Consider the following 57,671-nt stretch of genomic DNA (forward strand, 5'->3'; position numbering starts at 1 on the left):
CTCTTATTATTAATAGAGTAATCCTTCTCAAAGGTTTATTCATTATTTTAATATTTACGTAGCGTATTAGGTGTGGTTCCGAAATGGCGCTTAAATGCTTTGCAGAAGTAACTTACATCAGAGATCCCTATTTCTTCAGAGATATGCTGTAAGCTCTTTGTAGAGTTGATTAAACGCCATTTAGCATGATTCATTTTCATTGCTAACCAATAATCTTTCGCTGTTTGACGATACCCTTGAAAAAAAAGTCGATCTAATTGACGCCGACTAATACCAAGTTTTGCAGCGATACTCTCAACAGTCTCATTATGTGCTAAATGTTGTCGCATTAAGCCTATAGCACGTCTAACATGACGGCTGACATACGCCTCAGTTTGCTTATCTTCTTTTAATGACTTCAAGTGATGATGCTGCTCCCGAGCTTCGTCCACCAGCATATCAGCCAACCCTTTTAGCGCTTTAGTCTTTCCGCAATGACGAGATAGCAATTCAACGGCAAGTTCAATAGCTGCTGTCCCACCAGCACAACTCACTCTTTTTCCATCAATACAATACAGCTGCTCAGGCTGGATCGTAATATCAGGAAATTCGCTACTGAACTCCTGAGCGTGACGCCAATGTACAGCGACATTTTTTCCTTTTAGTAGCCCTGCGGCAGCAAATAAGAAACATGCATTATCCACGCTAACTAAGGTTACCCCTTTCAATGCGGCCTTACGTAATAATGGCTGGTAACTTTCAGCAAGCTGCATACTCGATTGAGCACTACGACCACCGAATACAACCAAGTAGTCATACTCATCAAACTCCACCTCAGACAGAGCGTACTCAGCCTCAACCGTAATGGCACTGCTTGACACAATCGCTCCCGCTTCTAGCCCCGCGACAATCCATTGGCAGTAGCGTTGCTGGCTATAATCTTCGTCATCGGCGGAAAAGCGTAACTTGTCGAGAAAACCACCAAACGGCAGCATATTGAATTCAGGTAATGGCAATAATAGAAACCGTACATCAGCTTTACTCTGTAATTGCGCCATGAACATCACCTAAAGTATTAACTTTTAATCATGTCCGAATTGTACCTTATGTAGTCCAATTAACACCCTAATATATTACCGTCTTCCCCCTATACTGCTGTCATTAACCTATAAAATAACCCTAAGGTGCTCTATGTCATTCGAGACTTGGCTTCTCTATCTATTCGCTGTAACTGGTCTTGCTTTTGCCCCTGGCCCTAACGGACTTCTCGCACTAAGCCATGGTGCAATGTATGGCAAGAAAAAAGCCCTCGCGACCATTTCAGGTGGGATATCTGGCTTTGTCATATTAATAGCACTGTCTATGTTTGGCATTGGTGCGGTCATGCTGGCATCTTCACAAGCATTAACGGTATTTAAGTGGGTTGGCGGAGGGTACTTAATTTACCTCGGCGTCCAACTATGGCGCAGCCCTAGTATTCAAATCGGTGAATTGAAAGCCGAGGATCACAGAAGTAACCTCAGTTTATTTCGACAGGGAGCACTTGCCGCAGTTTCTAATCCCAAAGTATTGCTGTTCTTCGGTGCGTTTTTACCGCAGTTCATGTCACCCGATCATTCTTTGCTTCAACAGTTCTTTGTTATGGCTGCAACATTTGCTGTGGTTGAATTTTGCGTCGAATACTTACTGGCTTGCACGGCTTATACATTGCGTCCTTGGCTAGAACGTAAAGGTAAGATATTTAACAAAAGCTGTGGCGGTATATTTGCACTTTTAGGTGCTAGCTTGCCACTTAGCCAGTAACTTATTGCGATATGTGCGAGCAGTGAAAACGGAACTTACGGAATAGGATCCTCACTGTTTCGCACTCCCCCAAAATGATCCTCATCACTGCTCAATGTATATATGCCTATCATCGATGTTGATCCCAACTTTATTATATTCACTCCCCTCAACCTTCCAAGATCTTAGGAAACAGGACAACCTAAACGTTAATCGTGACGATGTAAGCGATTTCAACATGTAATGATGTGCCGTGTATCACCAGTGCGGGAAATCATAAAGATAAGAAGTCACCCTCACTGTATTTCAAGCAACAATATTTCACATCCAATACATGAGGCTAAGCATGAAGAAGCATTACCTTGCAGCAGTACTTTCAACCATCCTGATATCGACAAGTAGTTTCGCCAATTCCCCGCAAAATAACAATATTATCTCTAATCCTGGGTTTGAAGATAAAGGATTAGGGTGGCACTATCATTTCGCCAATATTCGCAGCGATAACGCTTATGAAGGTACTTATCGCGGCCGTATCGCTATCGGCTCTGATCATCATATTAGCCAAACGATTAATGTACCAGAAACCGCTTATTACGACTTATCAGCCTATGTATTAAGCCCTGAAAAAGGGGGGCAGCTAGGTTTGAAAAACTTACACAATGACTTGCTAGTATCTAAATCGATCCCTAAGCAAAAAAAATATAAACAAGTCACGCTGAAACATATCCCACTTGAAAAAGGTGAGACGTTGAATGTTTTCTTTGCTGGTTCTGATGGCAGCGCTGTCAGCATTGATAACGTTGAACTCATCAAATCAAAAAAGAACAAACAACCGCCTTTTAACCAAGTGATTAATTTTTCCGTATCTGAGCAAACGGGAATGGCCGGTATTCATCGTGACAACCGAACAGTCGAGTTTGCTGTACCTTATGGTACTGACATCACTAACTTAGAAGTCGCCAATATCTCAATCTCGCCTGATAGCTATGCATCAGTTGGTAATGGCGATCAACTAAACTTCACCAACCCTGTTACGATTGCTGTTACCGACAAAAAAGGGAACACCGAAAACTGGACCGCAACTGCAACCGTCAAAGATAAAGAGGTGACGATTAGCTCTTCCAATAAAAATTTAGAAGATTCATTCAACTGGGCAATCGAGAAAACCAACCAGTTTGTCATGACTGGCAAAAATGGCCTCGTAAACCGAGATGAAAACAATAATGATGGCAGTGGTCGAGCTGATTATATCCCATCGTACTGGGCCGGGTATTTTGATCGAACGGCCTTCTATTCACGTGACTTCCTTCACCAAGCATCAGGGGCATGGCTAGCAGGACTCGCACCTGAAAATTTCTCGATGTTCAAAACATTTGCTCGTCACTCTACCGAACAACGCAAATGGTATACCTTGTGGGCGATTAATTTCGATGGCACACCACACACAATTGATTATCACCATGATGAGTACTTTGTCCGTGAAGTTCCCGCCCAGTTCGAGTTTGTTGAAAAAGCCTACGAACAATTTTTATGGACAGGTGACCGACGATATATCGAAGATGAAGAGTTATGGACTTTCTATACCAAGGTGCTCACTGACTACATCGAATTACATGACGATCAAGAACCCAATGGCATCGCAGAAGGCTATGGTGGCATATTTGAAGGTTCTGCCACATACAATGAGCGTGGCGAATTCCCAATTGAAGCGGGAGATGGTATAGGTTCCCAGTACCAAGCAACGGTCTCGTATGCCGCCATGCTTACAGCACGTGGCGAAACAGATGCCGCTCTTGAGTGGGCTGAAAAAGCGGATGATTTGAAACAGTTCTTTAATGAAGAGTGGAGCATTAAAGACCCTAATAAGCCATTAGATAACTACGTCAATATTATCCAAAAAGATGGCCTTCGGTTAAATGATTTTGGTAAAGAAAACAGCTGGTTCATGCCGATGAAACTCATTACTGAACCGGGTGTACGAAATGATAATTATCTCGACTTTATATCATTAAACCTCGGTGATGGCATTGGCTCAACGCCAGAGGCGCCAAACAATATTGAGGCTTACACCTATATCCCTGAAACTTACTTCCCGTATAACCGTAACGAGGAAGCGTGGAAGTGGATGAACTACATCATCAATAAAAAAGACTTGCCACATGAACGCCCGACGCAAGGTACCAATGGTGACTACCCTGAAATTTCATTCACCTTTATTTCAAATACTATCGAAGGTTTAATGGGTATTGAGCCCAATGCCGCAGACAATCGCATCGTTACCGCCTCTCACTTACCACAAGATGTTGAATGGTTAGAGGTGGAGTACTTACCAATGGGAGAGCATGAGCTTAAAGTTCGTCATGAAGGTTTAAACCATACTGAAATCACCAATACTTCAGATCAAGCGTTAACTTGGGAAGCACGCTTTTACGGGGAATACGATACAATTTTCGTCAACAATACCGCGATGCAAGCAAAGAAGAAAAAAATAAACGGTATTATGCTTAGCTACATTGTTATAAATACCCCAGCCAATGAAAGTGCCTCTGCCCACGTACTATAAAAAGGGGGTTTCAAACACTCTTCAATAGTGATTCGAAGAGTTTTACCATAACACTGAAAGAGATCTACACATATTGTGTCGATCTCTTTATTCATTTTATTCTAAAGAAGCCAGCTATAAAGAATGCGTATAAAAACCCAACCTCAGAAGCTTTCACCGTAAAAATACCTCTCCCCTCACAGATTAATAAGGTATATGAGCACATTTTGGTTACCATTTAACCAATCAATAGAAAACAGTGTTCACTTTTTATCTTCAACCTGTATAGTGAGAGTCAATTAATTGACACTGGTAAGTAAGTACATGAAAAACAAAGGCTTCACACTCATAGAGATGGTCGTTGTGATTGTCATCCTCGGTATCCTTGCTGTTACTGCAGCGCCGCGTTTTATGAACCTGCAATCTGATGCCCGAATAGCTACGCTTGATGGTTTTCTTGGCGCATTTAAAGCAGCAGACGAAATAATCATTGGTAAGGCCATGATATATGGCATTGAAGCAGCCCCCTATAAAACACTCGTACCATCAACAGACGTGTACATTGAAGCAGGCCACATCAATTTGCATCCTGATAATATTAAAAATGCCATGGATGCTAATGACTTCAAGCTCTTTACTTTAAATAAGGCGGACAGCAACTCGGATTTAAAGAGTGTGTTTATTTACCAAGCAGATAGAGATCTTACATTTGAAGAGTTAAGAACTAAAAACTGTTTTGTTCATATTTCAACCTCGGCCTCAAGTCAAGATGGTGACGATGTTGTGTATATAGGTGGGCTGCACTTTCGTAAGTTTTACGATGGGTGCTAAGTATTGGTGTACAAATATTTAAAAAAGCTCCAAATGGAGCTTTTCTCACAATTATATTTAACAGGAAAACTAACGGTGCCTTGATTATTAATAATAAAGCGCTATACCGTCACCACAGCAGAAAATAAACACTGTTTTTATGTTGTAAAAATCAAGCACATTTTTCAACCAGCCACACCAGCACGCTATATACTTATTACTATTCGAATTTGAATCTAAGGTAGCGTGTTGTATGCGTATTCGTTCAGCCACCACCACAGTACTTTCCACTTGCCTTAGCATGATATTAATTGGTTGTAGTTCTACCCCTGACTCTACTGTACGTAAAACGGGGGAATACAGCTTTTACGACTCAACCCAAAGTTTTATCTCATTAAATGAAATACGCAGCAGTGGTGCTGTTGTTGATAAAGGGTTATTTTATCCCAAAAACGCCTACTCATTTACCTATCGATACTGCTCAACAAGCGAACAAAACGCAGCGGAAGACATTGCAGAATATCTAGCACTTGCTAAACGCGTGTGCGAGGCTAATACAGGGCAATTAATTGACCAACCGTCAGGCGCATGGTGCGTTACCGCAGCCAATACCTTTGATGAACGACCACTCTTTTCTGCTCGAATATCTAGTACGGCATTATGGGCGGATTTATGTCTTGATGGGCCTTTCGTCACATTAAAAACGGTTGAAAATACGACGGCATCAATCAATGAATGGTACCAAGCCTCGCAAGTTCTCGGCTATCAACCATACACACCACACCGGGTACTAACTGCGCCTGCGGCGGCAATGTCTCCCCTTTATGCACCCCCCGTTTCAACGAATACTGTCAATACCTGGAGCGATGAAAGTAATTTTATCTATTCCAACATCGGCGCTACTGTGTGTATTTATGACCACCCCAATAATTCACCACATGGTTTTACCTATCGAGGGCAGGTTTACAGTGTAAACAACGGCATGGTAAAGGTTATGGCAACAGAAAAATTAAAAGGCGATATTCGTATTGCGCCTGCCTGGGAAAGAATTGAGTGGCATCGCGAAGCCTATATCACGGCCAATGCAAGATCGTGGTTTGTGTGCTCATAGATATACCGTTCCCCCAAGTCTCTCTGAATATAACCCATAAAAAAAGCCACCATCGGTGGCTTTTAAAACTCGTAGAAGACTAGAATTTTGGCTTAAAAACCTAATTCCTTACGCTCTTGACGGTTCATGTACGGATACGGCGGTGTAAACACATCAGCAGGTACTTCGTAATCAGCACGCGCTTTATCTAGCTCTTTATGCATCATTTCGCGAACTTCTTTGTAATCAGCGCTTTCATAAACGTTGTTTACTTCATTTGGATCGGTAACCAAATCATAAAGCTCTAAGTAACCTTCACCTTTGTTCTGCGAGTAGAAGTCAATCAGCTTATAGCGATCACTACGTACACCATCGTGGCGCGGTACATTGTGTGCACCTTCCATGTAGTAGTGGTAGTAAACAACAGGGCGTTTCTCTTCCCACTCTTTATCGCTCACTTTACCTGTAAGTACATCTAGGAAAGAAAGACCTTGCATCTCTTCTGGTGCTTTCAAACCGACGGCATCAAGGAAAGTAGGGCCGAAGTCCATATTCTGGATCATCGCTTGTGGACGTTGCTCAGGTGCAATGTGTCCAGGCCAACGGATCATGAATGGCATTTTAAAGCCTTCTTCATACATGTAGCGCTTTTCTGCCCAACCATGTTCACCGATGAAGAAACTCTGATCTGAGCTATAAACAACGATGGTGTTTTCAGCAAGACCTGATTCATCTAGGTAATCTAGAATTCGACCAACGTTCTCGTCGATAGTTAATACTGTTGCCATGTAATCACGCATGAAACGCTGATACATGTACTCTGTACGTGCTACTTTCTGATCTCGAGGTACATCGCCCCAACGACGCTTGTACATAGGATCTTTCATCTTTTCCCAGTACTCTACGTTGGCGTCATCGTATGCTTCATGGAATGCCGCTTTTTGCTCGTCATTGAGACGATTCATCCACTGATCAAAGTGCCAGCGCTGATCACCATCCATGCTCTTAATCCACTCTTCACGAACACGCGCTTTTTCAGGTGTTGTCGGTGCAGGTGGGAAAGCATTAATGCCAACCGGTGTCATACCGTAAAGTTGCATCCATGCATTTTCAGCATGTTCACCACGGGTTTTGTAATCATCAAACAGAGTGTCAGGGATCGGGAAGTTATGATCCATGAAGGTGTCCATGTGACGAGCAGGTGGACGACGTGGAGTATGAGGCGCTTTATATTGAACCTTCAATAAGAAAGGCTTATCTTCTTCCCAAGATTCTTCAAGCCAATCTAGTGACATATCAGTAATAAGGTCTGTCGAATAACCTTCAATCACTTGGGTTTTACCTTCCTGATCAATAAATTCAGGATTGTAATAAGTACCTTGACCACCTGCGCCATTCAATACTAGCGAGTATCCAAACTCATTAACTGGTGTTGGGTGCATGTGCCACTTACCAATTAGAGCAGTATCATAACCATCTTCTTCCATAATTTTAGGGAAGATAACTTGGTTTGGATTCCAACGAGAACTGTTATCAAGCACGCCATTTTTATGAGAGTGCTTACCCGTCATTACTGATGCACGACTTGGCTGACAAATAGAGTTAGTTACAAAGGCACGCTCAAAAATCGCACCTTCATTGGCAATTCGGTCAATGTTTGGTGTTTGGCCAAGTGTCGGGTTATAAGCACTGATAGCCTGATTAGCATGGTCATCAGAGAAAATAAATAAGATGTTTGGTCTTTCTTGTTCAGCTGCAACACTTGTCATTGCAGAAGAAGCTAACAGTAAGCCGATCCCTTTAGAAAGGGTTGAGCGTTTAATATTCATATTGTCCTTGCCTAATATAAAAATAAACAGCTTGATTATTTCAAACCATTTGTAACTTTAACGCCTTGCGATAAAACCATGCTCATATGCTATATCCAWGCACAAGCTATTCAGATTAATAACAGGACCTCCTGACAAATTAATCGCTGTGAAGTTAATATCCATCCTTTTCACAACTGAAATATAAACGTTTCGACAAGTTTCGTCAATTGCATCCATCTAAAATGTGATGGAGGTTAAGTTATCTCATTAATAAAAATTTAAGATAATTAAATATGCCATATGAAACATATCACATCATAATAAATTGCTTTTATTAAAATTATATAAAAAGCAATTTCGCAAATAAAAAAACCTCTCATCAATAGTGATGAGAGGTAACAATAAAACATCTAAACGCGGGAATAACCTAAAACGTATAACTACTCAAAGTAGTTATTATATTTATTAAAGAAGTCCATTCCTAAATGCTCTGGCATAGCAGCCAAGCCAAACAAAAATGTAGAGAAATCAACACCTTCAATAAATTCTGCTTTCCATTCTGGTTGGTCATGGCTATAACGCCATAAAATTTCATAACCGCCCTCTAATTCATGCTTCGCATTTAGAGAGTTATCACGATATGTTGCAATTAAATCATCTTTAGCCCGTTCAACAAATGGAATGTAGCCAGCTAAAATATGCGGTGAAACCATTAAGTTATGGTTAAACTGACGATCACCTTTAAAATGGAATCGGTCTACACAATAACCATTAGGGCATGAACCAGCACCACTGCCCCACTCATATTCTTGTAATTCAACACCTTCAACATCGACATCGCGCCAGAATGCATAATCCGCATTGGCTGAATTTTCTAATGCTGTAACAAATTCTGGATTATTAGAAAAGTCATGCATTAAGTAATTATTGAATAAGAAATTAAATTGCGACGTAAACCACGTCTTACCTTCTGAAAGAACCGGAATACCATTATATTCAGCTACAGGTAAGAACTTAGTTGTTGAATACCAAATATCCCAAAATTTCTTTGCGTTTGCTGCATTAGAAGCATTTTTCAGATCATCAGCTTGCTGGTTAGCAAGCCCGGCAACTAGCATATATTCATTAAATGCTTTGGTTCGATGTGGCTTAAATGTGCCATCGGTATGTTGAGCTAGATAAATACGACCGGTTCTTACATCGGCAATATAATCTGTTAAATCGGTGTTTCGATATAAAAAGTCAGCAAGCTTGGCGATTTCTTCGTTTTCACTGAAGTAGTTTTTAACAAATAGTGCGCCATACATCATAATCGCACTATCAACTGGACTCCAGTCATCACCAACGGCTTCACCCGTTTGAGTGTTGTAGAAATGGATAAAAGTATTTGTCGCGTTCTGTGGAACTGTAAACTCAGGATCTTGACCAGCTAACTTACGCAACGTTTGCAAAGCAAGTTGTTCAGCTTCTGGTTCCCAACCATTTGCATGGCCAATGGTTAGAGCAACTAAACCCATACCAGAGTTAGCAATAGAGCCAACATAACTACGGTCACCATTTAGAAACAGTTTATCTTCATAAGTGCCGTTTTCATTACGTAGTTGCTGCCAGTAGGCATAGCCACCACGGTATAGGCTATCAATGATCTCTTGATCACTTTTCACCGCTTCGCTGATTACGGTTTCATTTTTTACCGTTTCAGCAAATGCCATACCTGGTAGTAACATTGCTCCAACTAGCAGCGCAGCTAACTTCTTTTTCATTTCTATTCCTTCAACTTCAAAAGGGATGCTGATGTATTGCAAGCTCAGGTAATAAAACCGATGCGTTAACAAGATCCAAAGCATCAAAATGGGTAACACTTGGCACTCAATATAAACGTTTCGACTCTAGGTGCAATCTTCAGTTTTTTATTGTGTGCTTCAGGTCACGGCAAAAGTGCTTTTCTTATTTATTACTAATAGATATTTACGTTTAGATACATCGCACTTATAAACACTGCGTTTATAGTGGGAGATATTGTGTGTAGAAACCTTGCAATAGAAACAAAGAACGAGGGCATAAAGCCCTCGCTAATTTAGGTGCAGGTAGATGTATTACTATTTAATTAAACCCAGAGCTTTCCGTTCACGTCTGTGCATGTACGGATAAGGTACTTCAAATACATCAGCAGGCACTTCGTATTTGGCACGAGCTTCTTCTAGGCGCTTGTGCATAGCGGCTCGAACGTCGGTGTAATCAGCATTTTCATACACGTTGTTTATTTCGTTCGGATCTTCATCTAAATCGTACAACTCTAACCAGCCTTCACCTTTATTCTGAGAATAGAAGTCAATTAGCTTGTAACGCTCAGTTCTCACACCATCGTGCCGAGGTACATTGTGGCCGCCTTCCATGTAGTAGTGGTAATAAACCGCTTCACGCTTTTTGTGCCACTCACTCGTGCTTATTTTACCATCCAGTACGCCTTTAAATGACATACCTTGCATCTCTTCTGGTACAGGTAAGCCAACTGACTCGAGGAATGTTGGCCCAAAGTCAATATTTTGGATCATTGCCGCTGGACGTTGACCCGCTTCGATTTGAGCTGGCCAGCGGATCATGAACGGCATTTTCATGCCTTCTTCATACATGTAACGCTTTTCTGCCCAACCATGCTCACCAATGAAGAAGCTTTGATCTGAACTGTAAACGACAATCGTATTTTCAGCTAAGCCCTGCTCTTCTAGGTAATCTAAAATTCGACCTACGTTTTCATCAATGCCTAACACAGTTGCGGCATAGTCACGCATAAAACGCTGATACATATGACTTAAACGCGTTGCTCTTTGCTCTGTTGTTAGGTTAGCACGACTACGTTGGTACTCAGGTTTCTTAAGCAGCTCCCAATGTTCAACGTTAATGTCATCATAAGCTTCGTGCCATGCGTCACGTTGCTCTTTAGACATGCGATTCATCCATTGATTAAAGACACGACGCTCACGCGGCGTCATTTTTGCTAACCATTCTTCACGGATCTTAGCAAGTTCTGGCGTGGTTGCCGCAGGTGGGAAAGCATTAATGCCAACGTCTCCCATACCATACATTTGCATCCACGCTTTTTGAGCATGTTCACCACGAGTAGTGTAATCATCATGCAGGGTTGCAGGCTCAGGGAACACATGATCTTTAAACGTTGTTAGGTGGCGAAGTGCTGGACGACGTGGTGTATGTGGCGCCTTAAACTGAACCTTAATAAGGAAAGGATTATCCGCGTCTTTATGTTCATCGATCCAGTCAATAGATAGATCGGTGATCAAGTCAGCTGAGTAACCATTTAAAACGGTTTTCTTGCCTTTCTGATCGATAAATTCTGGTTGGTAATAAGTACCTTGACCACCAGCACCATTTAAGACAAACGAGTAACCAAACTCATTAACCGGTGTTGGTTTCATGTGCCACTTACCAATCAATGCCGTGTCGTAACCCGCTTCTTCTAACAGGTGCGGGTAAATCAGCTGATTGGGGTTCCAACGAGATGTATTGTCAATAACACCATTTTGATGAGAATGCTTACCCGTCAAGATCGATGCACGACTCGGCTGGCAGATAGAATTCACAACAAAAGTGTTCTCGAAGATTGCGCCTTCATTAGCAATTCGATCAATATTTGGCGTTTGGACAAGATCTGAACCATATGCACTAATCGCTCGATTTGAATGATCATCAGAAAAGATAAAAACGATGTTTGGTTGCTCTGACTGACCTGTTCGTTCTGTTGCAGCTTCTGCTGATTGAGCCATGGCCGTGTTTGTTGCTAACAACACGCCAAGTCCTTTGACTAAGGTAGAGTATTGAAAATTCATAATTAGAGGTAAACCTATTTATTGTGTTATATCAATTAATTATGTGAATAAAAATGGTCAAACCAAAAAATCAGCTAAGAGAAAAACGAAAGAAAACGGCTAAAATGTGTGGCGTATTGACTACGAGAAAATCAATATAAACGTTTCAACTAGCACATTCAAATTACGCGTCATTTTTTGTGAAGTTAGTACGAAAGAAGGATGCGCAAGCGTAATACAAAAAAAATATTGGTTATTTGAGACCGAAAGCAGACAGTGTAACTGTGCCCATTATTTTGAAAGCAACAGTATAAATGTAAAACTTCTTTATACATAAAATGAAATACTTTTGACAACTAAATTGCGTTTGTAATATTCCACGCTATAAATACAGCTTATTCCTTAACCTTATACGATCAAAAAAGTAACGTTATATTTCAGGCTATATGTAAGATGTTTATTAAAAAGAACATTTAGTTGGGTGAAAACATCAAGCTCAATATAAAGTTGTATTTATAAAGATGAAATTATATTAACCATAAATAAAAAGGGGCTTTAACCCCTTTTTATTTTTACACTTACTTACAAGGTAATATTAAATCCAACACGAACCTGCATTTCTTGCTTATCACCGCCACTGTAGTCAGTGACACCCGCTGGTGAGTGGCGTTTATTATCACCATACTGGAAGTTAGCAACCATACGTAAGTTAGAATTTATACGTTTGTTGTTATTAATGTTAAATTTAACATAATCATATCCGTTCCAATGTTGACCACTTTCTTCATGACCGATTACAGTACTCATTTCAGTCGTGATATCGTAAAAATGCTTAAAGCGAACGAATGGTTTTACATTATAACTTTTACGGCGAGTCTCATAATCACTATGATCCGTTGTACCGTTATACGAAGCACTCGCACCGAAGTTGACTTGTGGGCTGTAGCGGTAAACATAGTTCACATCAGCTGAGTAACCTTGCCAGTTTTTGCTATCTCTATGAACACTACGGTCGTAACGTTCACGCCACTTAAATTGATAGTCACCCGTGGTCGAAATAAAATGCTGGCCAAATGTAAACTGTACACCGGGTTTCAATTTTAGTTCTTGCGTCGCTGTACCTTGAGCTTCAGCCTGGCGAATATAGACAGGTTCAGCAAACCAGCTAACATTTGGGTTTACCCACTGCTCATAACGTGGTGCAAGCGTAAAGCTTACACGACCGTCTTTTGTTTTATCTCTTTTGTCTTCTTTTACCCAAGACTCCGACAATACATGACGGAATCGAAAGTTTTCATTTATTCGAGTTGAGCCATCTAAATAAACAAAACGATACGATGAGCGTTTTGGCGCACGGTCAAATACCGCTTCGTTATATACCAAACCAGTAAAGAAGTTTGTACGACGTTGGCTAGCACTTGAACTTTCACCAGATCGAACTTGAATTGTATCTATATCCCCATCCATATCTATCTGATATGAACTTGAATCGACTTGTGACGCTATAGCTCCACTAGAAAGCAACAATGTCCCTATGCTTAAAACCAATGTCTTCTTCATTTTAACCCTGCTCACGTATCGGTAAATTAAAGTTATTTATGATTTTGAATTTGGTGTCATACGTTATTTGTATTTTAAACATAAAAGTAAATCTCTTATGCGCTTGACTCCAAATGAATGAGTGTAAGATAAACGTTTCGACATGAATGTCAATCTATGTCAATAAATCACATTTGATAAATAAAGTACTGATTTTACAGAAAAAAACATACAAAGTTTATATAACAGCAATCAATATAATTTCTGACAATATGAGTCACGTCACATTAAAACTTTACCGATAATATATCCAGGTCATTTAAAATCAATGACTTATACGCATAACGTTTTTATTCCCTATATTTATAATGCAGATGGGCACATATATGCTTTAGCGATAAAAGTTCTATTTATAATTAACTCAATATTTATTTAAAGCGGTGTGCGAATAAGAGTTACATCACATATTCAAGGAAAATACGGCCATATTCCTTATTCTTGTGCTTCATATTATTGAACCGTTTAACCAACTTCGGTATGTTTCACCCATCGCTGTATTGAAACGTTTATATGACAAGATAGTCTCGGAGACTTACGCCATGAAGAAAACAATCGTTACTTGTTCTACTGCTTTATTACTAATGATGTCTAGCCAAGCAATCGCATTTGATGACTTATCTTATAGAGATCAAAAACGCATCTCTTCTGAAGTTCACGAACTGCAAGTTTTCTTAACGTTGTCTCAAGATGATGCAGACAAAATCAAGCAGTACAAAGCAGACATGGCAAAAGTAAACGCACAGCTTATTCAAGAGCACGGTCGTGGCACTGACGGTTTTAAAGAAGCAAGAAAACCACACTTTCGCGCATACCAACAGAACCTACGAACGATTGTGAGTCGTGAAGATCTACGCCGTTTCAATGCATCTAAAAGCTAATTTCAAATTCTAACAAAAATTTTATAAGGCTCCCTACAATGACTTTTAAAAAATCCACTTTAGCTTTAATGATGGCTTCAACCGTAGCCCTTACCGGTTGTTTAAGTGATGACTACGATTACAGCGGTGACGGTCATGGCGGTGCGACAGGTTCAAAGTTAACGGCTCAGGTACCGCTCTACCATAATGACCCAAAAGTACACACCAGCCCTTATATTATGGCGGCTGTTGATAAGCACGATATGGAAGGTGATGTTGATGGCCAAGAAAATGCTTCTCTTGAAAATATCCAAGTAACAGGTAATTTCCAGAGTATAGAACCACTAACAGTAAAAGTCAGTGAAGATAAAGCTTCGCTTGTATTCAAAGCTAATAAAGAATATGACATTACTGCGGCCAACAACAGTGTCGACGGCCAAGGCGGTACAGTTCAATTCTACGTTCAGACAAAACATTACGATATCGGTGAAGGCGAAGAACGCAACAAAGTTATGCTAACCATGGGTAATGGTAATAATACCCATAGTATTGATATCACAAGTGCAATGGCAGCTGCCGCTGTAACTGAAACGGGGACTGCACAATGGATCCGCGTACCACTGAGCTGTTTTGTTGACCAAGGGCTAGATCTAGGTGGTGTTGATTTTGCTATGGGCATCGAAAGCGAAGGGGCGATTGAGTATGAATTCAGTCAAGCTCGCCTAGCGTCTAATTCAGTACCTGAAGTGGTCGGCACAAACAATGTTCAAGGTTGTTTGAATAATAACAACAGCGAAATATTGACTGACGATGTTACAGTTCTCAACATAGAAACTCGTGTTAATGGAGAATGGGAAGCTCAAGGAAAGACCGAGGAATTCCGCGTAATGCGAGGCTCGTCAATGCAATCAAACCCAGGAAGCTGGGAGCATGGTGGTACTCACGAGGGAGCAATACGATTCCGCGGTATTTCATACGATGATAAATTTGATCCTAATCGACGCAGTACGCTGACGTTTATCATTGATGGCGAACTCGGTAATATGGATCAACCACGCCTTGATATGAGCCATTATTTAGATAAAGGCGAACTACAGATGGCATTCTTTATTCCAGGCACAGCTACAGTCCCAACTGGTGATCTAAAGCTTGTACTATCACTGGAATCTCCTGCCGTTAATACAGATGGTGAGCCAACACCAGGCCTTCCAGCTGGCGGGTACGGAAACTCTGAAACTGTGTCTTACAACCTGACACAGGCAGGAGCCGAACAGACAGAAGTTCACCATATTAGTATTCCTTTACGCGATCTGTTCACCAAAACAAACGTTAATAGTGGTGCTGAAACAGTTTCACTTAATGCATTGCAATATGTAGAAAAATTGGTTACCCATATTGAGCAAACCAATACAGACGGAGAGGCAGACTTTTCAAATCTATCAGGGCTTATATATAGCCTTGCGGATATAAAGATTGTGATGAATCCAGACGCTAAATAAACACTGATTCTCCCTTTCCAACGGCCATTCTAAATGGCCGTTTTCTCATTCTATTTTAGGACTGAATATAATGAAATCTGCGTTTAAAAAGCATGGGCTCACGCTGGCACTGGCTACCGCTATTAGCGGCCCAGCACTTGCCGATACATCAGTAGAACCGATTCAGCAACAACCTAACGTTCTATTCATTTTTGTTGATGATATTGGCTACGCCGATATGGGCTTTCAAAACCAAAGCCAAGATATTGTTACGCCGTACATGGACAAAGTCGCTGCTGAAGGTGCCATCTTTTCAGCTGGCTATGTTACCGCCTCTGTTTGTGGCCCGTCGCGCGCAGGCCTACTAACTGGTCGCTATCAACAACGCTATGGCTACCACGATAATACCGCGCCATTTGTCAGTGAACCAGGCATCGAACAAGGTTTAGACCTAAGCGCTAAAACCATTGGTAACTACTTCCAAGACGCTGGCTATGTAACAGGATTTATCGGCAAGTCTCATGACGGCGACGATAAAAAATACTGGCCACATAACCGTGGCTGGGATGAGTTCTACGGTTTCAATAATGGTGCGGCAGACTATTTTGTCAGTGGCTTTAACAACCAGAATGCCGAAGAGAAAGCCTACTCTTCTATTCACCGCAACGATGAATTAGTTGACGATTTTGATGGCTACCTAACCGATATTTTTGGTAACGAAGCTGTTAACTTTATCGAGCGCCATAAAGATGAACCTTTCTTCTTGTATGTACCGTTCAATGCATCGCACGGTCCAATGCAAGCCAAAGAATCCGACCTTGAAAAGTTTGCCCATATCGATGATGAGCTGCGCCGTAAAATGGTCGCGATGACGTACAACATGGATCTTAATATAGGTCGCATGGTTGATAAGCTTGAAGAGCATGATCTCATGGAAAACACCATGATCATCTTCATGTCTGATAATGGCGGAAAACCAAACGGTAACGGGTCATTCAATACGCCATTAAATGGCTATAAAAATACCTACTGGGAAGGTGGGATAAGAGTTCCAACCACAATAACATGGCGTGGCACTGTTCCAGCCGATCAAGTCATTGACACACCAATGATTTCACTCGATATCTTACCGACAACTCTTGCAATGGCGGGTGTTGAAGTGCAAGACGAATGGCAGCTGGAAGGCGAAAACCTACTGCCTCTCCTAACGGGTGAAGTAAAAGAGATTGATGAGCGCTTCCTTTACTGGCATACCATCAACAAGAGTGCAATTCGTGACAACGATTGGAAGCTTGTGATCCATAACACGCTGGTTAAAAATCCAAAGCCTGAGCTGTATAACATTTCAAAAGATATCAGTGAGTCAAACGATCTCGCCGACAAACACCCAGAACAAGTTAAACGTCTTTTAGCAGAGTTTGAACGTTGGGATGCACAGAACCAAGATCCTAAATGGGGCTGGAATCGCAACATATTCCCACATGCCAACGGGTGGCGTGGCCGTAACTGATTATAAAGAACCAACAGCCCAATAACACTTTACAATAAAAGTAGATATTCATTATGAAGAACATACTAAAAAGAACAGCCGTTAGCATGACAGTGCTAGCAGCGCTTGGAAGCAGTGCCGTTGCTTATGCAGAAGCCCCTAGCCAACCCAATGTCGTGCTCCTGTTTGCCGATGACATGGGCTACGCCGATGCAGGTTTCCAAAACCAAAGCAAAGATGTTGAAACGCCTAACCTTGACCGCCTTGCAGCAAGTGGTGCTATTTTAACGGCAGGTTATGTTACGGCGCCTGTTTGTGGCCCATCTCGTGCGGGTTTAACCACAGGTCGCTACCAGCAGCGTTTTGGCTACCACAATAATACTGGCCCATTTGTACGTGAAGAAGGCATTATTCAAGGTATGCCGGATGACCAATTAACCTTTGGTCATTACTTCCAGCAAGCGGGTTACACCACTGGCATGATTGGTAAGCACCATGATGGTAAACAGCGCCATTACTGGCCACATCACCGTGGTTTCGATGAGTTTTATGGCTTCAACAATGGTGCAGCTAACTATTTTGTCGGCCCGAACAACCAACAAAACGTAAAAAGAAAACCGTTTTCATCGATCTATCGCAATGACGTACTTGATGATAATTTCGATGAGTACCTAACAGACCGCTTTGGCACTGAAGCAGTTAGCTTTATTGAGCGCCATAAAGAAGACCCGTTCTTCTTGTATGTACCATTTAACGGTATCCATGGCCCACTTCAAGCAACAGAAGAAGACTTGAAACGCTTCGAGCACATTGAAAACGAGAAGCGTCGTAAGCTTGTTGCAATGAACTACAATTTGGATAAGAACATCGGGCGAATTCTTGATTCGCTTGAAGAAAATGATCTAACAGAAAATACCATTGTTGTCTTCCTTTCAGACAACGGCGGCAAATACGAAGGTAACTATTCGTACAACCACCCACTTCGTGCTGAAAAAGGCACATTATGGGATGGTGGAATGCGCATACCGTTTGCTATTTCTTGGCCAGGTACGATTCCAGCAGGACAAACTATTGATGACCCAATCATTTCACTCGATTTAGTGCCAACATTTGCTGCGGCAACCAACATGGAAGTACAAGCTGAGTGGCAACTTGACGGTGTCGATATTCTGCCATTGCTCAAAGGCGAAGAAGAAAAGCTTGAGAACCGTTTCCTATTCTGGAATACCAGCACAGCAGGCGCGGTTCGTGACCAAGATTGGAAATTGGTAATGCCGAATATCCGTAACAAACGCCCTCGCGTTCAGCTATTTAATATCAGCAATGATATATCTGAATCTAAAGATTTAGCGAAAGAACACCCAGAGCAAGTTAAGCGCCTGCAAGACGCTTGGAACGCGTGGGATGCTGAAAACGAAGATGCTAAATGGGGATGGAACAAAAATATGTTCCCAGTCGAAACTAACTGGCGAAACCTAAACAGCCTATAGTACGCATACTGTAACTGTAATCGACAAATACATAGACAGCGCTTCGGCGCTGTCTTTTTCATCGTTTCTACTACATCGATATTAATGTAGATATAGCTCACATTCCAACCACGACAAACCAATCAAAAATTGAGGCACTACGGGGTTTCCTGTAACCTACCTACTAAGCGAAACGTTTATACTGAACATTAAAAAAAGTATTACGTTCACCCATATTTCTTACGCCTTAATACGTTATTCGTCGTGAAAGTCGTAAACACATTAAGCACTAAAGCCACTCATATGAGTGCTTAATATTTAATAACTTATCAAAACCGTTATAGGTTACAGCACCAGAACAATAAACACAGTCAAGGATGCTAGAAATACAAACAGTTCTGTGTAATAGCCTATGCAATAACGCCCAAAAGGTAATCAATGTCTACGTATAAACAAAGTCACGTCATGGCGAAGCCTAGCAGTTCAGTATGCAACCTTGACTGCACCTACTGCTTTTATCTTGAGAAAGAAAACCTCTACCCCGAGCGTAAAAGCCGCTGGCAAATGTCTGATGAAACCCTTGAGCTTTACGTTAAGCAGTACATTGACTCACATGATACTGAAAATATTGAGTTTTCATGGCAAGGCGGCGAACCTACCTTAATGGGGCTCGATTTCTTCCGTAAGGCTGTTGAACTACAGCAAAAATACAAGAAACATCACCGTATCACTAATGCCTTTCAAACTAACGGTTTATTGATAGACGATGAATGGTGTGAATTTTTCAAAACACATAATTTCTTAATTGGTGTTTCGATTGATGGTCCTGCACGCTTACACGATCACTTCCGCGTAACCCGTGCCGGAAAAGCCAGCCATGAAAAGGTAATGGCTGCCATCAACAAAATGAAAAAGCATGGCGTCGACTTTAATACACTCACCGTGCTAAACAGTGAAAACGTCAAGTACCCTGATGAAGTCTATGACTTTTTAACCGGTATTGGCTCTACCTTCCTGCAATTTATCCCTATTGTTGAGCGTTCAGCCAAGCAGGTAACGGAAGAGGGCTTGTATTTAGTTAGTCCCGATTACCAAGAAGAAGCAGATGTCACTGAATGGTCAGTGCCGTCACTCGCTTATGGTCAATTCCTAAATAGTGTTTTCGACCGCTGGGTGAAAAAAGATGTCGGACGTATTTTCGTTAATACGTTTGATTCAACCTTAGCGACATGGTGTAACCAACCTTCTGGCATTTGCGTTCAATCTGAAACCTGTGGCCATGCTTTCATTCTTGAATCGAATGGCGACATGTATAACTGCGACCATTTCGTTTATCCAGAGCACAAGCTAGGAAATATTCACACCGACACAATCCGTGATATGAACCAGCTCGACATTGCGGTCAAATTTGGTCAAGACAAAAAAGATACGCTGACCCTACAATGCCGTCGCTGCGAATACCGTTCTGCCTGCCATGGCGGGTGTCCTAAACACCGTTTTGCACGTTCAAAATCAGGGCAGCCTGGCCATAACTATTTCTGTACCGGCCTAGAAGCGTTCTTTAAACACACAGAATCAAAAATGAAAACCATGCGAGATTTGTTAGCTCGTGGTCGACCAGCTTCAGATATTATTTATCTCGACCTGCAACAAAAGCTTTCAACGAACACGTTCAGTGGTGGACGAAACTCCCCTTGCCCTTGTGGTAGCGGTAAAAAACTTAAGCGCTGCTGTCAGAGCTAATCACGCTTATATACCTGTTTACGCAGAGTAATTCCTAGCACATCGAGATAATAAGATGATATTGAAAAAGCCAAATAAATCTGTATTAGCACTAACGATAACAGGGTTGCTCTATGTAAACAGTAGTGTGGCGGCAAGCGAAAGCCAGCCCACCCGAGATAACCTTCAAGACCAGCCAAATGTCATTGTTATTTATACAGATGATCAAGGCTGGGGTGATGTTGGTTATCATGGGTTTCAAGATATTCATACCCCAAACATCGATGCCTTAGCCGCTAGCGGCGTCCACTTCCCGCAAGCCTATGTCAGTGCATCAGTTTGTGGGCCATCGCGTGCGGGGCTGTTAACAGGTGTGTACCAACAACGCTTTGGCGTTTATGGCAACTTTGAACAGAACCACGTGCCTCGCAGTCAGCCGCTGATGATGGAAATGATGCAAGATCTTGGTTATGTTACTGGCGTTGTGGGTAAATGGCATATGGGCGAACCAACAGGCCGGCCTAATGAGCGCGGCGCTGATTTCTTTTATGGCTTTCATGGCGGCTCTCATAACTACATGTATTCCGATGAGAAAGAAGGGGGGAAACCTTGGCTTTCTCCACTTTATCGAAATACAAACACAGAGCCTCCAATTCAAGAAGGCAACGGTTACTTAACCGAGTTATTTACCGATGAAGCCGTCACATTCATTGAAAAGAATGCCGACAAGCCATTCTTTCTTCATGTCGCCCACTTTGCCGTTCATCACCCATGGCAAGTGCCAGACGGCTATATTGAGCGCTTAGATCACCTTGAGGTTCATCATGAAGAAAGACGCTTCTTTGCCGCACAGTCTTTAGTCCTTGACGATGGCGTCGGCGCCATTATGGATACCTTAAAAGAGCACAACCTTGATAATGACACGCTTGTATTTTTCATGAGTGATAACGGTACACCGTCAGGACAGGGATTTGATCAGCCACGTAAAAAGAAACGTGGTGAAACAACGATGTCCAGCCCAGGTCCATTCAATGGCTTTAAAGGGGACAGCTATGAAGGCGGGATCCGCGTTCCCTTCATCATGCACTACCCTGCTGGGTTACCTAGCGGTAAAAAGTATGAGCACATGGTCAGCTCCCTTGATGTTTTTCCCACCATAGCGGCACGATTTGGTATCACTGAAACAGGGGCTGTGCCTTTTGATGGCGTTGATCTTTTCCCTTACTTATTAGATGAACAAGACGGCCAACCACATGACACACTTTACTGGCGCCGGGATAATGATTACGCCATTCGCGATGGTGATTGGAAACTGACAGTCAATGACGATAATGGCCCTCGGACAATTCGATTATTCAATATGATTAACGATCCTGGGGAGTGGATTGATCTTGTGGACGACGAGCCTGAAATTGCACAAGCACTGAAGAACAAGTTTGACGCATGGGAATCAACACTTCCTATTAATAAACTCAGTGATAAACCGACCAACCGGAATATTAATTACAATCAAGGCGAACGTATTAGCGTCGAAGCTTTTAACCGCTCAAAATAAATAGTTCACCCTTTAACCCGCCCTCTTATTTTCAATCAATGCGAGGGCATGTGTGCATATTTACTTTTATTAATAATTCCAATCTGGATAAGTATACGATCATTAATTGCGCTGAATAAATCGATTACACCACAAAACAAATCGCGGTAACCTTTTGTTATTAAAAACAATCACGCCGCCACTGTCGATTCCAGTCAGAATAGATGAACAGATATTTATTTAGGTTGCTATAACCACCTTTGTGATTTGTGGATGCTTACTCATGCCTTCAAAAAGTCGGACAGCTATTTTTATACGCGCTATAGCTATTAGCGTGCTCATATCTGGGTGTACTCAAACACCCAAAGAGCACATTGATATCACCACCACGATTTCGGATTCATTTAGTATTTCAGGCAATGCTCAAACAGATACCTTTTGGTGGACCGACTTTAACGACCCTCAGCTAACACAATTAGTGAATACAGCTTTAGTGTCCAACTTTTCGCTAAAATCAAGTGTCGCACGAGTGCAACGGGCAGCCGCTATCGCCGACGTTAGGGATGCTTCTCGCTACCCTGATGTAAGAGGCACAATAGAGAGTGATTTTCGACGAGGAAGAAACAATCTAGGCGGCGATATTACCCAAAATGACACGCAAAGCATTAAGTTAAACGCAAGTTGGGAAGTCGACCTATGGGGTAAAAATCACGCTAACGCGACTGCCGCTTATTTCAACTACCTTGCTAATGCCGAACAGCTACAGACTGCAGCTCAAAGCCTCGCTGGTGATATTGCTCGCCGTTGGTATCAACTTACAGAACAGCACCAATCTTTAACCATTCTTAATCATCAAATAAGCAATACCAAAGTCATTGCTGAAATTACTGGCCACCGTTACCGTACTGGCCAAGGCAGTATTAGCGCCTTATGGCGACAAGAACAGCTGCTAGAGAGCTTACAGGCACAAGAGAAACAGGCTCAAAAACGTTTATTGATCTTAGAAAAGCAAATGAATGTACTGCTGGGCCGCTCACCGACAGCGACAATTGACTGGCAGTACGCAGCATTTCCTGACTTTCCGGCCTTACCAAATTCTGGGATTCCAACCGCTTTACTGGAACGGCGACCCGATGTACGTGGCCTTTGGTATCAATATGAAGCTAGCCAACAAGATGTATCAGCCGCCGCAGCCGCTCGGTTACCGAACTTTTCAATCAACACGGGCGTATCATCCGATGACTGGTCAAATGCCTTTGAATTGTGGCGACTTGATCTTGGTGCTCAGCTAAACATTCCATTATTTAATGCTGGCAAGTTAGCCTCGGAGCAAGAAGCGGCGGAAGCATCCGCTGAAATCGCCTTTTACAACTATACCCAAGGTGTACTAACCGCTCTTGAAGAAGTTGATACTAACCTGCTTGAAGAGTTGAGCCAGCAAGAACAGCTCGACTCTTTACAACGTCAAACTCAGCAAGCAGAAAGTATCCTTGAAGTCGAATCAATTCGATACAGCAGAGGCATGCAAGGGTATTTAGATGTTTTAAATGCCCAAGAGAAATTATTTACTCTCCAGCAACGTACTCTCAGCGCGCAACGCCAACTCTTTTTACGCCGCATCGCCACCTATCAATCATTAGGCGGCCATCTTGTTTCGCATTCTGAAGACGGCACCATTGAACTTCAACATAGAACGGAATCCTGACCATGACAGACAAGGTCGCAACACCTATGTACTACCTTGCTAAGACGCTAAAAGTCTTACTACCTTGCACCATACTTGCCGCAGGTATCTATACGACTAACGCGTTAATGGAAGGAAAACCTAAGCATCATCGTCCAGCAGGCACACCACCCGCTCGACTCGTGGATGTCTATAACGTTGAATACAGCAATGAGGCCCCAACAATTGTTGCGCAGGGAGATGTCATGGCAAAGCGAAGTGTTAACCTTCGCTCCCAATTGCGCGGCACAATTACTGAACTTCCTCACCATTTGATCCCCGGTGGCTTTGTGCGACAAGGTGAAACCTTAGTCACCCTCGACAAGCGAGACTACTACTTAGCCGTTAAAGAAGCAGAAGCGGCGCTTGATAGGCAGCAAGCTCTATACGATGTTGAAGTGGGGCGTCGAAGAGCTGCTGAAATGGAATACCAATTGTCTGGGCAAGATCTCTCAGAAGAAGATCTTGCTTTAGTATTGCGTCACCCTCAATTGGCACAAATTGAAGCAGATATTGCACGTAGTCAAGCATCGTTAGAAAAAGCAATTATCAACTACGATCGGACTCAGATAACCGCTCCGTTCGATGGCCAAATTATTAATATAGATACCGCTGAAGGCAGCCAAGTACGTGATAATACAGTGCTGATGGACATTGTCGCTACAGACACCTTTTGGCTAAAAGCAAGTATGCCCGCCCAGCAGTTACAATGGCTAACGATTCCATCAGCAGAGCGCCACCTCTATAGCAATCAAGACGATTGCTTTGGCTCGCAAGTAATCATACGTAACCCAAATGAGTGGGGTGCGAAACAATACCGTAAAGGCTGTGTTACTAGCCTACTACCAGAGCTCGATAAGCGAATAAAAACCGCTTCAGTGCTGATCAAAATAGATGACCCACTCGCGCAAAAGCCAGAGAACTATGGGAAACCAGCCGTTCTGCTGAATGCATTTCTTCAAGCCGAATTTAGTGCCAAGCCAATTGATGACGCGGTTAAATTGCCTCGTCGCTACCTTCAAAAAGATCAGTTTGTTTGGATTATGGACGATCAAAACAAGCTAGAAGCAAGAGATGTGTTGATTGCCCATAGAGGTCAGAAAACGGTACTGATTACCGATGGCTTAAATCCAGGTGATCGCGTCGTTACTTCACCTTTGATCGGTGCAATTGAAGGCATCGCTTTAAAGCTTCGCTCCCCCAATGAGCAACTAACAACCGTAGATAACTCCCCCGAGCCAACTCCAGAAGCCATAACTTCAATAGAGGAGAAACGCTCATGACGCAGTCTCTTGATAAAACATCGTTAAGGGAACAGTCTCGCGGCGCTATCGCGTGGATGACCCATAATCGGGTCACTCCAAACCTGTTGATGATGTTCTTCATCATTGGTGGTTTACTTATGGGTTGGCAAATAAAAAAAGAAGTTCAACCGAACATGCAACATAACTCTATCCGGATATGGGTTTACTACCCAGGTTCGACGCCGGTAGAAATGGAACAGGGAATCACCCTTCCGATAGAAAATGCTATCAGTGGCATTGAAGGCATAAAAGAAATCCACTCTTGGGCGAACTCTGCGGGGACCAATATCACAGCAGAGCTCATCAATAATGTAGATGTTGAACGAGTCAAGCGTGAAATAGAAAATGCAGTCAATACAGCACAGTTGCCAGCTGGCGCAGAAAAACCCAGGGTCTTGCGCAGTGAAACCCGCGAAGAGTCGATGGAGCTGGTACTTTATGGTGACACCGACCCTATCGCCCTGCGAGAGACGAGTACCGAGCTGCAAAATATCCTACTACGCTCTTCCGATTTAACGCAGGTCGAAGTTAACGGCTTCTCTAAATATGAAGTCCAAATTCAAGTCGATACGCAAACCCTTGAACGCTATAACCTAACGTTAGATCAAGTCGCCCGTAGTATCAGCAATCATGCTGTCACCCAGTCGGGTGGACGAATAGAGTCAAGTGGCGGAGATATCTTATTACAGCTTGATGAGCGCCGAGGGTGGGCGAAAGAATTTAACGACATTGTCGTGATGCAAACACCGCAGGGGGGGCGTGTTTACCTTGAGGATATTGCTGATATTCGTGATGGCTTTGCGAACAAAAATAACAGCTCATTTTATAACGGCTTACCATCGGCTAGCATTCGAATTTACCGCATTGGAGATCAAACCCCTGTCTCAATTTCAGAGGCTGTTTATGACCGTTTTCCTGAGCTAGAAAACGCATTACAACCGGGTATGACATTGAGTGTGGTCAGTGATGACGCCGTGATTTTTCAACAACGTATGCATTTGTTGTTAAAAAATGCATTTTCCGGCTTATTACTGGTACTTTTTGTCCTGGCATTATTTCTTGATGTCCGACTCGCTTTTTGGGTCACCGTCGGTATTCCGACCTCATTTCTTGGCTCCCTGCTTTTCTTACCCGCCATGGATGTTTCCATCAATATGATCTCCATGTTCGCGTTTATTATCGCGCTAGGGATTGTGGTAGATGACGCCATTATTGCAGGAGAAAACATCCATGAAAAAATAAGCCAAGGCATACCCTTTGCCAAAGCGGCTATTGAAGGGGCAAAAGACATTGCAACACCGTTGACCTTCAGCATTCTAACCAACATTGTCGCGTTTATCCCTATCTGGTTTCTACCGGGAACACTCGGCATGATGTTCCAAGTAATTCCACTGGTTGTTGCCTGTGTCTTTATCATTTCTTGGGTAGAAGCACTGTTTATCCTTCCTACCCACTTGGCACACATTAACAGCCACCAGCAACCGACATGGACAAAGCCATTTGTTTTCCTTCAAGGTTATGTTGATAAAGGGTTGCAATGGTTTATCACCCGCGCGTACACCCCGGCCTTAAAACGGTTACTCGCTCAGCGCTACCTCGTAATCAGTAGCGGTGTCGTTATGTTACTGATTTCTATCGGGTACATTTCTGGTGGTCACCTTGGCTTTACCACGATGCCACGGGTCGAAGCCGAGTTTTCACTTGCGCGTGCATTCATGCCTGTTGGCACCTCCTATGAAGAAGCAACAGAAGTCAGATACAAACTCGAACAAGCCGCAATGAATGTTATCGATAATAATGGCGGTGATGACCTCGCTACAGGCGTATCGACACATATTCGTAGCCGTGACGGCGAATTCATTATTATTTCACGGATATTTCTACAACCATCAGAAATTCGTGATATTCCAACACGTCAAGTTTCCATGGCTTGGCGACAAGAAACCGGAGATATACCGACTGCAAATGCTGTGCGCTTTTCGGCGACCGGCAACGGCCCCGGTGCAGACGTAGCCGGTGTCACCGTTGAACTAACCCACAGAGACACCCAACAATTGCAGATGGCGAGTGAAGATCTTAGTGAGATCTTGTCCGGTTATAACGGTGTCGTTGATATCGAAAATAGCTTCATGTCAGGCAGCCAACAGATCCGCCTGTCGCTGCTGCCTGAAGGCAAGAGCATGGGATTAAATGAACAAGACCTTATCCGTCAGGTGCGCCATGCCTTTAATGGGGTGCGAGCAATGCGCCAACAACGCGGCAGCGATGAAGTTGATGTGAAAGTTCAACTTCCCGACTGGCAACGTTCCAGTGTCTACCACCTTGAACAACTCCCGATAAAAGTCGGTGACCGCTACTTGCCCCTCTCACAAATAGCCAGTGTTGAACGTGAATATTCGGCATCAACCATTCAACGCCGTGAAGGTCGCCGTCGAGTAACCGTTGGTGCCGATATTACGCCATCATCAGAAGCGATGGCACTATCACAAACGTTAGCCAGTGATGTTTTCCCTAACCTAAAGCAGCAATACCCAGGCCTCGGCATTGGCTTCTTAGGTGATCAAGCCGAACAAAAGGAAAGTTTAAGTAGCCTTGCAACTAATGGGGCGTTGGTCATGCTCGCCCTGTATTGCTTACTCGCCATTCCTTTTCGCAGCTATACCCAGCCGCTGATCATTATGGTCATCATTCCATTTGGCCTAATTGGTGCGGTTATTGGCCACGCCATGCTCAACTACACCTTAAGCGTTGTCAGTCTATTGGGAACGCTGGCTTTAAGTGGGGTGGTAATTAATGACAGCTTAATACTGGTAACAGAAGTTAACCGTAATAGAGAAAGGGGAGTCGCGTTGATAGACGCTATCATCGCGGGTAGTACACGCCGTTTCCGCCCTATCATCCTCACGACCCTAACAACATTTGGTGGCCTTGCGCCAATGATATTGGAAACCTCTAATCAAGCTCAATTGATGATCCCAATGGCCATCTCTCTCGGCTTTGGCATCCTCTTCGCGACTTTCATCACGCTAGTACTTCTACCGTGCTTGTACGCGGCCTTAGAGGATATCAAGGCTTTATTTAGCCCGAATGCAAAACATCAAACCGTGACGCAGGAAGCCATCAATGAAATGCCTTAAGTTGCCGAACGTGAAGCATGTGTTAAGCACTCACGAACTAAAAGTATGCGCAGCAGTCATCTTTGCGATGGCATTACCCGCAGGCGCACAAGATGGACTCAGTGACGAACAAGTCACCCTTAACCATATTACGGCAGTAAAATCAGAAGTGTCATCGAGCCGAATTGAACAGAAGAGTACGGTTTATAAGTCACCAAATTATAAGGCACCAGAGCAACGCGATGATGGCCTTATCACAGCCAACATTCACGATACTACGCTCAACTTCGATACTATTGAACAGCTGCGGCAGAAAATAACAGCCGGTGATTTTGGCCAAATAAATAGCTTATTGATTCATCACCAAGGAAAATTAATTTCAGAAGATTACTGGAATGATGGCGCGATAGACAAACCGCATTTCATGTTTTCTATCACCAAAAACATGCTATCCAATGCCATTGGTAAAGCTATTGAGCTCGGATACATAGATAGCGTCAACGACCCCGCGATCAAATACCTTTCTAAGATCGATAAAGAGAAGCTCGCTACTGGCAGCAAATCTATCACCTTGCATGACTTACTCAGCATGCAATCGGGTATTTCTATTCCCAACCATACTGCTGACCACTCGCCGATCACTGTTAATAATCATGCAGAGTTATACCTCACGTTATCTGACAATGTCGAACCGGGAAAACATTTTAAATACCAAGGTGCGGATACCGACATCCTCAACCATGTCCTGTACAACACGACAGGCAAAGACCTTGCGGCTTTTACCGACGAGTATTTTTTCAAGCCAATGTTAATAACCAATGCCTATTGGGAAACATCTGCCTGTGGCCTGACCAAAGCCAGTTCAGGGCTCCACATGACATCAAGAGACATGCTTAAATTCGGCCAGCTCGTGTTAGGCAAAGGGCAGTTCAATAGTGAGCGGTTACTTACAAAAGAGTGGCTACATACCGCAACAACACCTAAGACGCAAAACGGTAACTATGGCTATTTCTGGTGGACTCAAAACTTCCGTTTAGATGGTAAAGAACTAAAAACCATTTCGGCAAGAGGTGCCCGTGGCCAGTTTATTTTCGTGAATCCTGAATTGGATCTTATCGTCGCCGTCACTAGCAGTAATACCGGTCAACAAAGACGTGTACCTCTGCAATTTGTACCTGAATACATTTTACCTGCAATCCCACCAGCGAAATAATTATTATTAAAGGCCGTCAAAGTGAAACCTCGATTAATAACATTAGTAACGATCCTGACACTAAGCTTTATGGCCTCGCAAGCTGCAGCTCAAGAAAGACAATGGCTTGCCGGAGAGCACCACGCCCATACCCACTGGAGTGTAAAGTGGGACAAATCCACGACGCCTTGGTCCCCTATCAAAGGTGGTGACAGCCTACATAGCTATCTCGATAATGCGCAAGCCGCCAAGATGTACGGTCTTAGTTGGTTAGTAAATACCGATCATGGTGGTCCAGAGCATTCCAAATTACTCGAACAACATGCCTACCCCGAATTACTGGCAGCACGAGAATCAGTGCCGGAAGTCCATCAGTATTTCGGTATCGAGCTGGACGTACCGGCTGGTGAGCACGCAACCGTCATGATGCCCATAAATGCTAACGAGCGCGATGTGCTAGTCAAATTCCAGCGTGACTTCTCGATCAGGGAATACCGTAACGAAACTCGTAACCGCAATAATGTTGAGCACATGCAAAAAGGTATTACATACCTCGCAAGCCAAGATGAAAAGCCCATCATCATCAAGAATCACCCCAGCCGTCAGGCAACAGGTATTAACGAGTGGGCAAGAGTTACACCTGAAAAGCTGATGGCTTGGCACCAAACCGACCCAGAGGTATTTATCGGTATGGTTGGCACACCGGGCCACCAAGCGGCTAGAGGCAACCGTGGAAGCTACTTTAAATTTGGTACCTTCCGCGGTGCCGACCAAATGACAGCCGTTGTTGGCGGGGTATGGGATCATATCCTTGGCAACGGCATGCGCTTCTGGATCACCTCCTCTGCCGACTCACATAAACATGCCAGTATAGATGGCCGTGATTTCTGGCCGGGCGAGTACAACAAAACCTATGTCTATGCCCGCAACGAGCCAGCCGACATCATGGACGGACTCCGTCACGGTCGCAGCTTTATTGTCTTTGGCGATCTGATCAGCGGTCTTAATGTTGAATTGAGCAATAAAGATAGTAAAAGCACTGCTTCACTCGGTGAGACCCTACTGATAGATAAGCACCAGCAAACACTATCACTAGAGTTAGAAATCAACCTCACCGATGGCAAAAATGCCAATGGTGATGTGCCAGAGCTAAACCGCATCGACATCATTACTGGCGCCATTGAACCATCTGTCACCAATGAGCCCAACTTGAATAGCACTACCAAAGTCATACAACGGATTGATCAGTCACAGTGGCAAGTGAAAAACAACACTATTGCTCTAACAATCGATATTCCACGAGATCATAAAAACGGTTATCTACGATTACGGGGAACGAGTACCGACATATTGGAACCGAAAAAACAGCAGGGTAATCAACACCCTTGGCAAGATTTGTGGTTCTATTCAAACCCTATTTTTTGGCAGCAACAATAATAAAGAGAATACCCTTAATGAAAATATTCACCAAAGCGGCACTCGGTATCGCGCTGTTACCCTGTATGTCATTTGCTGCTCAGCAGCCTGCAGCCCTATCTCCTGCAGAGAATGACAACACCAACTTTATTGTGGTTTTGGTCGATGATCTTGGCTACGACGAATCTGGCTTTATGGGTGCCGACGATATGTTCACGCCCAACCTCGATAAAATAGCGGCAGGCGGCACCCACTTTACCCAAGGCTATGTCACCTCATCTGTCTGCGGCCCTTCTCGTGCTGGTTTAATTTCAGGCCGCTATCAAGACCGACTCGGTATTTGGGGCAACTTTTCACGAAATGCAAAAATTGGCTTCCCAACAAGCCAACCTATGATGCAAGACCACTTCAAAGCAGCTGGTTACACGACTGGAACTATCGGTAAGTGGCACTATGGTCATTTTGAAGAAGAACACAAACCATGGAATCGTAACTTGGATTATTTCTATGGTTTCCTCGGAGGGGGTCACGACTATTTCAAGGCCAACACCCACTATAACGGCAAGAATAACCAATCGCCGATCTACCGCAATGGAGAAATGGTCAACTACCCTAATGGTACCTACCTGACGGATGAATTCAGCCGAGAGGCAGTCGAGTTTATCGAGAGAAACCATGAAAAGCCGTTTTTCTTGCACCTTGCCTACAACGCTGTACATGCGCCTTATCAAGCTCCTGATCACTACCTCAAGCGCGTAGACGAGCTAATGGATGGGGAGTTTGCGACATGGCATCGTCGTGTTATCGCCGCCATGTTGCTAGCCATGGATGACGGTCTAGGCAACATTATGGAAACATTGGAAGAGAAAGGTATCAGAGATAACACCGCCATTGTGTTCTTATCTGATAACGGATACCAAACTATCGTTCGCCGTAAAGAACCCGTTAACCTTGCGGGTAACCCAGCCGATCTAAGAGGCTTTAAAGGCGACACCTTCGAAGGCGGTATTCGGGTGCCATTTGTGATCAATTGGCCAGATGTCGTTCCTGCAGGAAAGCAATACACCAAGCCTGTTATGGCATTAGATATTTTACCAACAATTACCCGCGATATTCCTTTGGTTGAAAATACCCCTGAGCTGGACGGGGTTGATCTTATCCCTTACCTAAACGGCGAAATCGAAAGTAGACCACATGAGACTATGTTCTTCCGCTTCTTCCACGACATTGCTTATCGTAAAGGCGATTGGGTACTGACATGGAACGACCAGCACAAAGTAGCAGGTGAAAAACGTGCCAATCGCGAGCTGGTTAAAGAAGATGTCAAAGCCATGCTGTTTAACCTCAATGACGATGTTGCCCAGCGCCGTGACCTAAGAAATGAAGAGCCTGAAAAATTCCAAGAGTTGCTCAACGAATACCTGGCGTTACTCGAAGAGTTCCCAGAGCCAGAATACCCAGCACTATTCCAAACGCCTTACACGGTTGAGTTTACTGAAGATCTTTAACTAATCTTCACCCGACAATGAAAAACAACACAATGGGCAGCCCTAACCTATAAGGACAAGAGCAAGCCTCACTTAAAGGCTAGTGACGCCTTATGCCATTGGAATAGCTCCCTAGCAGATACCTACTGGCTGACATGAAGTTAGTCGGTTTTCTGCTAGGTTAGTGCCTTTTTTCAATACATATATAAAGGAAATTTAATGAAAGTCTGCGGGTTACTATGTGGCTGTTTATCTTTAGTTAGCGTTTCAGCTTTCAGCTTCCCTGAAGCACGGTTAACAAACGATGTAGTTGAAATGGCGATCTACCTACCAGATGCCGAAGCAGGTTCTTACCGCTCCGTTCGCTTCGATTGGTCAGGCTTAATTCACTCGCTTAAATTTGAAGGTGTGGAATACTTCGGTCGCTGGCGCCCTGAGCCTGTACATGATCCGGAACTGCACTTCAGCGTGAAAGGGCCGGCTCAGATATTCGATAATCTAGGCTATGGTGAATCCGATACTTTTGTTCGTATCGGTATCGGTGTTCTGGAAAAACCAGAAGACGAGAAACGATTTAACTTTACCAACCCCTACCAGATTCTTGACCATGGCGAATGGCAAGTTAACGCTTTGGAAGGCAGTGTCGAGTTCATTCACACGCTACGAGCCGATAATGGTTACAGCTATCGTTATCAGAAAACCATTAGTTTGAATGAGCAGGGGTTCACCATGTCACATCTACTGGAAAACACGGGTGAGAAACTGATTGAAACCAACGTCTTTAATCACCACTTTTTTGTCATTGATGACCAAGATGTTGATGAACAATATCAAGTATTTTTTCCTTTTACGCCGGAAAAACACAAGAGTGAGTCACGTGTAAAACTACAAAATGATAGCCTCAAGATACTTGACTCAATCCGCGATGATAAGCGACTGTACGTTCCACTGACGGGGTTTAGCAATACCCCTAATGATCACCAGTTTCGCGTCCATCACCGTGAACTAAACAGAGGTATTAATGTTCAGGTAGACCAACCATTAAACAAGCTAGTCATTTGGGCAAATGACCGTTCACTGTCTCCGGAAAACTTCATTGAGGTCAATGTACCTGTCGGGCAAAGCTTCAATTGGACCGCTGAGTACCAAGTTTATTGATCCCTCGTCCGTAGACAATAAAAAATGCGCTAATGGTAGTTAGCGCATTTTTATTTTCTCATTCAGCGGCATCCAGCATTGGCAGAATCTGATTATTTGGCCATCTTGGGAGAGGACAACTTGGAGACGCCAGTCTCGTTAAATGCCTCGACCGCGAAATAATAGCCTTTATGAATGTCCAGTGAGCGAATCTCCTTTTGACCATCAAACTCATCACCCCATATCTGGTAGGTATGATAAAGCTTATCCGGGGCAATACCGAAGCGTACGTTATAACCAACAGCGCCTTCCACCGCCTGCCAAGCCACATATACGTTGCGGCGATCAGTGTCTCGCTTCACCGTTACTTGTTCAGGCATAGCTGGCAACTCATCATTGGCAGAGCCAAACACCCGTAATCCATTCAACGCCAGATGTTTCACCCCAACATTAACATTCTCAAAGCGCACGAAACGGGCTGTGACCGGCTCGTCCAACTCAATGTAAATATTTGACCGATTTTCCTGCTTATCGAGGTTATTGCTGACCTCCGTCCAGGTCTTATTATCTCTGGACAGCAAAAGACGATAATGGGTATAGATCCGCTGCTTATATTCCGCAATCCTGTTATCTCTTGGTAACGGCGCCCGATACTCTTCACCAGCCACCATGTAATCGGCATAATTGATTTGAACTGCATTGACCGTTTTATCGCCTTGCAGATCCACTACAACATGCTGGGCATCATTGTTCTTACCCGCAACCCAGAAGTTGCGAGGATTTTCATCCGTCACAAAGCCCGCATCAAAAGTGCGGCCATTTTCGGGAGGCAGTTCGGACGTCGCCCAAGCCGGCTTATTGTAGGACAGTAACATCCAGCCAGTGAACAGATCATTGGGATCACTGTACTTACCCGTTGGCGCAAATTGCGGGAAGTCAGCAAAACGGGCCGTTGAATATAAAATGCCATCGTCGTCGATTGCAGACGGTAGAATCACATTTCGCCGCTCGAACACCCAATTAACCCCAAACCAATTAGAGCCACTGCGCCAGATATTACCAAAGGCATCTTTAAAGGTGTTGCCATGACCAGCGCCATGAACATAGCCTCCAGGCTTATAAGTCACCGGGTTGTGCTCCTGGTAAGTGAACGGCCCCAAAGGGGACTTGCCGATATAGACCCCATCGCCATACACGTTTCCATCTGAACCAGGACCAGCGTAGGAAAGATAGTAGGTATCGCCATGTTTAAGCATTTCCGGCCCTTCCACGTAGGGGGCTTGAGGGGAAGTATGGTCAAAGCCCATCCGTTCCCAACCATGCACGTCTGGATGCATAGCAAGCAGAGGCTTGGCAAAGCGGTCGATATACAAGCCGTCTTTATTATTTCGATTGATTTTAGCCCCCCACAATGGATATAAATTTGAGGAGCCCCAGTATACGTACCACTGCTCATCCTCGTGGTAAAGCGCCGGATCCCAGAGGTTCCTATCTCCAACAACAGGGAAGCCTAGGTCCTCATCGGCCACCTTCCATTTACCTGATGCCGGGTCATCAGAGACGAACAGCGTTGTCAGACCGCCTTTACGACTGGATGACAGCAGGTAGATCTTACTATCCTTCGCTAAGGCTGCCGGTGCTATCATATCTTTCCATTCCAGCCCGGTCTGCGGATCTTTCTCGGTAGTAGGATCCGAGCCGGAACCCGGCGTAAAGTAGCTCACAGGCCATTCACCAGTCGGCTTAATATGCTGCCAGGTCACTAGATCTTCGGACATCCAATATCCCCGCCCCTGACTGGCAAACAAAAAATAGCCCTGATGCTTGCCATCTTTTTCAAAGCTTACGACAACCGGATCTGCGCTTTGCCGAGTAACCAAACCTTCAGCCTTAATGAATTGGCGACGTTCCGGAATCCTTTCACCATACTGATATTCGAGATCCATAGGGTTAATATAAGTACGATCAGCCAACACACCAGTACTAAACATGGACAAAGCCACTAAAGATAAAGTTTTTCTCATACATCCCTTTATTTATAAATAAGATTCAAGCACTTGGTACTCGAATAAATAACCGTCATACAACATATGAAGTAAATTATAAGGAGACGGATAAAATTAAATATTTCAACACCCAGGTTAATAACAAAGTGCCAGATTTATTAACCTGACACTAAGGTGATTCAAACCGTAAAAACACTCATTAATTCATAATCACTTGGCTAACAGAAAAGGTACCACGGCGATCTGAGCTAAACTCAAAGCGCCACTGCCTTGCTGTTTGGTTAACGCTAAACCCTTGGTTAGCTTTGTGAGCTGGCAATTTAGTCAGTTTCTGCCATTCACCACTTTCATCAAGGTAAGTCACAATCAGTTCAATAGAGTTAAAGAACTCTGTCTGTCCAAGGCGCTCCTCTATGACCGGTTTAATGTGCTTGATGTGTTGAGGCTGACCATAATCAACTTCGAACCACATATCATTTTGGTTGCGGGGCGACGGTAACCAACGAGTTTCATTGCTGCCATCCAACACTTTGTCAGAGAAATGAGCCTTTGGATGCTGTCCTTTGTCTACGTAATTATTGTGACTACGCGCTATAGGGAATACTGTGGCTAATGGCTCTTCACTGGTCGCATAAAACCCCGCCTCAAATAGCTCAAGACCATAAAAATCAAAAGTTCCGTTGGCTGTTGTTTCTAAACGTACTTCCGTAGTCCCAGATTCAGTCAAATCAATTTGACCAATGTGTAAGTTTAGAGGCTCAGGGAATTCGCCCGTTGCTTGCAGCGTGAAAGGATACGCTTTATCGCCAACATAAAGGGTTATCTCCTGTGTTTTCTCACTACGATAGGTGGAAACGACATCAAAAGTCCCCGTCTGGCGTGTAATGGTAGTTTCCCATGACAGCGCCTCTTTTTTCCCATCCAAGAACTGGCGAGCTCCACGGTAAACAACCGCTTCCCCGTCGTAGTCAGCGTTCAAAGCGTGCATGCCAATGTTGCCATCTGGCCCTTGTAGGGCATTACCTAAAGGCAAAATAGTCAACTCACCCATATTGACCCGAGAAAAACCTTCAGAGGCAGGGGCCAGAGTTAGGGTTTGTTCACCCGCTTGAGTCACAATAATTTCCCCAACAATGGTCGGCTTTGGGTATTTACGGCGCATATTCTCATCACCCGTGGCTGGAATGATCAGATTTGCGGTATTGTCACCCAATGTTAACTGCATGCGGGATTCATCCTTGTTTCCATGGAACATCTGCACCGCATAACGTCCCGGCTCAGCAAAATCCACGTCCCAACTGGCAGAGCTTTCAGCCCCAGACCAGTCTGTTAAGCTGTTGTACCAGCTATTATAATGAACACTCGTGGTATCGGCATCTAGGGAGCGAAGTACCATACCATCAACGGTCATCACACCCGTGACTTCTTCTATCTCCAGTTCACCCTCTATGTCTAGAACAACAGTAGAGCTATATTGATCTGGAGCCTGTTCTGGCACAGCAATAGTTACTCCCTTATCATTGTGGCTGATCTTCAGCGGCGTTTTCTCGTTATCCGCTAAGAGGTAGGCTGACAATTTTTCATTGGCAACACCGAGCACCTGTAGCTCACCATTTTGGGGCCAATCATAAACATGCAGGTATAGCGTTACGCCGTCATCATGTATGCGTTGAGTTGTTGTCCCACGGAAAGCCTGTTGGAATAGAAACGGGGTCGCTGTTGTGCCGTGAATAGACTCGCCGTTAACATTCATCCATTGACTAATATCCCGCAGACGATCGATTGATGCTTGTGGGAAGCTGCCATCGGGTTTGGGACCAATGTTCAATAGATAATTGCCACCTTTACTGACAACACCGGTAAGGTTATGGATCAGTTCAGCAGTACTCTTCCAGTCCTGATCTGAGCGACGATAACCCCAAGTATTATTCATCGTCATGCAGCTTTCCCAGTACGAATCAAGCTGGGGAACAGGAGGAATAGATTGCTCATGAGTATCAAAGTCACCAAAGTGCAGTGAATTTTGACGGCTAGCAAGTCGACGGTTAGAAACGATTTGTGGTTGATTCCCCCAAAGAATGTCTGCCATTGTCTGAACCTGACCATCCGTTATGTTTTTAGGCATATCCCACCAAAACATATCCAGCTTGCCATAATTGGTCGTTAATTCTTCAAGCTGTGGGAAAGCAACGTCATTCATATATTGATTGAATCGTTCAGACCACTTTGAACGATCGAGAGAAGGATATGGGGAGTAAGAACGATCCCAATGCGCTCCACCTTCATCACCATGGTTCCCCCAATCTAAAGATTGTGAGTAATACAAGCCAAAGCGCAATCCCGCGTCATCAGCGGCATTTTTCAGCGGGGTTATTGTATCTTTGCCCCACGTTGAACCTTTGACTCCCCAGTCACTGGTTTCCGTATCAAACATGGCAAAACCATCATGGTGTTTGGCAGTCAATACCATATAAGTCATACCGGCATCCTTCGCCAACTTCACCCATTCAACAGGGTCATAGGCTACGGGGTTAAACTCTTTCGCTAAATCTACATATTCTTGAGCCGGAATACGGGCGTTGTTCCAAATCCACTCAGCATAACGTGGCGTGTCTACACCTTTGTACTCACCTTCAAACATGGAATAAACACCCCAATGGATGAACATGCCAAATTTGGCATCACGGAACCAGGCCATACGCTCGTCACGAGTCGCGTTGAGGTCTTGTCCAGCGGCAACTAGTGGGGCCTCATTTGCATATAATAGTGCTGGCTGAGCTAACTGGAGGGCAAGGCACCCAGCTAAAACAGACAAACGAAATGGTAATACTTGCATCGTTTTCCCCTGCATTTGTAATTTAATAAAAGCTTCTATGACGCACGAATATTTATCTGTAAGAAACTAGTCATGCGGAAATGTGAGATTTATCGATAATGAACATAATAGAAATGTGTCGATATTTAATGACTGATACATTTAGAGGTAAATTAGAATCAGTAAATCGCCGTTAACTTTTATTAACGGCGATTTGGTACTAATGAAAAACGAACTACCTGTGGTTGAACTCAACATCGAAATATTGATGAATTAACGGTTCGTTAATTGCAGCACGTATTATTCAACTCTAATCGTCTTGGTAAGCAATATATTGTCAGACGCATTACCAACGCGGATTTGGTACTTGTCACCCAAGGCCCAATCTTTAGTTTTCTCATCCCAATAAGCCAAGTCAGCCACATCGAAGGTTAAAGTCACGTCGCGTTTTTCGCCTGCTTCAAGCGACACACGATCGAACGCTTTCAAACGTTGGATAGGTTTTTCGCGTCGGTCAAACATGTCCGCCACGTAGACTTGGACGACTTCATCACCTGCAACTTTACCGGTGTTTTCTACCGCTACGATCACTTCTACTTGGCTATCTTTAGCTACTGTGTCGCTCTTTATAACTAAGTTAGACATGGTAAATTGGGTGTAGCTTAGACCGTGACCAAAAGACCACAATGGCTCTTTATCAAAATACAGATAAGTACGGCCTTTGCTGATATCGTAATCATTAAATGCAGGTAGATCGCTCCACGATTTCACAAACGTCATCGGCAGCTTTCCGCCTGGGTTATTATCACCAAACAAGGTATTGGCAATCGCAATGCCGCCCTGCTCACCCGGATACCAGCTTTGCAAAATCGCTGGGACATTCTCTTTAAGCCAAGGGCTTTCTATTGAAGAACCAGACTGAAGGACGACTGCCGTATTAGGGTTAACCTCTAATACATTTCTGAGCATATCAGTTTGCTCGGTCGGTAATCCTTCTGCAACGCGGTCAATGGATTCACGTTCGTGATCAGTCGATAATCCCATTACCGCAACCACAACATCGGCTTTTCTCGCCGCTTCCAGCTCTTGGCCTGTGTATTCATTGTCTAGGGTTGGTAATTGCCAGCCAAACTTAAGTTCATGGCCTTTCGTATTGGGTAGTCGCATGCTGTAGACCTCAATGTCATACATATGCTCACCGTCTAGCTCTATCTCTATACTTGAGGGAAGGCGCTGGCTAGCAGCACTGTGGTTTCTCAATACCGTGGAGCCATTTAAGTTAACGGTCACATTGGCGCCAAGGCTTTCAAAACCTAACGTATAAAGACCACTCTGGGGCGGTACAAATGTTGTACTAAAGCGGACAGAGTGCCTTACCCCATCACTTAATATTTGGTGAGGCTTGTCTTCTGTCCAGTCGAAATCTATTTCTCCAGTTGTATTCGATGCAACGGGCTCTCCGTACGCAGCATTGTTATCATAGTAATCTACGTTCCACACCCCTAGGCCTTGGTTATCTAATAGCGTGATGTTATCCATTGGAATGGAAACGAACTCATTTTGCTCTTCCTCCCAAGGTACGTAAATCACCTCAACGTCGCCACCAAGGTGATCTTTTATTCCTTGCAATGGCGTAACGGGATTACGTGGGGTTCCAGAATATGTCCCGAAATTTAACACATTCGCATTGGGGCCAATCACAGCAATAGTTTTCACTTTAGATTTATCAATCGGCAGTAACGGGGCATCATCAACTGGCTCATTTTGAAGCAACACCATACTTTTTTCCGCGAGTTCAAGCGCTAACGGTTTAAATGTGGTCATTATTTCAAAAGGAAGCCCTTTCCAAGGCGAGAGCTCTTCAGGATCAAACATACCCAGGCGTAAACCGACACGCATGGTATTTCTAAAAGCCCGGTCAAGGTGCTCAGAGCTGGTTTTACCTTGTTTGATTGCCGTAATCGCTTCCTGACGGAATATACGGGTATTATCGAAATCCAGCGTTTCAGCATTCAGAACAGCGGCAGCGGCATCGACATAATTGTCATAGATTTCATGGCCAGTGAATCCGCGCTCTTCCCAGCCTTTGGTGGTCATGAGAATGGATCCATAGTCACCAAGCACAAACCCATCGAAGCCCCACTCCCCCCGTAAAACATCACGTACAAGCCAACTATTGGTGACGGCAGGCTCTCCGTTCAAGGCGTTGTAAGCTGTCATCACAATCTGCGCATTGGCGTCTTTGACCACTTGTTTATAGGCAGGGAAATAATACTCCCTCAGCTGCTTCTCTGAGATCTCGGCATTGCCATGAAAACGATTATGCTCTTCATTGTTGGCAACAAAGTGTTTAGCTCCTGCCGCCGTCTTTAGGTATTTAGGGTGATCACCTTGCAACCCTTTGACATAAGCGCTTGCCATCACCCCATTTAGTAACGGATCTTCGCCGTATGCTTCTTGCGTACGCCCCCAACGAGGGTCTCGGGCAATATTAATCACTGGCGACCAGAATGTTAAAGGACCCCGCTTACCATCACGTATAACTGGGCCATTATGATATTGCGCTCTCGCCTCATCTGATACCGCGTCGCCCATTCGCTGTAAGGCGTCAGGCTGCCAAGTAGCAGCTAAACCAATTGATTGAGGAAAAACGGTAGCTGCATTTTGGCGGGGGGAGGCTAAACCATGCAATGCCTCACCGGGCATAAATGACTTCAAGCCATACCGTGGAACGCCTTCATTCCACAGAGTGATCATGTTGCCTTTTTCTTTATCTGTTAGCCGAGCACTAATGTCATCCAGGCGCTGTTCATTCGACAGCGTGTGATCAAAAAAAGCAATATACTCACCACTATCAGCACTTACACCCATGGCACCAATAGATAGACTGGCACCAATGGCCATCGTTTTTAGTTTCATCCTTGCCTCAGCTTAAACGTTTCGATTGCAATTAAGGCTATCAAATCGCTTGGTTTAAAACTAATCACAAAGCATGCAAAATGTCATTTTTGAGAGCTATGTTTACCCTAAAGAAACATAAAAAAACCTCTTTATCATTATCGCTAAAGAGGCTAATTAGTACATAAGACGAGAGCTCTGGATTAGAGCTATTTTTCAGAGACCTAAGTGATTTTTTACCGCATATGCCATCTTTTGGGCACCATACCTATTAGGGTGAACACCATCGGCTTGGAACAAGCCCTCATCCAGTAACGGTGAATAGAAATCGACGACCTGCAAATGATACTTTGCCGCAAGTTCGCGCACCAAAAGGCGTGCATGCACAAGATTACCTTCATTCACATCCCACTCCCCAGGCTGGTTAAATGCAGGAGCAGGCAGACCCAGCAATACAATGGGTGTTAGTGCTAAATATTCTTCCAGCAACAGAGTCAGATCTTTTTGATATTGCTGCTCATTCCAAAAACTGGCTTTCGAGTCATTCGCCCCTAGGGTAAGGATCACCATATCGGGTTCTGACTCAAGGCTCTGCTGATAAACATCACGGGTAATATAAGGCCCGCGTTTTGGTGTGGTCCGAATGGCTGTCGCCCCATTGGATCCAAAGTTGCCCACTGTATAGTTATCCCCCAGTAACTGTTGCAGTTGAGCGGGATAACTCAAATTCTCACGCTCCTTGATATTCATACCAAACGTGGTCGAGTCTCCGACACAAGCTATGTGGATCGTCTTATCACTACCTGCTATCGCTTGGATTGGAAACATCGATAGAAATGGCAGCAACAAACATATCATCCTGAAACTAAAAAATGGTACCGACATTAATAACAGTCCTCATTCAAAACATACCGGTTAATCAAGCAACACAACGTTTCTACACAGTGAAGCGTTTCACTTCTGATGATAGAGATTTCGCAAGTTCAGCAATCGACTGTGATGCTGTTTGGCTAGATTCAGAATCTAAAGCGGTCTTATCCGCTAAGGTATTTATCTCATAAACATTCGTGTTCACATCAGCAGTGACCACCGCTTGCTGCTCAGCAGCAGAAGCAATTTGGATATTCTTTTCGGCAATGCTAGCAACTGTCTCTGTAATGCCTTTCAATGAATCCCCTGCTTGCTTGGTTTTTTCGGTGCTTTCACGGGCGTACTGATCTCCCGAGTCCATCCGTTCAATAGCTTGCTGGCAGCCCGTTTGTAAACGCGCAATCATATTTTGAATATCTTGAGTGGCATCTTTGGTTCGCTGAGCCAACGATCGAACTTCGTCAGCAACAACGGCAAAACCACGACCGTAGCTGCCAGCTCGTGCTGCTTCTATTGCTGCATTTAATGCCAATAAGTTAGTCTGATCGGAAATATCGCGAATGGTGTCAGACACACTGCCAATATCTTGGGAATGTTGGCCAAGTTCATTAATAACAACTTTCGCGTGCTCAATTTCCTGAGCCAACTCAATCGATTGTGTTATCGCTTCATTGACAATACCTAGTCCAGACTGTGCTAAATCGTCAGACTGTTGTGAGGCCTCAGCTGCCGCTACGGCGCTTGCTGCAACATCACTTACCGTAGCAGTGAGCTCTTCTGTCGCGGTAGCAATTTGTTGAATTTGTGTTTGTTGTGAGGCGGCATTCGATGCTGTTTGCTTACTCAAGTTGGTGTTCTGCTGAGACACACTGCTCAACTCTGTCGCTGAATGACCAATGAGAGAAACAGTTTGCTGAAAGCTAGCCGCAATTTGATTAACCGCATCGGCAATAACCGTAAATTCATCCTGCCCATTTACTTGCGCACGACAAGTTAGATCACCATTAGCAATACTGTTTGCTGTTGATTGTAATCCCTTCAATGCAAAAACAATCCGTCGAACGGTGACAAATGCAATAGCGACTAAGATCAAGGTGCTAAGGATCAAAGCCGCTGTCATACTAAAGACAAAACGTTGTCCGCTACTGACTGAGCTAGCGTACGCATCCCGAGCTTCTGTGGCACTCAAGTCATTCATGCTATTTAGTAGTACTTTTAGCTGCTCTATTGAGGGGTTGATAGTATTCAGCAGTAAAATATTCGCTTGCTCAAAATCCTCGTCGGCAAGCAAATCGACAATTTCTTCAAAACCAGAAAAGAATATTTCATCCATTAATGATTCGGCACGCGTTGCGGTCTGAGCTAAAGATGTGCCCATATTAAACGCCATGAGATCGAAAAAAAGCGCCTGTAAATCATCATAGCTATCGAGGATCAAGTCAGTATGATTCGAGATAGGATGCTCATGATAGTTGGCACTAATACCACTTGGGTCATGCTGAATCGCCAGCATCGAGTGTACTCGAGCTTGCTCAACACGCTGCTGAATATCGCTGATAGTGATAATTTTCGCTAAATCGTCTTCAACCAACAACGCAGTTTGATTAGATATTAAATTGAGTCCCGTTAATCCTTCATAGCCGACAAATGCAATAGAACAAAAGGCAATTGCGATAGTGACGATTAGCCGGTTGGTTATTTTTCTTATCCATATAAGTAATGATGACATAGTTATTTTTATTCTCTTTTTGTAGGGTGTTATTATTTTTCAGAGCTCAAAAACTAAGCACAGTTTCAGTACCGGAGTGGCATGCATACCCCAGCGCAAAGCTGGGGTACTAATTATTTGTCTTTGGTGCTTGGCTATTGACTAGTAACTTGGTAGCTATGAGGAAACAGTTCTTGCAGAGTTGGTGCAGGTTTATACTCTAATGGAAGATTCACCCACTCACTGCGTGGCGGCACATCGTATTTTATTTCAAGATTAGTGATTTCAGCTTTTAAGCGGACGATTTCCTGCTGGTAACGAGGATCGTTGATGGCGTTATTCATCTCGGTTGGATCTTCGTCAATATCGTAGAATTCCCATTCATCAATATCATAGTAGAAATGCATCAGCTTATAACGGCTGTCACGCGTACCATAGTGGCGTGTTACATCATGCATCGCAGGATATTCATAAAAATGATAATACAGTGACTGGCGCCAATCTGCTGGTGATTCGCCGTTTAATAACGGTACCATCGATTCACCTTGAATATCAGACGGTACAGCAACACCAGCATATTCCAAGAATGTCGGCGCATAATCGATATTTTGCACCATGTGATCGATAACCGTTCCTGGCTTAATTTTATTAGGGTATTGAATTAGCAATGGTGCACGGAACGACTCTTCATACATAAATCGTTTATCAAACCAACCATGCTCGCCCATGTAAAAGCCTTGATCAGAGGTATACACAACAATAGTATTGTCAGCCATGTTATTGGCTTCCAAATAATCGAGTACTTCACCAACCGATTCATCGACTGAAATAATGGTGGCTAAATAATCTTGAAGATAACGCTGATATTTCCATATCGCGATTTCTTCTTCTGTCATATTAGCTTCATTGGCGTTAAACCAGTCATTACGATCTTGGTAGGCTTCATCCCACGCTTTACGCTGCTCTGGTGTTAAACGTGCCAATAAAAACGGCCAAATATCTTCACGCCACTCAGTGTCACCAACGCCTTTGGTCATTTTTAAATCATGGCCTTCTTGCGCATCACGATAAATCGTCATGGTTTGCATAGCGGCCGCGGCACGTCCTTCATAAGTATCGAAATAGTTATCTGGTACAGGGAAGGTTGTGTGCTCGAATGCTTTCATATGCTGAGGGGCTGGCATCCAATTACGGTGTGGTGCTTTATGGTGCAACAACAACGCAAAGGGCTCATCACTGTCTTTTTGCTCTTCCAGCCAGCGCAACGACTTTTGTGTGATCAGCTCTGTGGTGTAGCCATGCTCGCGCTTAACCCCCTGGGCTGTAATGAAATCAGGGTTATAGTATTCGCCTTGATCATTGAGAATTTCCCAATGGTCAAAATCAATGCCTTCCGGTGTTAGGTTAATGTGCCATTTACCGATACATGCTGTGTTATAGCCATGAGATTTTAGTAATCTTGGCCACGTTGGCTGATGACCATCAAATAACTGACCATTGTGATTAAACCCATTCTTATGGCCAAACTTGCCAGTCAGCATTGCCGCACGAGATGGGCCGCATAGCGAGTTGGTTACGAAAGATTGGTCGAACCGTGCACCATTTTTAGCGATACGATCGAGGTTCGGGGTCGGAGCCAAATGGGCGATATCACTGTTATAAGCACTTAAAGCACGAATAGCGTGATCATCTGACATGATGTAGATGATGTTAGGACGAGGCTGAGATTGCTGAACAGAGGCATTCTTATTAGTCATAGCTAACTCTTTAGCAATACCTTGCTCTGGGTTAGCAACAAGGCATTACAAACTTAACGGATATGAACTTAACGATCGTTATCGTTACTGCTTAATTTGAAATGAAGCGTTCAAGGTAGCGTTGCAATCACCACCCACATAAACGTCAACAATTGAGGGTTCCAACGAGAAAGTCTGTTGCAGACCATAGAAACTCAATTTTTCAGCAGACAGAGATAACGTCACTTCTGCCGTCTCACCTGGCAGTAATGTCACTCGAGTAAAATCTTTTAACTCACGTACAGGACGGGTAGTCGATGCTGTCTGCTGGCGTACATAGCACTGAACCACTTCCGTCGCTTCTACCAAACCACTATTGGTCAATGTTACTGTGATAACTTGCGTACTACCCTCAGTCAACTCACTCTGACTTAAACGCAGGTTGCTGTATTCAAATTGGCCATACGTTAAGCCAAACCCGAATGGGTACAATGGCGTATCTTTTTGATCTTTATACGGCTGGTAGTCTAAGAAATCACGCATTTTACCCAACGGCTTACGGGCGTAATACATCGGGATTTGACCCGTACTACGCGGTACAGACATCGGTAAACGACCAGATGGTGATACATCGCCAAACAGTAAACGAGCAACGGCGTGACCCGCTTCAGTACCTGACTGCCATGCATACAATAATGCATCGGCATATTGCTCTGTTGCCGCTGAGGGGATTGGTCGTCCAGTACATTGTACGACGACTAGGGGTTTGCCAACCTGCCCAATCGCTTCAATTAACGCTTCTTGTCCTGATGGTAGGGTAAGCTCTGCAACATTGCGTGCTTCACCTGTACGGCGATGACTTTCACCAGTACATAAGATAACAACGTCAGCGCGGTGTGCACATTCCACCATTTCATCACTAAAGGCCGCATCTTCAGTTATCACGTTAATCGCACAATCAAACCTTGCAGCCCATTTAGTTATGCCTTCATAGATGCACGTCACATCTTCAGTACGTCCATCTAAACACCAAGAACCTAAATGCTGACGCTTAGAATGCGCATGTGGACCAATAACAGCAATCGTCATTGGCTGAGCTCGAAGAGGCAGTACCTCATTATTCTTCAATAGCACCATGCTCTGTTCTGCCACGGTGAGCGCTTCTGCAACATGATCAGGGTGGCGCATAACGCTTTTGTGTTTAAACTCATCGACATAAGGCTTTTCAAATAAACCCGCTTTGAATTTAGTACGAAGAACACGACGAACAGCTTCGTCAACATGGTCAATATCAATCGCGTCTTTATCTAACAAAGCTTGAAGGTGATCTTCATACGCTTCATTGGTCATCGCCATATCAACGCCAGCTTTCAATGCTTTTTCAGCCGCTTCTTCTGCATCTTTTGCAATACCAAAATAGGCAAGATCGGCAATTGAGCCCCAATCACTAATGACCATGCCATCAAATGCTTGCTGAGATTTAAGCCAACCATTGATAAGTGACTCGCTGCCTGAAACGGGTGTACCACCAAGATCATTAAACCCAGACATGATCGTTTCAACTCCCGCCTCTACTGCTGCCGAAAAAGGAGGTAAGTAAACGTTGTGAAGGGTATTATCTGAAATTTCTGTGGTGTCGTAATCACGACCACCTTCAGAAGCACCGTAACCAACAAAGTGTTTGGCACATGCAACCAGTGAATCTTCATCTGCTGGAGAGTCGCCTTGGAACCCATTTACCACGGCTTTGGCAAATTGGCTTGTTAGGTACGGGTCTTCACCACTACTTTCAATGACACGTCCCCAACGCGGGTCACGAACAATGTCGAGCATCGGCGCAAATGTCCAATGAATACCTAGTGATGCTGCTTCTTTGGCAATACAACGGTAGGCTTTTCGAACTTGCTCGGGGTTCCAAGACGCAGCCTGTGCCAGTGGAATCGGCAATACCGTTTGCTGACCGTAAATAACATCACGAGCAACAATTAAAGGGATTCCTAAACGGCTTTCTTCAACCGCAGCACACTGAATTTCATTTAGCTGTACTGGATTAACGGTTTCACCTGGTGCATTCCCTGCCCATGCAGTATCAGCCAAAATGCGTGATCCCCAACGACCTTGACGAATATTATCAAGATAAGCGTCACGGTGAGTATTGTATTCCAGCATGGGCGATTGACATAATTGGCCAATTTTTTCTGCCACCGTCATACGAGACAATAAGTCTTCAACTCTATCTTCTACTGGCAAAGTGCTGTTCTGATATGGCGTAACCATACAATACTCCGAAATCTATAAGGCAAATTAATCTCAGTTGAGATCATTAAAAAAAGGCCGCCCCGTAGGGCGGCAAAAGACAATAAACGCAGTTAGTTCGCGTTAAACTCTGGGAATGCTTGGGACAGGAACTCTTCCATTTCAGCAGCAAGTTCTTCATTACCGGCTTGCTGAGCGCGCTTCAGCTGCATTAACGCCACTTCTGGCACATATTTGCTATCAAGCTGAACATAGATATCGATGAAAGCTTGTAAGTCCTCGTCATCTAATAACGGAATAATACGCTGAGGTGCAACTAGCGCTTTCTCGTAAAAAGCAGGGCGAATACCAAATAATGCATACTCCCACGACTCGATAACTTGCTGGTAACCACCTAAATATTCGTCATCAATTCTAAGTTCTAGTTTATTCATGCCTTTTAGTGCGAAGACATAATTTTGAGCTGCTTCTTGCTCTACCGCATAATCAAAATAGCTTTTCGAAAGAAAATAAGCTTTTCCCCATGCAGCCCAGTACGCGACCAAGACAACAGCCAGAAGCATGGCAWTTTTTTTATACTGACTCATTACTTCACCCCTACTCCAGTAAATGCCTTAATAAAGTTCTTCTGCATAAAGAAGAAAACAAAGACCACTGGTACAGCAATCATGGTTGTCATTGCCCATACCTGCTCAAGGTTACCTGCTGGAATATCTTGCTGGAACTTAAACAGCGCCATCTGTAATGTCAGCATCGAATCATCACGGATATAAAGTAGCGGCCCCATAAAGTCGTTCCATGCCCCCATAAAGGTCAAGATACCCACGGTGGCCATTGCCGGACGCATCATTGGTAATACAACTTTAAAGAAGATACGGAATTCACTTGCACCATCAATTCGGGCTGCTTCTAGATACGCTTCGTCAACCTGAGTCATGAATTGGTAAAGCAAGAAAATGTTATATGCACTGATTGCACCAGGAATGATAAGCACGCGGTATGTGTTTACCCACCCCCAGTCATACATCATCATATATACCGGAATGGTGAATAGAATCGCTGGTACCATCATGGATGATAAGATCAGGCGTAACCAAACATGGCGACTAGGCATATTCGTTTTTGCAATTGCGTATGCCACCATTGCTGATAACAGGCAGTTCAATACCATTATCGACACTGAAACAAAGATAGTATTAAAGAATATTCGCCATAAATTCACACTGTCAAACACTTCAGTGTAGCCTTTTAAAGACCACGTAGTAGGCAGTGAATTTGGCGAGTGCATGATTTCAGAACCCGATTTAAACGAGTTAATAATCATAAAGAAAAACGGGTATAGAACGATAAGACTTGCTGCAAACAAGCCAACATAAATTAACCATTTACCCTTAGTAGAATTATTCATTATTAATCCTTACCCTTTGTCAGTTTCAACTGAAGCATTGTTAGAACAAAGATCACAATGGCCAACAACAGACCAACAGTTGACGCTTCACCCATCTTCATTTGTTCGAAACCAATTTGGTATAAGTGAAGAACCGGCGTGAGAGCAGAGTTGTGTGGGCCACCTTGTAGGTCGAAGTTCATAAAGACTTCAGTAAACATTTGTAGACCATTGATAACGTTAATTGTCAAAACGAAAATTATCTGAGGTCTGATCAGCGGCAAGATGATTTTTGTGATTTTACGCCACCAACCCGCACCATCTATATCAGCCGCCTCAAGCAACGACTTATTAATGCTAGCAATACCACCAAGGAAGATGATCATTTGCACACCAAACCACTTCCAAGCACTGAATACCGCAATAACAGGCATTGGAAGCCACTGCTCAAATTTCCAAAATATTGGCGAACTGAGTAAGTTAATATCCATCAATACAGTTTGGATTGGGCCAGAAGGTCCAGCAATGAAATCGAATATAATCATTGCAACCGTGATAGATGTCACAACCGGAATAAATAATACCGTGCGGAATAAACTCGACAAAAACGTGATTTCATTCAACATTAAAGCCGCGCCCATGGCACAGACAAAACTTAAGGTTATAAAAATAGCCTGATTAAAAAACACGTTAAAAATAGATTGCCAGAATTTAAAGTCTGTCGCCGATTTCACCCAGTTGCCTAATCCGACAAACCGCGTATTTTCAGGGTTAAGGATATTAATATCCAAAAAACTATTTTGCAGTGATAGAAAGAAGGGGTAGAGCATAAAAATCAAGAAGTATGCTACCCATGGCAACATAAACAGGTATGACACCCAGTAACGTTTTATGTTCATGGTTTTATTCCATTTAAATTTAAAATCTGTTTGATGGCTGCAGTAGCCTGCAGCCTTTAATCGAAAACAAAATCGAGCGTTACTTCCGCATTACTTTTCTCACATCTTCCATGGCGGCTTTCACTGCTTCTTCCGGTGTTAATCTATCCATCACAACAGATTGTGAATAATAGTTAAGGATAATGCTTGATACTTCTGATACCGCAGCTGTTGACTCATTCATGACGACATGTTGCAGCTGTTCAACAAATGGTTGAATATCAGGTTGTTGAAAATAAGGGTGATCTTGTAATGATGTTAACGTTGGCAAGTTTTGCAATTGCATATTTGCTTCAAGGTTAAAATCATCTTCCATTAATAACTCAAGAAGCTGCCAGCTACGCTTTTCAATATGACGCGTATTTTTAAATACCATCAGCGCACGACCATCTAGATTTGAATAATGAGTATCGCCTTTTTCACGAACAGGAATTGGAGCAATACCTACATCGTCACCAATTACCATTGGTTTGCCTGCTGCATCCTGTAGGTTTACTCGCCAAGCAATACCATACTGAGGCCACATACCAATGGTACGAGAGAAGAAATTCTGCTCCATCGTCAATGGTGCGTACTGTTGTAGTTGCTTCATGGTTTTAAGAAACGGCACCATACCTGCTTCTTCTTTATCAAAGACTGGGTGTGTACCGTAACGGTTCAGTAGTTGGTACTCACCATCATTGAAGTTGTAATACAATGGCGACAACATATTCCAGTACCAGCCACCACTGGCTAATGCATCATTCCATAACGCAACACCGTGAACACGAGAACCGTTTGAACGAGCGGGTAAGTTACTGATTTTTTCTGCTGCCGTAATGAACTCATCCCATGTCTGAGGTGGTACCTCAGGATCTAAACCTGCTTCACGAAACAACTCTTTATTATAAATCATCATCTGTGTTGTTGCGTGCCATGGAATATAGTATTGGCGGCCAAAATGTTGCTCCATGAACTGAGGTTCAACACGTTCTTTTAGATCATCAAAACCTTCAAACTCATCCAAATACATCAAACGCCCAAGCTTGGCGTATCGAGGTACCATATAGCCAAAAATACCTGCATATACATTTGGATAATCACCTGCGGCCATTCGGGTTTCCAAATTGCCATCATTCGTTAATACTAACTCGACATCAGGATAACGTTGCTCGTATTCAGGCTTTATGACTTGATCAACAAATGCCATCTGATCGCCCGATGACACCATAAACTCTATTCTTTCCTTTGCATGAGCAGAACTGGTTATGGCGACTAAAAATATTGTAAGCCACTTGTATATCATTTAGTTATCCTTGTAAGGCCGTAGAGTTTCGCCCGGAATACACAAAATAAGGGTATTGCCATGAATTTCATCATGGCAATAAATTAATTTTTTGGTGCTTCAAAGATCTAAAAGAAAGTAATTAATAAAACAATTTATTACAATGTTTCTCGCTCAATAAGTTGAGTGGGTAAAATTGTAACTTGTTCTATTTCTTTATCGCCGTTCATTGCACTGAATAATACTTCAACGGCTTTAACACCCATTTCATACTTTTGGTGAGTCACAGTACTTAATGCAGGGGTTGTTCTTTCAGATTCTCGAATATTATCAAAACCGATAATTTTAAGTTTTTCAGGAATATTAATATTACATTCATTCGCTGCTCTAATTACACCAAGCGCCATTTCATCATTTGCCGAAAAGATTGCTTCAGGAATAACACCTTGTTCAATCGTTTCCTTCATTTTTAAATAAGCATCTTCTTCTGTGAAGTCGGATTTAATAATTAAGTTATTATTAAACTTCACATTATAAAAACCTAATGCGGCAATATAACCTTCTAGGCGTTTTTGGTTATCATAAGAGTCGTCTGGACCACAGAAATAATGAACTTCTTCACTACCGCTACTAATTAATTGTTTGGTTGCTCCAAAAGCACCACCAAAGTTATCAATTAGAATATTATAGATATGCGGCGCTTTAACTTCTCGGTCAAGTGCCACAATTGGCAAGTTGCTCGAAGCAACAGACTTAAGAAAATCATCATCGAACGCATTGCTCAAGATGATCGCACCATCAATCATTTGATCTTTCAGGTATCGGTGTGCTGTCGATTCAGAACCACCGAATAAGCTACAAGCAATTAAGTCATAACCCATTTCATGAACTTTACGTTCAATACCCTGGACCAATTCACTATAAATAGGGCCGAACCAAGAGTTAAAGAAGATACCGATAGCACCCACATTCTTCTGCCGGAGACGTTTTGCGTTGCTGTTCGCTGAGTAATTCAGCTTTTTGGCTATTTCTAACACATGATTACGTGTTTTTTCACTGATACGATCACTGTTGTTAATCGCATATGACACAGTAGAAATAGACACATTCGCTTCTCTAGCGACATCTTTGATTGTAGGTCTCATTAGTTCAACCTTATCCCTCACTCAACTCAAATCCAGTTGCTACAATGACTTCAAATACATGCAGCGCTTTTTTTCTTAAGTATAACGGATTATGTAAAACGTTTCTACAAATCCCCAGAGAGCAACATTGACGTATAACACATAATACAACGAATAAATGCAGCGCCTTAATTAGCTCAAGGCGCTGCAATTACACTTACAACCAGATAGCCAATTCGTTATCGCTATCTTTCAAAGCAGATGTAAGCGCTTGCTTATTAATTAGAGCGCCACCTGTTCGGTAAGCATTCTCAGTTAAAGCGATTGCTAACTCTTCACCATTAAGCTCAACACGTTTCGGCGTATATACACCCTCTTCAGGGTTAATCACCAAGCGGCATGGCTTGCCATATAGCGTGAAGTCTAACGTAACTTTACCCATTGATTTAGCAATGATTGGGTCAAGTAATAGTGAGTCATCTTGGTAGCGAATACCCAGCACGTTACTAATAACTTGGTTGATGTAAATACCAGGGCCACTAGAGTAGATACGCCAGCCACCTTTGACTGCTACATCACCCGTTTTCAGCTTGTCGAAATCACGGTAAGCTTCATAACGGTCGTTAAATTTACCGTCTGAACTTGAGAAGTATGCATTAGATTGACGGACTTCAGCATTAGGTACAGCCTTCTGAATACCAACCGGGATGATCTTGTAAAGGTTCTCTACAACTTCATCGGCTTTACCCATCTTACATAACGCTTCGATGAAACGAATGTGGGCATGGCAGTACTGCAGGCCAACTTCACGGCCTAGGTTTGCAGCAAGTTCAGCACGCTTGAAGTAGCTTTGCTTACCGCCTTGGTATTTCGCCATTTTTTCCATTAAGCGAACACCATCAGGGTGAACAAGGTTTTCTTCAATAATTGCCATATGTTGATCGGCCATCTCTTTATCAAACGTTTCAGAGATGATAGAGCGAGATGCAGGCAGTAAACGGTATTTAATACCTGTTTTCTGATCAGATGGGTGTAGCAAGTGCTCTACCTGATCAACATCTTTGTTCGGTAAGTGGATAAAGCCCGCGATAACACCATCTTTAACCAACAATTTGTGGTAGTCAGCTTCCATATTGACCGCTAACGCTTCGATTTTTGCAATAAAGTCAGCGTACTTATCATTAGACTTAAGTGCTTTACTCAGCGTCTTCAGAGCTTGTAACGTCAGTGGAATAGTCCAACCACTAACCATATTTTCACGAAGTGATTGGTTTGCAGGCTGCAACGTATCATCCCAGTCACCGTCACCGTAGCAAGACAGAGAAGTACCCGGAACTAAGTTATCAAAAATATGCTTAACCTGACGTTCAACATGAGCAAACAACGTATGCTCTTCCGCAGTGAATGCAAAACCATCTTCGATACTTGTGTAAGGCACTTTAATGTTTAGAACATCAACATCACCTGTCGCAGTGATATAGTCGCCGATGGCTTTCAATGGCCATACAACGATATCGCCATGGCAGTCTTCTTGTTGAATTTTCGAGTACTTATCGAACATGAACCATTGTGGCCATGTACCAGTTTCAACATGCTGATGGCTGTAGATAGTTTTCAGAAGATCAACTACGCGATCATAGCGTTGCATCGACATAAAGAACTCAAACGGGCCTTGTGATACATCACGTGTACCCCATGCTGCGCCAGAATACTGCTCTAAGCCGTGTGGTGTGCTGTAGTGAACCAATGCATTATGGGTAAACCACTGCATTGCATCATTTAGTTTCTGTGAGTTATAGCTATCGTTTTCAAACTCAACATTGAATTTATTAATAAGTGCATGCTGTGAAGCCTGATATTTAGCAATTTCAGTTTCAACATTTAACTTCGTTGCTTGCTGAGGCTTATCTGCTGACAAGGCACCAAGAATAGTAATGCTTGCTTTGCTTTCTACTCGACCTTGGAAAAGTGCGTAACGAACTGAATCACCCGCTTTAACAAGAGACACTTCAGCCAACGCTGCATCTGGCAAAATTGAATAATGCATTTCTGGATACGTTGAGTTAATTAGCTCAAAGTCACCACATACATTTAAGTGTGCGCCGTCTCGATTAACCGTTACATTCGCATCATTTTCATTGTTACCCATCACCAATTGGTTAGTAACAATAATATCTAAAGCCTCAGGTAGATTCACCGTTTCGATATCCATTTGGATAGCCGTAGAATCTTGTGCACTGAAGCTAGTGATTACAATGAAGCCTTGCTGATACTTATAAACCCAGCGAGAGAAGTTCAAACCAGCTTCATATGCTGAAGGCATGGTTAAGATGCGATGCTCTTCACCTTCTTTAATCCAAATACGCTGACCGCTGAACTTGAATAAATTTAGCGAAGTACGGTCTACACCCAATAGTTTATTGAATGACGTATTACCAATAACAACATGAGAGTTAAATACGCCATACATGCCGTGAGTCGAACTCATGACTGCATTTTCAAAGTTCTGGCAGTTACCAGAAGACACCATATGGCCAGTTGAACGCTCAAGTACACGTTCTTTTGCAGCAAGTGTAACGTAGTTACTCTCGCCTTTTTCTTTGCCGTAGAAGAATGACAGTAGCTCACCGTCTTGCTCTTCTGCAAAACGACGCTCTTCACCAAAGAACTCGCTAACTTCTTCTGCAGATAACGCTTCACCAACCAATACGTTTTGCGTATTTAAGAAAAATGCTGGTAATGCTTGTTCGGTCGCCGCTTCTGTTACTGGTGCCTGATAAGCAGTTTGAATCGTGTCGATAGCCGCCGCTTCAGTCACATTTGATGCTGGTAAGTTATTGTTGAAGGCAATGTAGAAAACAGACTGTGCCGTTTCAGACGTCGCAAGTGTCACATCTGCAGTTTGAAGTGCAACGTAACCCATTTCGAACTGCAGTTTAACATTTTCAAGTGTTGGCTTAGAAAGCACCGCTGGCGTTGGTTCAAAACGGTAGTCTTTACCAAAGAACTGGTAGCCATCAGTCGAGTAACCTACAACTTTATCGGTAAGAGAACCGATTTGTGAACATGGGTTACCCGTACTTTGAGGCAGGTTCTGGCGAGAACAAACAACATAACCTTCACTTTCTAGATCAAACACTTGGTGATCTAAGTATTGGCTAACGTAGCATTCGTTACTTTTAACACCGCCTTCATCGGCAAGCGCAAGATCTTGACCAAAGACCAAATCATACTTCAAGCTATCTTGTTGTAAGTTTTCAATTTGAGTGGTGAAGAAAACTTTTTCAGAATCCGTATCTAAGCTAATAATGACAGAGGCACGAAATGCATCAGTTGTTGTTTCCCAACCAACTAAACCTTCTTTAGTACGGAAGGTACGCATATTTTCATTGTTATACATCAACGGTGTAAAAGTAATGCCTGCATCACTTTTAACTCGAATGTAAATATTTGATAGTGCACATTCGAACTCGTTTGGTTCATACAAGTTCACCATCACATTGCCAGACTTAATATTCTGAAGAATGTTATGATCTGTAAACGTTAGGCTCAGAAGACCATTTGACATTAAATGGCATGAATCAGTAATTGAATGAATCATGAAATATAGCTACCTATTAATTAAATTTTAAAAACTGTCAATTATTCTGTAAGAAGAGAGATATTTTCTTCTGTGCTTTTATCGAATATATGGCACTTGGCCATATTAAAAGAAATACGGTGAACACTTTGCTTGCATAATGACAGGTCAGGATTTGATTGCTTACAAATCATCTGCTTACCATTGAAATCTAAATAGACGAATGACTCTGAGCCCATTTCCTCTATATCTGTAATATTCACATCACAGCTATTTTCACTGCCTTCCATTGAAATATGTTCAGGGCGCAGGCCTAAATAAACATCATGGCCAAGATATTGCTGTGCTAATGCTTGTTTTTCTTCAGGCAGCGTAAATGTACTTCCATTCACTGCGACAGCTATAATGCCGTCATCCATTTTAACAAGCTTACCTTCCAACATATTCATGGTTGGAGAACCAATAAACTCAGCAACAAACTTATTCACTGGCTTATGATATAAGTTCATTGGTGTATCGACCTGCATGATTGCACCACGGTTCAACACACAAATTCGGTCACCCATTGTCAGCGCTTCAACCTGATCATGAGTTACATAAATCATTGTTGCAGGGTTACCACTTTGCTTTAGTTCATCATGCAGACGTGAAATACGCATACGCATCGAAACACGTAATTTGGCATCTAAGTTTGAAAGAGGCTCATCAAACAAAAAGACTTCAGGTTTACGAACCATGGCACGACCAAGAGCAACACGCTGACACTGTCCACCTGACATCTGGCCAGGTTTACGATCCAGCAAGTCTGTAATCTCAAGTATTTCTGCAGCTTCTGTGACTCGACGGTGAATTTCGTCTTTTGGCTTTTTACGTGTTTCTAAGCCAAACGCTAAATTTTCACGTACTGTCATATGTGGGTAGAGAGCATAATTCTGGAACACCATCGCGATACCGCGATCTTTTGGTTGAACAGAATTACAATGTTTATCACCAATATAAAGTTCACCATTGGTAATGCTTTCAAGACCGGCAATCATTCGCAGCGTGGTTGATTTCGCACAGCCCGAAGGGCCAACCAGCACCATGAATTCACCATCCTTGATGTCCAGACAAAAATCATGAACAGCGTGATAACCATTCTTATAAATTTTGTTTATGTGTTGCAGCTTGACCTGGGCCATAACCGTACTCTTCGTAGAAAGTTATTTGTGTTGAAACGTTTCTACGGATATTAAGGAATGCCCTTTATTCTGTCAACAAAAGGTCGCAAATCAGGTACACCGGTCACATTTTTTTTCATTTTCATATAACATGGAAAACAAGCAACAACAAAAAATACATTAAAAACATGAGCTTAAAAACAAAAAGGCGGAGGTCGATTTTGGCTGTTTTTTAACTGAACGGAGTTTATATTAGGGGCAAAAAGTGATGATAATCATCACAAATAGTGCTATTCATTGATGCAGATCTAACTTTTATTTCTATATTATATTGAAATACAGCTTGATAACTTCATTGATTTCGAAACGATTTATCTACATAGCGGTAAGTTGTGATCCAAAGCTGTATATCTGCTGAATAAAAAAGGGCGCTTCAGTAAGCGCCCTTGTTACTTTGATCGAGTCTGTTAATGTCTCTCAGTGACTGAAAAACTAGTAACACTGCCCGCCATAATTACAGTAGTTGTCATCAAGTACTTTTTGATGATAAACACGTACATTATCCAGT

General features: G+C 43.2%; 37 protein-coding genes (1 of these 37 running past the window's edge). 17 read left to right on the forward strand and 20 right to left on the reverse strand.

Going from position 1 to position 57,671, the window contains the following annotated elements:
* Positions 1–47: 47 nt before the first annotated feature.
* Positions 48–1,037, reverse strand: a complete 990-nt coding sequence (locus L4D09_RS16650; protein ID WP_428458637.1) for a GlxA family transcriptional regulator — start codon at positions 1,035–1,037, stop codon at positions 48–50.
* A gap of 133 nt (positions 1,038–1,170) precedes the next feature.
* Between L4D09_RS16650 and L4D09_RS16655 the strand changes: the two genes are divergently transcribed.
* The 4 genes from L4D09_RS16655 to L4D09_RS16670 all read left to right on the forward strand — a co-directional run bounded on the left by L4D09_RS16655 (position 1,171) and on the right by L4D09_RS16670 (position 6,224).
* Complete coding sequence (locus L4D09_RS16655; protein WP_428458638.1) at positions 1,171–1,782, forward strand: LysE family translocator; 612 nt, start codon at positions 1,171–1,173, stop codon at positions 1,780–1,782.
* A gap of 325 nt (positions 1,783–2,107) precedes the next feature.
* Positions 2,108–4,324 carry a glucosidase family protein gene (locus L4D09_RS16660; RefSeq protein WP_428458639.1) on the forward strand — a complete coding sequence of 739 codons (2,217 nt, stop codon included), beginning with the start codon at positions 2,108–2,110 and terminating at the stop codon, positions 4,322–4,324.
* 303 nt (positions 4,325–4,627) lie between these two features.
* Positions 4,628–5,134 (forward strand): type II secretion system protein, encoded by a 507-nt coding sequence (locus L4D09_RS16665; protein ID WP_428458640.1) that lies wholly within the window; start codon positions 4,628–4,630, stop codon positions 5,132–5,134.
* Positions 5,135–5,366: 232 nt separating this feature from the next.
* Entirely contained in the window at positions 5,367–6,224 is an 858-nt protein-coding gene (locus L4D09_RS16670; protein ID WP_428458641.1) for a hypothetical protein, read from the forward strand.
* Positions 6,225–6,316: 92 nt separating this feature from the next.
* Here L4D09_RS16670 and L4D09_RS16675 read toward each other — a convergent pair whose 3' ends face one another.
* The 4 genes from L4D09_RS16675 to L4D09_RS16690 form a co-directional block, all read right to left on the reverse strand.
* On the reverse strand, positions 6,317–8,032 hold the full coding sequence (locus tag L4D09_RS16675) for a sulfatase family protein (RefSeq protein ID WP_428458642.1): 1,716 nt from the start codon (positions 8,030–8,032) through the stop codon (positions 6,317–6,319).
* A gap of 422 nt (positions 8,033–8,454) precedes the next feature.
* On the reverse strand, positions 8,455–9,777 hold the full coding sequence (locus tag L4D09_RS16680) for a hypothetical protein (RefSeq protein ID WP_428458643.1): 1,323 nt from the start codon (positions 9,775–9,777) through the stop codon (positions 8,455–8,457).
* 336 nt (positions 9,778–10,113) lie between these two features.
* A complete protein-coding gene (locus L4D09_RS16685) occupies positions 10,114–11,859 on the reverse strand; it encodes a sulfatase family protein (protein ID WP_428458644.1) in 1,746 nt (581 codons plus the stop codon).
* Positions 11,860–12,420: 561 nt separating this feature from the next.
* Positions 12,421–13,398, reverse strand: coding sequence for a hypothetical protein (locus L4D09_RS16690; RefSeq protein WP_428458645.1), 978 nt, complete (start codon positions 13,396–13,398; stop codon positions 12,421–12,423).
* A 578-nt stretch (positions 13,399–13,976) separates the two neighbouring features.
* Here L4D09_RS16690 and L4D09_RS16695 point away from each other — a divergent pair.
* The 13 genes from L4D09_RS16695 to L4D09_RS16755 all read left to right on the forward strand — a co-directional run bounded on the left by L4D09_RS16695 (position 13,977) and on the right by L4D09_RS16755 (position 33,382).
* Positions 13,977–14,315 carry a hypothetical protein gene (locus tag L4D09_RS16695; protein ID WP_428458646.1) on the forward strand — a complete coding sequence of 113 codons (339 nt, stop codon included), beginning with the start codon at positions 13,977–13,979 and terminating at the stop codon, positions 14,313–14,315.
* A gap of 38 nt (positions 14,316–14,353) precedes the next feature.
* Positions 14,354–15,793 (forward strand): putative glycoside hydrolase, encoded by a 1,440-nt coding sequence (locus L4D09_RS16700; protein WP_428458647.1) that lies wholly within the window; start codon positions 14,354–14,356, stop codon positions 15,791–15,793.
* Between the two features lie 70 nt (positions 15,794–15,863).
* Positions 15,864–17,282, forward strand: coding sequence for a sulfatase-like hydrolase/transferase (locus L4D09_RS16705; protein WP_428458648.1), 1,419 nt, complete (start codon positions 15,864–15,866; stop codon positions 17,280–17,282).
* Positions 17,283–17,335: 53 nt separating this feature from the next.
* Positions 17,336–18,751 (forward strand): sulfatase, encoded by a 1,416-nt coding sequence (locus L4D09_RS16710; RefSeq protein WP_428458649.1) that lies wholly within the window; start codon positions 17,336–17,338, stop codon positions 18,749–18,751.
* Positions 18,752–19,168: 417 nt separating this feature from the next.
* Entirely contained in the window at positions 19,169–20,473 is a 1,305-nt protein-coding gene (locus tag L4D09_RS16715; RefSeq protein ID WP_428458650.1) for an anaerobic sulfatase maturase, read from the forward strand.
* A 55-nt stretch (positions 20,474–20,528) separates the two neighbouring features.
* Positions 20,529–22,007: a sulfatase family protein gene (locus L4D09_RS16720; RefSeq protein ID WP_428458651.1), complete on the forward strand. Its 1,479-nt coding sequence runs from the start codon at positions 20,529–20,531 to the stop codon at positions 22,005–22,007.
* Between the two features lie 262 nt (positions 22,008–22,269).
* Positions 22,270–23,691 (forward strand): efflux transporter outer membrane subunit, encoded by a 1,422-nt coding sequence (locus L4D09_RS16725; RefSeq protein WP_428458652.1) that lies wholly within the window; start codon positions 22,270–22,272, stop codon positions 23,689–23,691.
* A 2-nt stretch (positions 23,692–23,693) separates the two neighbouring features.
* Positions 23,694–24,992, forward strand: coding sequence for an efflux RND transporter periplasmic adaptor subunit (locus L4D09_RS16730; protein ID WP_428458653.1), 1,299 nt, complete (start codon positions 23,694–23,696; stop codon positions 24,990–24,992).
* Positions 24,989–28,150 carry an efflux RND transporter permease subunit gene (locus L4D09_RS16735; RefSeq protein WP_428458654.1) on the forward strand — a complete coding sequence of 1,054 codons (3,162 nt, stop codon included), beginning with the start codon at positions 24,989–24,991 and terminating at the stop codon, positions 28,148–28,150. The genes L4D09_RS16730 and L4D09_RS16735 overlap by 4 nt, the downstream gene beginning before the upstream one ends.
* Positions 28,137–29,342, forward strand: coding sequence for a serine hydrolase domain-containing protein (locus L4D09_RS16740; protein WP_428458655.1), 1,206 nt, complete (start codon positions 28,137–28,139; stop codon positions 29,340–29,342). Before L4D09_RS16735 ends, L4D09_RS16740 begins: the two co-directional genes overlap by 14 nt.
* A gap of 21 nt (positions 29,343–29,363) precedes the next feature.
* Positions 29,364–30,758 (forward strand): CehA/McbA family metallohydrolase domain-containing protein, encoded by a 1,395-nt coding sequence (locus L4D09_RS16745; RefSeq protein WP_428458656.1) that lies wholly within the window; start codon positions 29,364–29,366, stop codon positions 30,756–30,758.
* A gap of 17 nt (positions 30,759–30,775) precedes the next feature.
* Entirely contained in the window at positions 30,776–32,245 is a 1,470-nt protein-coding gene (locus tag L4D09_RS16750) for a sulfatase family protein (protein ID WP_428458657.1), read from the forward strand.
* 198 nt (positions 32,246–32,443) lie between these two features.
* On the forward strand, positions 32,444–33,382 hold the full coding sequence (locus tag L4D09_RS16755; RefSeq protein WP_428458658.1) for a hypothetical protein: 939 nt from the start codon (positions 32,444–32,446) through the stop codon (positions 33,380–33,382).
* 92 nt (positions 33,383–33,474) lie between these two features.
* On the opposite strand, the gene L4D09_RS16760 is transcribed toward L4D09_RS16755, so the two are convergent.
* The 15 genes from L4D09_RS16760 to L4D09_RS16830 form a co-directional block, all read right to left on the reverse strand.
* Entirely contained in the window at positions 33,475–35,385 is a 1,911-nt protein-coding gene (locus tag L4D09_RS16760) for a family 43 glycosylhydrolase (protein WP_428458659.1), read from the reverse strand.
* A 181-nt stretch (positions 35,386–35,566) separates the two neighbouring features.
* Positions 35,567–38,203, reverse strand: coding sequence for an alpha-L-fucosidase (locus tag L4D09_RS16765; protein ID WP_428458660.1), 2,637 nt, complete (start codon positions 38,201–38,203; stop codon positions 35,567–35,569).
* 279 nt (positions 38,204–38,482) lie between these two features.
* Positions 38,483–41,101 carry a glycoside hydrolase family 3 C-terminal domain-containing protein gene (locus tag L4D09_RS16770; protein WP_428458661.1) on the reverse strand — a complete coding sequence of 873 codons (2,619 nt, stop codon included), beginning with the start codon at positions 41,099–41,101 and terminating at the stop codon, positions 38,483–38,485.
* Positions 41,102–41,296: 195 nt separating this feature from the next.
* On the reverse strand, positions 41,297–41,929 hold the full coding sequence (locus L4D09_RS16775; protein ID WP_428458662.1) for a GDSL-type esterase/lipase family protein: 633 nt from the start codon (positions 41,927–41,929) through the stop codon (positions 41,297–41,299).
* 88 nt (positions 41,930–42,017) lie between these two features.
* The gene (locus L4D09_RS16780; RefSeq protein WP_428458663.1) at positions 42,018–43,679 is read right to left on the reverse strand and encodes a methyl-accepting chemotaxis protein; all 1,662 of its coding nucleotides are present in this window, start codon (positions 43,677–43,679) and stop codon (positions 42,018–42,020) included.
* 134 nt (positions 43,680–43,813) lie between these two features.
* A complete protein-coding gene (locus L4D09_RS16785; protein WP_428458664.1) occupies positions 43,814–45,415 on the reverse strand; it encodes a sulfatase family protein in 1,602 nt (533 codons plus the stop codon).
* Positions 45,416–45,499: 84 nt separating this feature from the next.
* Entirely contained in the window at positions 45,500–47,671 is a 2,172-nt protein-coding gene (locus tag L4D09_RS16790; RefSeq protein ID WP_428458665.1) for a glycoside hydrolase family 3 N-terminal domain-containing protein, read from the reverse strand.
* A gap of 92 nt (positions 47,672–47,763) precedes the next feature.
* Entirely contained in the window at positions 47,764–48,237 is a 474-nt protein-coding gene (locus tag L4D09_RS16795; RefSeq protein WP_428458666.1) for a hypothetical protein, read from the reverse strand.
* The gene (locus L4D09_RS16800; RefSeq protein WP_428458667.1) at positions 48,237–49,058 is read right to left on the reverse strand and encodes a carbohydrate ABC transporter permease; all 822 of its coding nucleotides are present in this window, start codon (positions 49,056–49,058) and stop codon (positions 48,237–48,239) included. Before L4D09_RS16800 ends, L4D09_RS16795 begins: the two co-directional genes overlap by 1 nt.
* 2 nt (positions 49,059–49,060) lie before the next feature.
* Positions 49,061–49,936 (reverse strand): carbohydrate ABC transporter permease, encoded by an 876-nt coding sequence (locus L4D09_RS16805; protein WP_428458668.1) that lies wholly within the window; start codon positions 49,934–49,936, stop codon positions 49,061–49,063.
* Positions 49,937–50,015: 79 nt separating this feature from the next.
* Positions 50,016–51,260, reverse strand: coding sequence for an extracellular solute-binding protein (locus L4D09_RS16810; RefSeq protein WP_428458669.1), 1,245 nt, complete (start codon positions 51,258–51,260; stop codon positions 50,016–50,018).
* 137 nt (positions 51,261–51,397) lie between these two features.
* Positions 51,398–52,384 carry a LacI family DNA-binding transcriptional regulator gene (locus tag L4D09_RS16815; protein ID WP_428458670.1) on the reverse strand — a complete coding sequence of 329 codons (987 nt, stop codon included), beginning with the start codon at positions 52,382–52,384 and terminating at the stop codon, positions 51,398–51,400.
* A 196-nt stretch (positions 52,385–52,580) separates the two neighbouring features.
* Complete coding sequence (locus L4D09_RS16820) at positions 52,581–55,964, reverse strand: GH36-type glycosyl hydrolase domain-containing protein (protein WP_428458671.1); 3,384 nt, start codon at positions 55,962–55,964, stop codon at positions 52,581–52,583.
* A gap of 41 nt (positions 55,965–56,005) precedes the next feature.
* Positions 56,006–57,124 carry an ABC transporter ATP-binding protein gene (locus L4D09_RS16825; protein WP_428458672.1) on the reverse strand — a complete coding sequence of 373 codons (1,119 nt, stop codon included), beginning with the start codon at positions 57,122–57,124 and terminating at the stop codon, positions 56,006–56,008.
* A 471-nt stretch (positions 57,125–57,595) separates the two neighbouring features.
* Positions 57,596–57,671 carry the end of a hypothetical protein gene (locus L4D09_RS16830; protein ID WP_428458673.1) on the reverse strand. Its footprint extends 3,386 nt past the window's final position, so 76 of the gene's 3,462 nt are visible here — the last part of the coding sequence; the start codon falls outside the window, past its right edge; the stop codon is at positions 57,596–57,598.

Source organism: Photobacterium makurazakiensis, from assembly GCF_050336715.1.
Lineage (GTDB): Bacteria > Pseudomonadota > Gammaproteobacteria > Enterobacterales > Vibrionaceae > Photobacterium > Photobacterium makurazakiensis.

Bases quoted from the DNA above. Each gene is read 5' to 3' on its own strand.
- L4D09_RS16690 (WP_428458645.1), bottom strand. From the start codon at position 13,398: ATGAAGAAGACATTGGTTTTAAGCATAGGGACATTGTTGCTTTCTAGT.
- L4D09_RS16825 (WP_428458672.1), bottom strand. From the start codon at position 57,124: ATGGCCCAGGTCAAGCTGCAACACATAAACAAAATTTATAAGAATGGT.
- L4D09_RS16820 (WP_428458671.1), bottom strand. From the start codon at position 55,964: ATGATTCATTCAATTACTGATTCATGCCATTTAATGTCAAATGGTCTT.
- L4D09_RS16810 (WP_428458669.1), bottom strand. From the start codon at position 51,260: ATGATATACAAGTGGCTTACAATATTTTTAGTCGCCATAACCAGTTCT.
- L4D09_RS16770 (WP_428458661.1), bottom strand. From the start codon at position 41,101: ATGAAACTAAAAACGATGGCCATTGGTGCCAGTCTATCTATTGGTGCC.
- L4D09_RS16740 (WP_428458655.1), top strand. From the start codon at position 28,137: ATGAAATGCCTTAAGTTGCCGAACGTGAAGCATGTGTTAAGCACTCAC.
- L4D09_RS16765 (WP_428458660.1), bottom strand. From the start codon at position 38,203: ATGCAAGTATTACCATTTCGTTTGTCTGTTTTAGCTGGGTGCCTTGCC.
- L4D09_RS16785 (WP_428458664.1), bottom strand. From the start codon at position 45,415: ATGACTAATAAGAATGCCTCTGTTCAGCAATCTCAGCCTCGTCCTAAC.
- L4D09_RS16805 (WP_428458668.1), bottom strand. From the start codon at position 49,936: ATGAACATAAAACGTTACTGGGTGTCATACCTGTTTATGTTGCCATGG.
- L4D09_RS16790 (WP_428458665.1), bottom strand. From the start codon at position 47,671: ATGGTTACGCCATATCAGAACAGCACTTTGCCAGTAGAAGATAGAGTT.
- L4D09_RS16800 (WP_428458667.1), bottom strand. From the start codon at position 49,058: ATGAATAATTCTACTAAGGGTAAATGGTTAATTTATGTTGGCTTGTTT.
- L4D09_RS16675 (WP_428458642.1), bottom strand. From the start codon at position 8,032: ATGAATATTAAACGCTCAACCCTTTCTAAAGGGATCGGCTTACTGTTA.
- L4D09_RS16780 (WP_428458663.1), bottom strand. From the start codon at position 43,679: ATGTCATCATTACTTATATGGATAAGAAAAATAACCAACCGGCTAATC.
- L4D09_RS16730 (WP_428458653.1), top strand. From the start codon at position 23,694: ATGACAGACAAGGTCGCAACACCTATGTACTACCTTGCTAAGACGCTA.
- L4D09_RS16760 (WP_428458659.1), bottom strand. From the start codon at position 35,385: ATGAGAAAAACTTTATCTTTAGTGGCTTTGTCCATGTTTAGTACTGGT.
- L4D09_RS16650 (WP_428458637.1), bottom strand. From the start codon at position 1,037: ATGGCGCAATTACAGAGTAAAGCTGATGTACGGTTTCTATTATTGCCA.
- L4D09_RS16660 (WP_428458639.1), top strand. From the start codon at position 2,108: ATGAAGAAGCATTACCTTGCAGCAGTACTTTCAACCATCCTGATATCG.
- L4D09_RS16685 (WP_428458644.1), bottom strand. From the start codon at position 11,859: ATGAATTTTCAATACTCTACCTTAGTCAAAGGACTTGGCGTGTTGTTA.
- L4D09_RS16670 (WP_428458641.1), top strand. From the start codon at position 5,367: ATGCGTATTCGTTCAGCCACCACCACAGTACTTTCCACTTGCCTTAGC.
- L4D09_RS16695 (WP_428458646.1), top strand. From the start codon at position 13,977: ATGAAGAAAACAATCGTTACTTGTTCTACTGCTTTATTACTAATGATG.
- L4D09_RS16705 (WP_428458648.1), top strand. From the start codon at position 15,864: ATGAAATCTGCGTTTAAAAAGCATGGGCTCACGCTGGCACTGGCTACC.
- L4D09_RS16715 (WP_428458650.1), top strand. From the start codon at position 19,169: ATGTCTACGTATAAACAAAGTCACGTCATGGCGAAGCCTAGCAGTTCA.
- L4D09_RS16700 (WP_428458647.1), top strand. From the start codon at position 14,354: ATGACTTTTAAAAAATCCACTTTAGCTTTAATGATGGCTTCAACCGTA.
- L4D09_RS16720 (WP_428458651.1), top strand. From the start codon at position 20,529: ATGATATTGAAAAAGCCAAATAAATCTGTATTAGCACTAACGATAACA.
- L4D09_RS16680 (WP_428458643.1), bottom strand. From the start codon at position 9,777: ATGAAAAAGAAGTTAGCTGCGCTGCTAGTTGGAGCAATGTTACTACCA.
- L4D09_RS16750 (WP_428458657.1), top strand. From the start codon at position 30,776: ATGAAAATATTCACCAAAGCGGCACTCGGTATCGCGCTGTTACCCTGT.
- L4D09_RS16725 (WP_428458652.1), top strand. From the start codon at position 22,270: ATGCCTTCAAAAAGTCGGACAGCTATTTTTATACGCGCTATAGCTATT.
- L4D09_RS16755 (WP_428458658.1), top strand. From the start codon at position 32,444: ATGAAAGTCTGCGGGTTACTATGTGGCTGTTTATCTTTAGTTAGCGTT.
- L4D09_RS16665 (WP_428458640.1), top strand. From the start codon at position 4,628: ATGAAAAACAAAGGCTTCACACTCATAGAGATGGTCGTTGTGATTGTC.
- L4D09_RS16655 (WP_428458638.1), top strand. From the start codon at position 1,171: ATGTCATTCGAGACTTGGCTTCTCTATCTATTCGCTGTAACTGGTCTT.
- L4D09_RS16735 (WP_428458654.1), top strand. From the start codon at position 24,989: ATGACGCAGTCTCTTGATAAAACATCGTTAAGGGAACAGTCTCGCGGC.
- L4D09_RS16710 (WP_428458649.1), top strand. From the start codon at position 17,336: ATGAAGAACATACTAAAAAGAACAGCCGTTAGCATGACAGTGCTAGCA.
- L4D09_RS16815 (WP_428458670.1), bottom strand. From the start codon at position 52,384: ATGAGACCTACAATCAAAGATGTCGCTAGAGAAGCGAATGTGTCTATT.